Annotated in this window: 43 protein-coding genes and 3 tRNA genes; 22 read left to right on the top strand and 24 right to left on the bottom strand. The window is 70.4% G+C overall.

What is annotated here, in order from left to right; all coding sequences use genetic code 11:
* The first annotated feature begins 412 nt into the window (after positions 1 to 412).
* Complete coding sequence (locus Apa02nite_RS47505) at positions 413 to 628, top strand: hypothetical protein (protein ID WP_067705374.1); 216 nt, start codon at positions 413 to 415, stop codon at positions 626 to 628.
* A 16-nt stretch (positions 629 to 644) separates the two neighbouring features.
* Here the strand turns inward: Apa02nite_RS47505 and Apa02nite_RS47510 are convergent, their stop codons facing one another.
* From Apa02nite_RS47510 to Apa02nite_RS47540, 7 genes are all read right to left on the bottom strand, one after another.
* Positions 645 to 1439: a carbon-nitrogen hydrolase family protein gene (locus Apa02nite_RS47510; RefSeq protein WP_203831036.1), complete on the bottom strand. Its 795-nt coding sequence runs from the start codon at positions 1437 to 1439 to the stop codon at positions 645 to 647.
* 47 nt (positions 1440 to 1486) lie between these two features.
* Positions 1487 to 2050: a GNAT family N-acetyltransferase gene (locus tag Apa02nite_RS47515; RefSeq protein WP_232344926.1), complete on the bottom strand. Its 564-nt coding sequence runs from the start codon at positions 2048 to 2050 to the stop codon at positions 1487 to 1489.
* 80 nt (positions 2051 to 2130) lie between these two features.
* Positions 2131 to 3420 (bottom strand): ATP-dependent Clp protease ATP-binding subunit ClpX, encoded by a 1290-nt coding sequence (clpX, locus tag Apa02nite_RS47520; RefSeq protein ID WP_067705380.1) that lies wholly within the window; start codon positions 3418 to 3420, stop codon positions 2131 to 2133.
* A gap of 213 nt (positions 3421 to 3633) precedes the next feature.
* Complete coding sequence (locus tag Apa02nite_RS47525) at positions 3634 to 4296, bottom strand: ATP-dependent Clp protease proteolytic subunit (protein ID WP_067705382.1); 663 nt, start codon at positions 4294 to 4296, stop codon at positions 3634 to 3636.
* 11 nt (positions 4297 to 4307) lie between these two features.
* Positions 4308 to 4943: a ClpP family protease gene (locus tag Apa02nite_RS47530; protein ID WP_203831037.1), complete on the bottom strand. Its 636-nt coding sequence runs from the start codon at positions 4941 to 4943 to the stop codon at positions 4308 to 4310.
* Between the two features lie 208 nt (positions 4944 to 5151).
* On the bottom strand, positions 5152 to 6501 hold the full coding sequence (gene tig / locus Apa02nite_RS47535; protein WP_067705386.1) for a trigger factor: 1350 nt from the start codon (positions 6499 to 6501) through the stop codon (positions 5152 to 5154).
* A gap of 36 nt (positions 6502 to 6537) precedes the next feature.
* Positions 6538 to 6611: transfer RNA gene (locus tag Apa02nite_RS47540), tRNA-Pro, on the bottom strand.
* 129 nt (positions 6612 to 6740) lie between these two features.
* On the opposite strand from Apa02nite_RS47540, the gene Apa02nite_RS47545 reads away from it, so the two are divergent.
* A tRNA-Gly gene (locus Apa02nite_RS47545) sits at positions 6741 to 6811 on the top strand.
* A 76-nt stretch (positions 6812 to 6887) separates the two neighbouring features.
* Here Apa02nite_RS47545 and Apa02nite_RS47550 read toward each other — a convergent pair.
* From Apa02nite_RS47550 to Apa02nite_RS47570, 5 genes are all read right to left on the bottom strand, one after another.
* The gene (locus Apa02nite_RS47550) at positions 6888 to 8060 is read right to left on the bottom strand and encodes a vWA domain-containing protein (protein ID WP_239165079.1); all 1173 of its coding nucleotides are present in this window, start codon (positions 8058 to 8060) and stop codon (positions 6888 to 6890) included.
* Complete coding sequence (locus Apa02nite_RS47555; protein ID WP_067705388.1) at positions 8050 to 9228, bottom strand: AAA family ATPase; 1179 nt, start codon at positions 9226 to 9228, stop codon at positions 8050 to 8052. Before Apa02nite_RS47555 ends, Apa02nite_RS47550 begins: the two co-directional genes overlap by 11 nt.
* Positions 9225 to 10850: an ankyrin repeat domain-containing protein gene (locus Apa02nite_RS47560; protein ID WP_203831038.1), complete on the bottom strand. Its 1626-nt coding sequence runs from the start codon at positions 10848 to 10850 to the stop codon at positions 9225 to 9227. The genes Apa02nite_RS47555 and Apa02nite_RS47560 overlap by 4 nt, the downstream gene beginning before the upstream one ends.
* A complete protein-coding gene (locus Apa02nite_RS47565; RefSeq protein ID WP_203831039.1) occupies positions 10847 to 11953 on the bottom strand; it encodes a leucine-rich repeat domain-containing protein in 1107 nt (368 codons plus the stop codon). Before Apa02nite_RS47565 ends, Apa02nite_RS47560 begins: the two co-directional genes overlap by 4 nt.
* A gap of 33 nt (positions 11954 to 11986) precedes the next feature.
* Positions 11987 to 12062 (bottom strand) — tRNA-OTHER (locus Apa02nite_RS47570).
* Between the two features lie 82 nt (positions 12063 to 12144).
* Between Apa02nite_RS47570 and Apa02nite_RS47575 the strand changes: the two genes are divergently transcribed.
* From Apa02nite_RS47575 to Apa02nite_RS47610, 8 genes are all read left to right on the top strand, one after another.
* Entirely contained in the window at positions 12145 to 12465 is a 321-nt protein-coding gene (locus Apa02nite_RS47575; protein WP_203831040.1) for an ArsR/SmtB family transcription factor, read from the top strand.
* Positions 12462 to 12968 carry an SRPBCC domain-containing protein gene (locus Apa02nite_RS47580; RefSeq protein ID WP_203831041.1) on the top strand — a complete coding sequence of 169 codons (507 nt, stop codon included), beginning with the start codon at positions 12462 to 12464 and terminating at the stop codon, positions 12966 to 12968. The genes Apa02nite_RS47575 and Apa02nite_RS47580 overlap by 4 nt, the downstream gene beginning before the upstream one ends.
* A 60-nt stretch (positions 12969 to 13028) precedes the next feature.
* Positions 13029 to 13166 (top strand): hypothetical protein, encoded by a 138-nt coding sequence (locus Apa02nite_RS47585; protein ID WP_203831042.1) that lies wholly within the window; start codon positions 13029 to 13031, stop codon positions 13164 to 13166.
* A 26-nt stretch (positions 13167 to 13192) separates the two neighbouring features.
* Entirely contained in the window at positions 13193 to 13831 is a 639-nt protein-coding gene (locus Apa02nite_RS47590; protein ID WP_067705397.1) for a GntR family transcriptional regulator, read from the top strand.
* 127 nt (positions 13832 to 13958) lie between these two features.
* Entirely contained in the window at positions 13959 to 14651 is a 693-nt protein-coding gene (biuH, locus tag Apa02nite_RS47595; protein WP_203831043.1) for a biuret amidohydrolase, read from the top strand.
* A 3-nt stretch (positions 14652 to 14654) separates the two neighbouring features.
* On the top strand, positions 14655 to 15311 hold the full coding sequence (locus Apa02nite_RS47600; RefSeq protein ID WP_203831044.1) for a cysteine hydrolase family protein: 657 nt from the start codon (positions 14655 to 14657) through the stop codon (positions 15309 to 15311).
* The gene (locus Apa02nite_RS47605) at positions 15308 to 16894 is read left to right on the top strand and encodes a SulP family inorganic anion transporter (protein WP_203831045.1); all 1587 of its coding nucleotides are present in this window, start codon (positions 15308 to 15310) and stop codon (positions 16892 to 16894) included. The genes Apa02nite_RS47600 and Apa02nite_RS47605 overlap by 4 nt, the downstream gene beginning before the upstream one ends.
* 54 nt (positions 16895 to 16948) lie before the next feature.
* The gene (locus tag Apa02nite_RS47610) at positions 16949 to 17320 is read left to right on the top strand and encodes an AtzH-like domain-containing protein (RefSeq protein ID WP_203831046.1); all 372 of its coding nucleotides are present in this window, start codon (positions 16949 to 16951) and stop codon (positions 17318 to 17320) included.
* Between the two features lie 9 nt (positions 17321 to 17329).
* Here Apa02nite_RS47610 and Apa02nite_RS47615 read toward each other — a convergent pair whose 3' ends face one another.
* Complete coding sequence (locus tag Apa02nite_RS47615; protein ID WP_203831047.1) at positions 17330 to 18028, bottom strand: DNA-directed RNA polymerase II; 699 nt, start codon at positions 18026 to 18028, stop codon at positions 17330 to 17332.
* Positions 18029 to 18129: 101 nt separating this feature from the next.
* Between Apa02nite_RS47615 and Apa02nite_RS47620 the strand changes: the two genes are divergently transcribed.
* The 3 genes from Apa02nite_RS47620 to rpiA all read left to right on the top strand — a co-directional run bounded on the left by Apa02nite_RS47620 (position 18130) and on the right by rpiA (position 20707).
* Positions 18130 to 19353: a GNAT family N-acetyltransferase gene (locus tag Apa02nite_RS47620; RefSeq protein WP_203831048.1), complete on the top strand. Its 1224-nt coding sequence runs from the start codon at positions 18130 to 18132 to the stop codon at positions 19351 to 19353.
* A 281-nt stretch (positions 19354 to 19634) separates the two neighbouring features.
* Entirely contained in the window at positions 19635 to 19925 is a 291-nt protein-coding gene (locus Apa02nite_RS51745) for a hypothetical protein (protein ID WP_373873104.1), read from the top strand.
* Positions 19926 to 20005: 80 nt separating this feature from the next.
* Positions 20006 to 20707: a ribose 5-phosphate isomerase A gene (rpiA, locus tag Apa02nite_RS47630; protein ID WP_203831049.1), complete on the top strand. Its 702-nt coding sequence runs from the start codon at positions 20006 to 20008 to the stop codon at positions 20705 to 20707.
* Positions 20708 to 20804: 97 nt separating this feature from the next.
* Here the strand turns inward: rpiA and Apa02nite_RS47635 are convergent, their stop codons facing one another.
* The 3 genes from Apa02nite_RS47635 to Apa02nite_RS47645 form a co-directional block, all read right to left on the bottom strand.
* Positions 20805 to 21722, bottom strand: a complete 918-nt coding sequence (locus Apa02nite_RS47635) for an alpha/beta hydrolase (protein WP_203831050.1) — start codon at positions 21720 to 21722, stop codon at positions 20805 to 20807.
* A 7-nt stretch (positions 21723 to 21729) separates the two neighbouring features.
* Positions 21730 to 22926 (bottom strand): DUF1015 family protein, encoded by a 1197-nt coding sequence (locus Apa02nite_RS47640; protein WP_067705418.1) that lies wholly within the window; start codon positions 22924 to 22926, stop codon positions 21730 to 21732.
* A 307-nt stretch (positions 22927 to 23233) separates the two neighbouring features.
* Positions 23234 to 23860 carry a mycothiol-dependent nitroreductase Rv2466c family protein gene (locus Apa02nite_RS47645; RefSeq protein ID WP_203831051.1) on the bottom strand — a complete coding sequence of 209 codons (627 nt, stop codon included), beginning with the start codon at positions 23858 to 23860 and terminating at the stop codon, positions 23234 to 23236.
* A gap of 101 nt (positions 23861 to 23961) precedes the next feature.
* On the opposite strand from Apa02nite_RS47645, the gene pepN reads away from it, so the two are divergent.
* Positions 23962 to 26517, top strand: coding sequence for an aminopeptidase N (pepN, locus tag Apa02nite_RS47650; RefSeq protein WP_203831052.1), 2556 nt, complete (start codon positions 23962 to 23964; stop codon positions 26515 to 26517).
* Positions 26518 to 26686: 169 nt separating this feature from the next.
* A complete protein-coding gene (locus Apa02nite_RS47655; protein ID WP_203831064.1) occupies positions 26687 to 27238 on the top strand; it encodes a Uma2 family endonuclease in 552 nt (183 codons plus the stop codon).
* A gap of 6 nt (positions 27239 to 27244) precedes the next feature.
* On the opposite strand, the gene Apa02nite_RS47660 is transcribed toward Apa02nite_RS47655, so the two are convergent.
* Positions 27245 to 27634: a DUF5130 family protein gene (locus tag Apa02nite_RS47660; RefSeq protein WP_203831053.1), complete on the bottom strand. Its 390-nt coding sequence runs from the start codon at positions 27632 to 27634 to the stop codon at positions 27245 to 27247.
* Positions 27621 to 27911: an aa3-type cytochrome oxidase subunit CtaJ gene (gene ctaJ, locus Apa02nite_RS47665; protein WP_083972495.1), complete on the bottom strand. Its 291-nt coding sequence runs from the start codon at positions 27909 to 27911 to the stop codon at positions 27621 to 27623. The genes Apa02nite_RS47660 and ctaJ overlap by 14 nt, the downstream gene beginning before the upstream one ends.
* A gap of 203 nt (positions 27912 to 28114) precedes the next feature.
* On the opposite strand from ctaJ, the gene Apa02nite_RS47670 reads away from it, so the two are divergent.
* Both Apa02nite_RS47670 and Apa02nite_RS47675 read left to right on the top strand, forming a co-directional pair.
* Positions 28115 to 28621 carry a hypothetical protein gene (locus Apa02nite_RS47670; protein ID WP_203831054.1) on the top strand — a complete coding sequence of 169 codons (507 nt, stop codon included), beginning with the start codon at positions 28115 to 28117 and terminating at the stop codon, positions 28619 to 28621.
* Between the two features lie 7 nt (positions 28622 to 28628).
* A complete protein-coding gene (locus Apa02nite_RS47675) occupies positions 28629 to 29438 on the top strand; it encodes a class F sortase (protein WP_239165080.1) in 810 nt (269 codons plus the stop codon).
* A 28-nt stretch (positions 29439 to 29466) separates the two neighbouring features.
* On the opposite strand, the gene Apa02nite_RS47680 is transcribed toward Apa02nite_RS47675, so the two are convergent.
* Positions 29467 to 30021 carry an HNH endonuclease gene (locus tag Apa02nite_RS47680; RefSeq protein WP_203831055.1) on the bottom strand — a complete coding sequence of 185 codons (555 nt, stop codon included), beginning with the start codon at positions 30019 to 30021 and terminating at the stop codon, positions 29467 to 29469.
* 189 nt (positions 30022 to 30210) lie between these two features.
* Between Apa02nite_RS47680 and Apa02nite_RS47685 the strand changes: the two genes are divergently transcribed.
* The 4 genes from Apa02nite_RS47685 to Apa02nite_RS47700 all read left to right on the top strand — a co-directional run bounded on the left by Apa02nite_RS47685 (position 30211) and on the right by Apa02nite_RS47700 (position 34686).
* Positions 30211 to 31299 (top strand): mechanosensitive ion channel family protein, encoded by a 1089-nt coding sequence (locus Apa02nite_RS47685; protein WP_373873103.1) that lies wholly within the window; start codon positions 30211 to 30213, stop codon positions 31297 to 31299.
* Between the two features lie 202 nt (positions 31300 to 31501).
* A complete protein-coding gene (locus Apa02nite_RS47690; RefSeq protein ID WP_203831056.1) occupies positions 31502 to 32902 on the top strand; it encodes an MFS transporter in 1401 nt (466 codons plus the stop codon).
* A gap of 57 nt (positions 32903 to 32959) precedes the next feature.
* Entirely contained in the window at positions 32960 to 33361 is a 402-nt protein-coding gene (locus Apa02nite_RS47695; protein WP_203831057.1) for a globin, read from the top strand.
* A 65-nt stretch (positions 33362 to 33426) separates the two neighbouring features.
* Positions 33427 to 34686: a delta-60 repeat domain-containing protein gene (locus tag Apa02nite_RS47700; protein ID WP_203831058.1), complete on the top strand. Its 1260-nt coding sequence runs from the start codon at positions 33427 to 33429 to the stop codon at positions 34684 to 34686.
* Positions 34687 to 34721: 35 nt separating this feature from the next.
* Here Apa02nite_RS47700 and Apa02nite_RS47705 read toward each other — a convergent pair whose 3' ends face one another.
* The 5 genes from Apa02nite_RS47705 to Apa02nite_RS47725 all read right to left on the bottom strand — a co-directional run bounded on the left by Apa02nite_RS47705 (position 34722) and on the right by Apa02nite_RS47725 (position 38825).
* A complete protein-coding gene (locus Apa02nite_RS47705; RefSeq protein ID WP_067705435.1) occupies positions 34722 to 35303 on the bottom strand; it encodes a type III secretion system chaperone family protein in 582 nt (193 codons plus the stop codon).
* 129 nt (positions 35304 to 35432) lie between these two features.
* Positions 35433 to 36092 (bottom strand): DUF8185 domain-containing protein, encoded by a 660-nt coding sequence (locus Apa02nite_RS47710; protein WP_203831059.1) that lies wholly within the window; start codon positions 36090 to 36092, stop codon positions 35433 to 35435.
* Positions 36089 to 36505: an acyl-CoA thioesterase gene (locus Apa02nite_RS47715; protein WP_239165081.1), complete on the bottom strand. Its 417-nt coding sequence runs from the start codon at positions 36503 to 36505 to the stop codon at positions 36089 to 36091. Before Apa02nite_RS47715 ends, Apa02nite_RS47710 begins: the two co-directional genes overlap by 4 nt.
* Positions 36498 to 38174 carry an energy-dependent translational throttle protein EttA gene (ettA, locus tag Apa02nite_RS47720; protein WP_203831061.1) on the bottom strand — a complete coding sequence of 559 codons (1677 nt, stop codon included), beginning with the start codon at positions 38172 to 38174 and terminating at the stop codon, positions 36498 to 36500. Before ettA ends, Apa02nite_RS47715 begins: the two co-directional genes overlap by 8 nt.
* 114 nt (positions 38175 to 38288) lie before the next feature.
* Positions 38289 to 38825 carry a hypothetical protein gene (locus Apa02nite_RS47725; RefSeq protein ID WP_239165082.1) on the bottom strand — a complete coding sequence of 179 codons (537 nt, stop codon included), beginning with the start codon at positions 38823 to 38825 and terminating at the stop codon, positions 38289 to 38291.
* Between the two features lie 114 nt (positions 38826 to 38939).
* Here Apa02nite_RS47725 and Apa02nite_RS47730 point away from each other — a divergent pair, with 114 nt between their 5' ends.
* Positions 38940 to 40340 (top strand): alpha,alpha-trehalose-phosphate synthase (UDP-forming), encoded by a 1401-nt coding sequence (locus Apa02nite_RS47730; RefSeq protein ID WP_203831062.1) that lies wholly within the window; start codon positions 38940 to 38942, stop codon positions 40338 to 40340.
* The last annotated feature ends 173 nt before the right edge of the window (positions 40341 to 40513 follow it).

A 40513-nucleotide genomic window follows, 5' to 3' on the forward strand; every position in this document is an offset into this window, starting at 1 on the left:
CCTGGTCGTTTCCGCTCGACCAAATCCGGGGATCTGATCGGCCTCGCCCAAGTTCTTCCACATCGACATCCGCTCGAGGCGGAGAGTCTGTGGAAAGTGGCTCACGCAGACCGGCCGACTTTCGTCTTGCCCGGCTCCTGCTGGCTGAGTCACTCTACCCGGTCGGTGTCGCGGTGGCAAATCCAATGTTCTGGATCTGTGCTGCTCCGCCCGGCTCTGCAGCAAGCCTAGCTCGCTCCAGTTGCTCCCGAGGCCGCGATCCGGATTGTCACTTTCGTGGCTGTCCGTACCGGTTTCTCGCTTGCAGAGAAGAAATTACTTGACTGATCGCCCGGACCGCAAATCGATGACCGTGCGCATTGTCTGTCGCACGGTGGCACACAGCGAAAGGAAACCGTGACAGAGTGGCCTCATGGACGCATCCGAGACGCTGGCGGTCGACGCGTTTCTCGGCTTGCTGGTGCCGCTCTGGCAGCTGGTGATCGGCGTACTTGTGCTGGTCACCGTGGTTGTCTCGGTCCGGAAGCTGTTCCTGCGCGGCCCCACCCGGATGGGCGGCGCGCTGCTCCTGGTCGGGTCTGCGGTGGTCGGACTCGCCGTGGTGAGTTACCTGATCCAGACTCTGTGACCCCGGATACATTCGCTCACAGACGACGGTTCGCCAGGCTCGGCAGCTCTTCCCGGATCGTCTCCAGCCGGCCCAGGTCCAGGTCGGCGACGGTGATCCCCTCGGCGTCCGGCGCCTGAGCGAGCACGGTGCCCCACGGGTCGATGATCATGCTGCGGCCGAAGCAGGTCCGCCCCGGCTCGTGGTCACCGATCTGACCGGCGGCCAGCACGTAACACTGGTTCTCGATCGCCCGGGCCCGGAGCAGCACCTCCCAGTGGTCCCGCCCGGTGTGCAGCATGAACGCCGCGGGCACCACCAGGATCCGCGCGCCGGCCACCGCCAGTCGCCGGTACAACTCGGGGAACCTCAGGTCGTAACAGATGCTCAGCCCGGTCGGCACCCCACCGATCTCGGTGACGACCGTCTGCTCCCCCGGTGCCACGGTGCGCGACTCCTGGTAGGAGACGCGGCCGGCGATCTCCACGTCGTACAGATGGATCTTGCGATAGGTCGCGGCGAGCGAACCGTCGGGCCGGAACACCAGCGTGGTGTTGAAGGTGCGGGTGTCATCCGGACCGGTCTCGTGGAACGAGCCGGCGTGCACCCAGATGCCCATCTCGCGGGCGGCCGCGGCGAAGAACTCGGCGAACTCGCCGTCGACCGGCTCGGGTTTCGGCGCGTCGGCCGCGCGACCGAGGAAATCCACGTACTCCGGCAGGACCGCGAGCTCGGCGCCGCCTGCGGCGGCACGCTCGAGCAACGAGCGGGCGACGGAGAGATTGTGGGCACGGTCTTCGCGAGAGTTCAGCTGGCACACGGCGACGCGCATAGATGCGAGCGTACGTCGTCAGCCGGCCCCCGGTCACCGACCGGCGTCTACCAGCCGACCTCGGCCGGCATCAGCAGCACCTCGGAGCCGACCGGGTGGTAGCCGGCGTTCAGCAGCGTGCGCAGGCTGGCTGCGTTGCCCGGAGCGCACTGCGCCCAGATCGGGCGGGCCTCCGGGATCAGGTGCCGGGCCGCCGTGGCCAGCAGGCGGCCATGGCCCCTCCCCTGCGCCGCGGGATCCACCTCGAAAGCGACCTCCCAGCGCCCGGCAAGCCCGCGCCCGACGATCAGCAAGCCGTGCTCGGACTCCCACACCCGGACGTCGGCACGGTAGCGGTGGGCGCGCAGGGCACGGGGATGAGAACTGGTGTCGAGGGGAGTGAGCCGGAGCGGCGGGTCACCCGGCAGCGGGGTCGCCAGCAACGACACGTCGAGGGCGCCGGCGCACAGCTCGAACCGGTCCTCCAGCGCAGTGAGGAAACGCGGCCCGCTGGGGGCGGCGAAATCCTCACCAGCGAGTTTTTCCGCCCAGGCGGGCTCGACGTCGGCGGCGACGACGATGTGGCCCGGAAACGACACCACCGCCGCCCGGTCGGGCGACGGTGGTGGCACGATCTCAAGCCACGGATCCGGCACGTGCCGGTCGCCGTGTTCGATGCCGACGAGGATGCTCGCCAGATCGCGAGAACCGGTCAGGCCGACTTCTCCTCACGGGCGTGCCGGCGACGGCCGACGAACTCGCGCGGGACGATTGTCGGATTCACGTTCTCCAGCACCACCGCACGGTTGATCACCACGCGGGCCGCGTCCGGGTTGCTGGGCACCTCGTACATCACGGAGAGGAGGACCTCTTCCATGATGGCGCGGAGGCCACGAGCGCCGGTGCCGCGGAGCATTGCCTGGTCGGCGATCGCCTCCAGGGCACCCTCGTCGAACTCCAGCTCCACGCCGTCCAGCTCGAAGAGACGCTGGTACTGCTTGACGTAGGCGTTGCGGGGTTCGGTGAGGATCTTGATGAGGGCTTCGCGGTCGAGGTTGCGGACCGTGGTGATCACCGGGAGACGACCGATGAACTCGGGGATCAGGCCGAACTTCAGCATGTCCTCGGGCATCACCTTGCTGAAGATGTCGTCGGTGTTCCGCTCCGAGATCGACCGCAGCCGGGCGCCGAAGCCGACCCCGCTCTGGCCGACGCGCTGTTCGATGATCCGGTCCAGCCCGGCGAACGCGCCACCCACGATGAACAGCACGTTCGTCGTGTCGATCTGGATGAACTCCTGGTGCGGGTGCTTACGGCCGCCCTGCGGCGGAACGTTCGCCACCGTGCCCTCGAGGATCTTCAGCAGGGCCTGCTGCACGCCCTCGCCGGAGACGTCCCGGGTGATCGACGGGTTCTCGCTCTTCCGAGCGATCTTGTCGACCTCGTCGATGTAGATGATGCCCTGCTCGGCGCGCTTGACGTCGTAGTCAGCCGCCTGGATCAGCTTGAGCAGGATGTTCTCGACGTCCTCGCCGACATAGCCGGCTTCGGTGAGCGCCGTGGCATCCGCGATGGCGAACGGCACGTTCAGCATCCGCGCCAGGGTCTGCGCGAGGTGCGTCTTACCGCAGCCGGTGGGGCCGATGAGCATGATGTTGGACTTGGCCACCTCGACGTCGCTACCGCCGCCGGGAGCGCCGCTCGACTCGGCCTGGATCCGCTTGTAGTGGTTGTAGACCGCGACAGCGAGAGCCTTCTTCGCCTGCTCCTGGCCCACCACGTAGGTGTCCAGGAACTGGCAGATCTCCATCGGCTTGGGAAGCTCTTCCCACTTCACCTCGCCGGTCTCGGCCAACTCCTCCTCAATGATCTCGTTGCAGAGATCAATGCACTCATCGCAGATGTAGACCCCTGGGCCCGCGATGAGCTTTTTGACCTGCTTCTGTGACTTCCCACAGAAGGAGCACTTGAGTAGGTCGCCGCCGTCACCGATCCGTGCCACCTACGTTCTCCCTGCCGCTCAACGACCGGCCACCAGCCAGTCCGTTTCCGAGGACTGATTGCCTCGTTGCCATCTCATCGTCTGCCGACCCGCGTAACTGAGGATGCTGGCTCGACGTTACCCGCAAAGGGGCTGTTCTCCGACCCCCCAAAACGGGCGTGTCAGGGACCGGCCAGTCTAGTCGGACCGGCCAGGCCCCTGACAGCGCGTACGTCAGCTGCCGGAGCCGACGGCCTGCAGGCTCTTCTTACGGCTGACCAGGACCGTGTCGACCAGGCCGTACTCCTTGGTCTCCGCCGCGGTCATGATCTTGTCGCGGTCGATGTCCTTGCGGACCTTCTCGACGGTCTGGCCGGAGTGACGGGCCAGCATCTCTTCGAGCTGGGTCCGCATCCGCATGATCTCGCGGGCCTGGATCTCGATGTCCGAGCCCTGGCCGTAGCCGCCCTCGGTGGCCGGCTGGTGGATGATGATCCGCGAGTGCGGGAGCGCCATCCGCTTGCCCGGCGTACCGGCCGCCAGCAGCACCGCGGCCGCGCTGGCCGCCTGGCCCAGGCAGACCGTGCTGATGTCGGGACGGACATACTGCATGGTGTCGTAGATCGCCGTCATGGCGGTGAACGAGCCACCGGGTGAGTTGATGTACATCGTGATGTCGCGATCCGGGTCGGTGCTCTCCAGCGTCAGCAGCTGGGCCATCACGTCGTTGGCCGACGCGTCGTCCACCTGAACGCCGAGGAAGATGATCCGGTCCTCGAACATCTTGTTGTACGGGTTCGACTCCTTGATGCCCCACGAGGTGCGCTCGGAGAACGAGGGCAGCACATAGCGGTTGTGCACCGGAGCGAACCCGGGAGGCATGGAAAGGTCGGTCATGGTTCAGCTCCTCAGTTCAGCGTTCCGGCACCGTCCGGGACCTGCACGGCCCCGGTGATCACCTTGTCGATGAAGCCGTAGTCCTTCGCCGCGTCTGCCGTGAACCAGCGGTCGCGGTCGAAGTCTTCGGCGATCTGCTCCTGGGTCTGACCGGTGTGAAACGCGATCCGCTCCTGGAACATGCGCTTGGTGTACAGCATCTGCTCCGCCTGGATGGCGATGTCCGCGGCGGTGCCGCCCATCCCGCCGGAGGGCTGGTGCATCATGATGCGGGCGTGCGGCAGGGCATACCGCTTGCCGGCCGCGCCCGCGCAGAGCAGGAACTGCCCCATCGAGGCGGCCATGCCCATCGCGACGGTGGACACGTCGTTGTCGATGAACTGCATCGTGTCGTAGATGGCCATGCCCGAGTAGACAGAGCCGCCGGGCGAGTTGATCCACAGGTGGATGTCCGCCTCCGGGTCCTCCGCGGAGAGCAGCAGCAGCTGCGCACAGATGCGGTTGGCGACCGCATCGGAGACCTCGCTGCCGAGGAAGATGATCCGCTCACGCAGCAGGCGGTTGAAGACCGAGTCGTCGAGGTTGCCACTCAGGGTGGAGGCGCCGCGCCGCGACACGGGCCCGTCGGGAGTGTGGAGATCGGTCATGGCAGCCCTTCACAGCTTGCTGTGTCGGCCGGTGTCCGGCCGGCCGGTTGTCCGTCGTACGACCAACCTAACCGGTCGGATGCGCAACAGCTTCCCGCTCGGGCAGGTGTTCGCTGACAGCGCACCGGCCCCGGACGTACGCCTGAAACGGCACCGGCCACCGCGCACCGTGAGCGGTGCGCGGTGGCCGGTCCATGCCTGTCTCAGGTCAGTGGTTGTGACCCGCGTGCTCGTCCTCGCTGGCGGCCCGCAGGTCGTCCAGGGAGAGCGTGTTGCCGTCGCTGTCCTTCATCGTGACCTGCTCCATGACCGACGCGAGGGCCTTGCCCCGGCGCACGTCACCGAAGACGGCCGCCGCGGCGCCCGACCGGACCAGCTGGTCGTAGTACTGCTGCGGCTGCATCTGGGCGCGCTGCGCCCGGTGCACGATCTCGTGACCGAACTCGTCGTCGCTGACCTGGACGTCCTCGGCGTCAGCGATGGTGTCGAGCAGCAGCTGGATCCGGACGCCCTCTTCGGCGGCCTCGGTCAGCTCCTGGTCGATCTGCTCCTCGGTCTTGTCCTCGGAGGCGAGGTAGTCCTGCAGGGAAGCGCCGATCTTCTCGAGCTGATCGGTCATCGCCTGCTTGCGGCCCTCGACCTCGTCCTTGACGACGCCTTCCGGAGCCGGGATCTCGGCGGCCTGGACGAGCTGCTTGAGAGCCTCGTCGCGGGCCGCGTAGATCTGCTCGACCTTCTTGGCCTTGGTGAGCCGCTCGCGCAGGTCGCCGCGCAGTTCCTCCAGGGTGTCGAACTCGCTCGCCAGCTGGGCGAACTCGTCGTCGATCTCGGGGAGCTGCTTGTCCTTGACGGTCCGGACGATGACCTTCACCTCGGCGTCGTTGCCGGCGAAGTCGCCGCCGACGAGCTGGGTGGTGAAGGTGGTCTCGTCACCGGCGGACAGGCCGACCAGCACCTCGTCCAGACCGGGGAGCAACTGCTTGCTGCCGACCTCGTGGGAGATGTTGGTGGCCGAGCCACCCGGCACCTCTTCGCCGTCGACGGTGGCGTTCAGGTCGAGCTGGACGTAGTCGCCCTCGGCCGCGGCGCGCTCGACGGTCTTCAGCGTGGCGAACCGCTCGCGCAGGCCGTTGATCTGCTCATCGATCTCGTTGTCGCCGATCGCGACAGCCGGGACCTCGACGGTGATGCCGGCCAGCTCCGGGACGGTGATCTCGGGACGGACGTCGACCTCGGCCGTGAACTTCAGCGGCGCGTTGTCGGCGAACTCGGTGATCTCGACCTCGGGGCGACCCAGCGTCTTGACGTCGTGCTCCTGGACCGCGGCGAGGATCTGCTGCGGAATCGCCTCCTGAACAGCCTCGTTCAGGACCGCTCCACGGCCGACACGCTGGTCCACAACCGCGGACGGGACCTTGCCACGACGGAAGCCCGGCACCTGAACCTGCGCGCCGATCTCCCGGTACGCCTTCTGCAGGCTCGGCTTGAGCTCGTCGAACGGCACCTCGATGGCGAGCTTCACCCGAGTCGGGCTCAGAGTCTCGACGGTGCTCTTCACAGGCGTACTCCTTGTTGCGCGGGTAGTTGAAATCAGTCGGGGTGGCGGGATTTGAACCCACGGCCCCTCGCTCCCAAAGCGAGTGCGCTACCAAGCTGCGCCACACCCCGTGGCGTCGGCCAGTGTATGCGGTCTGCTTACTCGTGTGTGCGCTGGAGTCACCTGCGGGGGAATCCGGTTCGCACAGACGGTGGGTGATTCAGTAAGCTGTGCACGAGACCTCGGGATTCCGGGGCCTTGCGGGCGTAGCTCAATGGTAGAGCTTCAGTCTTCCAAACTGACTACGCGAGTTCGATTCTCGTCGCCCGCTCGAAACGCATCAGCCCAGCTCACAGAGCTGGGCTGACTGCTTTTCCGGGGTGTTTCACGGGGTTGTCCAGGGTGTTTCACAGGCCCTCGGGAATCCGGATCGACTCGATCCAGGGCGGTGGCGCCGGCGGGTTGCGGCCGACCAGGCCGGCCACCACCCGGGCCTGTCCGGGTGCCTTCTCCGGCCACGGTGTCTCCCCGTCGGTGAACACCACCACGATGTTCGGTTTCAGCTGGGCGCGTAAAGCGTGCTCGATACCGACCCGCATGTCGGTGCCGCCGCCGCCCTCCAGCACCACCTCACCGATGGCCGCGACCCGCCGGACGGTGTGGACATCCGCGTCGCAGGAGAGCACCGCGACCCGCTCCCGGCCGATGCCGACGGTGCGCAGCACGCCGGCCAGCTCGGCGAGCACCGCCCGCAGCTCACCGTCGCCCATCGAGCCGGACGTGTCGACCACCACCGCGACCCGGGCCATCGGGCGGCGCAGGCGGGGCAGCACCACCCCGGGCACGGCCGCGCCCCGGCGGGACGGCCGCTGGTAGGTGTAGTCGACCGCGCCGGACGCCCAGGACGCCGCCTCCCGGACCGCGCCGGCCAGCGCCCGCCGCCAGTCCACCACCGGTTCCAGGATCTCGTCGGCCCAGCGCCGCCACCCGGCCGGCACGCTGCCGCGGCCGGTCGCCCGGGCCGTGACGGCCTGCGCGGTCTGCCGCCGGATCGCGGCCGCCTCGACCACGCTGACCTGGGGCGCGTCCGCGGACTCCCACGGCATCGGCTGCCCGTGCGCGCCGGAGCCGCACTGCGGGTGGTGCAGGGTGGGCGGGATCGACGGCAGGTACTCCTCGAACAACCGGCCGGGCGGCAGGCCGAACGTCGCCGGTCGCAGCGCACCGGCCGGCAGCCCGGCGATGTCGTCGTTGATCTCGCAGTCCTGGGCGATGTTGATCCGGTGGTGGTCGCGGCGCAGCGCCGGCGGGACCAGCTCGGCCCGGCCGTGATGGTCACGCAGCAGATGGGCCACCTCGTGGACCCAGACCGCGGCGAGCGCGGCGACCGGGATGGCGTCGACGAACTCCGGTGAGACGTAGCAGCGCCAGTGCCGGTCGACGGCCATCGTGGACACCGCGGTGGTCGGCACCACGGTCAGGCTGTAGAGCGCGGAAGCCAGGTAGGGCTGCTCCCCCGCCGCCCGCAGCCGCGCGCCGAGCAACTTGGTCCGGTCCAGCTCGCGGTGCTCAGGCGCCACCGGTCAACATCCCGGACGCGCTGAGCACCTCGACGAACGCGTCGATCGCGGGCGGCACCGGCCACGCCGGTTGCCGCATCCGGGCCAGGTCGAACGCGGCCCGGGCGGCCACGTCCGGCACACCGGCGTCGACCGCTTTCGCCAGCACCACCCAGCCGGCCTCCCAGCGTTCCCGGGTCACCGACGCCTCGATCGCGGCCACCACGGCGGTGAGGAAGGCGAGTTGCCGGTCCCCGCGGTCGGGCAGCGCGAACGCCTCCGGGTCGGCCAGCACCCGCTCCGGGTCGGGCAGGTCGAGCTCGTGCAGATACGTCGCCAGCTCCAGCCCCGCACCGTCACCGACCGCGCCGATCAGTGCGGTGGTCAGCGCGTCCCGGCCGGTGTCCGTACAGAAATGGAAGACCAGCAGGCGCAGGGCCATGTCCCAGGTGCGCGGCGAGGGCCAGGCGCCACCGCGGGCCTCGGCGTCGGACGGCAGGTGATGGGTCAGGCCGGGCCGGGCGGTGAGGAACCCGGCGATCACGCCCCGGGCGCGGGCCAGCGCACCGGCCGCGCGAGCCGGGACGATGGCCGGCACGTCCACCTGCGGCCAGACCCCGGCCAGGCCCCGGGCGACCACCCGGGGGTCGTACGTCCAATGCAGGTGGACGAAGCGGTTGGCCAGCGGCGGGCTGAGGTGCCAGCCGTCCGCGGCGCTGGCCGGCGGGTTCGCGGCCGCGACGATCCGCACCGCCGGTGGCAGGGTCAGGCTGCCCACCCGGCGTTCCAGCACCACCCGGAGCAGGGCGGCCTGCACGGCGGGCGGCGCCGAGGACAGCTCGTCGAAGAACAGGATGCCGCGGCCGGCCCGGGACAGCCGGACCGCCCAGTCGGGTGGCGCCATCGGCACGCCCTGGACCGCCGGGTCGTCGCCGACGATCGGCAGGCCGGCGAAGTCGGACGGCTCGTGCACGCTGGCGATCACGGTCTCCATCGGCGCGCCGAGCCCCTCGGCGAGCTGGGTGAGCGTCGCCGACTTGCCGATGCCCGGCTCACCCCAGAGCAGCACCGGCAGGTTCGCGGCGACGACCAGGGCGAGGGCGGCCACCCGCTGGTCGGTGGCCGGCTCGGTCCGGGTGGTGCGGATCCGGCTCAGCAGCTCGTCGGCGGCGTCCAGCCCGGTTGTCATGCGTGCTCCTTCAGGTACTCGATCGCGGTGTGGAACGCCGGGCCGCGCTGGTCCTTCGGCTCGAGGTAGGCCAGCATGTCGTCGAGGTAGTCGAGTACCGACACGTCGTCCTGGTTGGGCATCCGCGGGTCGGCGCCGGCGTCGACCAGCGCGATGATCAGCTCGGGCGGCCAGAGGTTGACCACCGCGAGATAGAGCGGGGTGCTGCCCTCCTTGTCCCGGTCGTTGACGTCCAGACCGGCCTCGAGGAGCCGGGGCAGCAGGCGGGTGTGGTCGAACGAGCGCAACCGGTGCAGCAGCGTGCGCCCGCGGCCGTCCCGGACACCCGGGTCCATCCCGCCGTCGAGCAGCTCGAGGACCACCCGGGTGCCGCCGTGCACCATCCGCAGCCACAGGTCCCGCCGGTGGTCGCGCAGCCGTTTCGGGAGCCGGCCGGACATCCCGGTCCAGGCCTGCGCCGCGGCGAAGCAGCCGGACACCGGGCCGCCGAACGCGCGCAGGGCGCGTTCCCGCTGCGCCTCGGCGGCGGTGTGCGCGGGCAGGTGGAGCCGCCCGTCCCGGTGGTCGATCACGTGCCACTCCCCGTGGCAGCGGACCCGGGTGAACACCGCCCGGTCGGCCGGCTCAGCCGGCGGAGCGGCCGGGGTGCCGGGGAACAGGGCCGAGCGGATCAGCGGGTGCAGCGCGCCGGCCGGGAGCCGGCCGTGCCGGACCAGGTCGAGATCGGGTGGGAAGCGCAGCAGGCGGGGCGACAGGTGCGGAAGGCGGCGCACCTCCGTGTAGCCGTCCCAGTTCACCTGCTGAGCGGTGGCCGTCACCACGTCGCCGTCGACGTCCAGGCGCAGGATCTGGCGGCGGTCCAGCCAGCCGGTCAGCGTCAGGGTCCGCTGGCCGAACTGGGCGGCGACCCGCCGGGCCTCGGTCACCAGGGCGTACGGATCGATCAGCCGGAAATGATCGTCGATGAACAGCCGAACGGCCTCCTCGTGGCTGATCGGCAGGCCGGCAGCGTGCCAGGTCTCGCCCAGGTCGGTGGGCGTGCGCGGCCCCTCGGTCCGGTCGGTGGCCGTGCGCGGCCCCTCGCCCCCGGCCGGGAGATTGCCGCCGGCCGCGGTCCGAGCAGGCCCGCTCACCGTGGCGCGCAGCTCACCGGCCCGCCGGGCGTCCCAGTGGTGCGGTGCCAGCCGGATCGGTGGCACCGGCAGGTGTTCCGCGTCCACCGGCACCAGGTCGGCGGGCCGGCCGGTGCCGAGCATGAGCCGTTGCGAGCCCAGCACCGACTGCGGGCTGCGGACCGTGAGCAGCACCGTCTCGAGGTCGACCGGGCCGTCCGGTGCCAGCAGATAGAGCACGTCGGTGGCCAGCGTCGAATAGCCGCCGAGAGCCCGGGGCAGGTGCCAGCGCAGCAGGTCGGGCGCGAACCCGGCGAGCATGTCGAGCAGCGTGGCCGCGACATCGGGGCCGAACCGCCCGGCGAGCGACGCGGCGTCGAAGGTGACGTCGACGTCGCCGGCCGCGCAGGCCGCCGCCCAGTCGCCGCGCTCCCGGGCCGCGGTGCACTCCGTGATCATCCGGGCCGGTACGGCGTACCGCCGGATCCGCTCCCACTCGGCCAGGCTCATCGGTACACGCTCGCGATCGCGCCGAGGTCGGTGTGCGGCGGTGTCACCGAGCGGGGTGACTGCCGGCGCATCCGCCGGGGCACCCCGCCGTTGAGGCCGAGGTGCTCCAGCTGCCCGGCGGCGGCCAGCAGCACCCGCGCGCCCCGGCCGGTCACGCCGGTGAACCGCAGGTCGAGACGGCGCAGGGCACTGCCCGGCAGCGCGGCGGCCAGCAGCCCGGCACCGGTGTCGCCGACCTCGTTGGGCCGGCCGCCGAGGGCCCGCTCGGACGGCGGCCGGGCCAGGTCGAGGGCGACCCAGTCGCGCAGATTCGCGGCCAGCGGCGCCACGTCGGTGATCCCGTTGCCGCCCAGCCCGAGCGTCATGCCGAGGCCGGCCAGGCCCTCGGCGAGCGCGGCCGCGCCGTCGTCGCCGAGGTGGTTGACCGCGAGGTAGAGCTCGCGGACGCCGCCGTCGCGGACCAGTCGCAGCAGCACCGGCACCGCCGCGGCGCGCAGCCCGTTGGCGCCCAGGAACAGCCGCTGCATCACCGGCGGGCGGGCGGCCAGCGCGTCGGCCAGGTGCTCCAGCCCGGCCGCGGTGAGCCCGGTGTTGACCAGGTCGAGGGTGCGCAGCGTGGTGTTGCCGGCCAGCGCCGCGGCCAGCCGGGCCACCCCGGCGTCGCCGATCGGGTTGCGCTTGAGCCAGAGGGCGCGCACGTCCCGGTCGGTGCGGAGCCGGTCGGCGAGCGCGGCCGCGCCCTCCGCGTCGATCCGGTTGCAGCCGAGGTAGACGGTGCTGAGACCGTGGCCGGGGACGAGCGCGTCGGCGACCGCCTGGACGCCAGGGGTGCCGAGTCCGTTCGTACCCAACAGCAAATGGGTCGCGTGCGGTGAGGCGACCGCGGTCCGGACCAGCCGGGTCGCCTGCTCCGGGCCGACGCCCTGCTTGCAGAGATCGACCCGGCCGTCCGGACGGACCAGGCCGCGGGCGAACTCCTCGACCGCGACCACCGGTTCGGGTGACGCGAGCCGGCGCAGCAGCCCGTCGAAGTCGGCCGGCGCGGCCAGGCCGCTCTCCGGGTCGCTGATCGCCGGGCACCGCACGGCGGGGGTCTCGTCCATCGGCCACCATCCCACCGAACGAAAAGGTCCAGGTGGCGAAGCCGGCCGGATTCGAACCGGCGTCCTCCTGCTCGATGCCAAGGCGCGACGACCTCTGCGCTACGACTTCGCCGCGGCGGAGCCTACGGGAGTGGTACGACATTCTCGGACCCTCGTTGACAGGTGACCTATTAGTCACATAACTTAGCGTCATGACCGACGACGATCGGGTGTTCAAGGCCCTGGCCGACCCGAGCCGTCGCTTCCTGCTCGACCTGCTCTTCGCCCGGGACGGCCGCACGCTCACCGAGCTGGAGTCCGCGCTGGCGATGACGCGCTTCGGCGTCGCCAAGCACCTGCGGGTGCTCGAGGAGGCGGGACTCGTCGTCACCCGCCGATCGGGCCGGGAGAAGTTGCACTTCCTCAACCCGGTGCCGATCCGCCAGATCCACGACCGGTGGATCGACAAGTACACCGAGCACCAGATCACCACTCTCATCGATCTCAAGCACACGCTGGAGGAAGAGTCATGAGCGACACCAAGGTGTTCCGCATCTGGATCAAGGCGGCTCCGGAGAAGATCTGGGAGGCGCTCACCGACCCGGAGTGGAACAAGCGCTACGGCTACGGCACCCCGCAGACCTACGACCTGCAGAAGGGCGGCCAGTACCAGGCGGTCGCCAGCCAGGAGATGAAGGACTACGCGAAGGCGAACGGGTTCGAGATGGCCGACATCGTCGTCGAGGGCGAGGTGCTCGAGGCGGACGCGCCGCGCCGGCTGGTGCAGACCTGGAAGATGCTGATGGACCCGGGCACCGCGGCCGAGCCGTACACCACGCTGACCTGGGACATCGAGGACTCCGGGCCGGGCGTCTGCCGGGTCACCATCACGCACGAGCTGACCGGCGCGCCGGCGCACGCGGCCATGGTGCAGGGCAACCCGGACGCCGGCGCCGAGGGTGGCGGCGGCTGGGCCTGGGTCCTCAGCGATCTCAAGTCGCTGCTGGAGACCGGCTCGATCCTGGCCGGCAAGTAAACGGGCGGAGCGGTCCTGGCGGGACCGCTCCCACCGTCCGATTTTGCTAGCGTCCGACCCATGGCCGTGTTCTGGTTCGCCGTTCTCGGGCTGGGCGTATCGATGAGCGGCACGGCGATCTGGCTGGCCCGGCGGGACAGGCGGCGCGCGCTCGACGAGCGGGACGAGCCCGAGCAGCACGGCCGCCACAGTGGGTGAGAGCGGCGGCTGACAGACTTGACCGCGTGAGTGACGGGGAGTTGGCGGCGTACAGTCTCGTCGAGCTCGCCGTCGACCGGTTGCGGCGCGACATCCTGAGCGGGCGCACCGACCCGGGTGAGCGGCTGGTCGAGGAGCAGTTGACCAAGCGGCTCGGCATCAGCCGGGCGCCGCTGCGCGAGGCCATGCGACTGCTGGCCGAGCAGGGCCTGGTCGAGCACATCCCGCGGCGCGGCGCGCGGGTGGCGACCCTCTCCGACGCCGACGTGGGCGAACTGTACGAGATCCGCGACATCCTGGAACGCCACGCCGTCACCAGCCGGCCCACCGGCGCCGACCTGGCCGGGCTGCGCTCCGCACTGGACGTCATCCGGGCGGCGACCGATCAGGACGACCGGCTGGAGCTGGCCAACGCGCACCGCCGTTTCCACGTCGAGGTGGTCGCGCTCAGCGGCAACCGTCAGCTCACCGCGCTCTACGAGACGGTCCTCGTGAAGATCCAGCTCTACATGGCGGTGAACATGCGCCGCGAGGCCGAGGTGGCCCGGGCCGAGGACGGGGTGCTGCGCCACGAGCGGCTCTTCGCCGCGGTCGAGCGGGGCGACGCCACCGAGATCCTGACCGCGCTGAGCGCGCACGGGGCTCGCACCTACCTGACGCGCTGACAAACACGGAACCGCTAGATCACTCCGGGAAATCACCCCGTTACACGACGTGGGATCCCTCGAAACAGAACTGTCGACAATCGACGGCATGGCTTTCTGACAGCAGGCCGTCGAAGGGACGACAGTCATGACTGCGACGATCGGGCCGGTGCCGGCCGACCCCTACCCCTGGCCCTACGACGGCGCGGTACCGGTGGACCGCACCGCGCTGCTCTGCATCGACTGGCAGACCGACTTCTGCGGGCCGGGCGGCTACGTCGACGCGATGGGCTACGACATCGAGCTCACCCGCGCCGGGCTCCCGGCCACCGCCAAACTTCTCCAGCACGTCCGCGACCTGGGCATGCTCGTCATCCACACCCGAGAGGGCCACGACCCGGACCTGTCCGACCTGCCGGCCAACAAGCGCTGGCGCTCGGCCCGGATCGGCGCCGAGATCGGCGGCCCGGGCCCGTGCGGCCGCATCCTGATCAAGGGCGAGCCGGGCTGGGAGATCGTGCCCGAGGTCGCACCGGCGCCCGGCGAGGTGATCGTCGACAAGCCCGGCAAGGGCGCGTTCTACGCCACCAACCTCGACCTGGTGCTGCGCACCCACGGGATCACCCATCTGATCCTGACCGGCATCACCACCGACGTCTGCGTGCACACCACGATGCGCGAGGCGAACGACCGCGGCTACGAGTGCCTGATCCTGAGCGACTGCACCGGCGCCACCGACCCGGGCAACCACGTCGCGGCGCTGCACATGGTCACCATGCAGGGCGGCGTCTTCGGCTGCGTGGCGACGTCCGAAGACGTCATCGCCGCGATGGAGGTCTGAGCCGTGCCGACCGTTGAGGCATCACCCACCCCGTTCACCTTCGCGAAGAACAGCACCGCGCTGCTGGTCATCGACATGCAGCGCGATTTCCTGCTCCCCGGCGGCTTCGGCGAGAGCCTGGGCAACGACGTCGCGCAGCTGCGGCGCACCATCGAGCCGCTGACCGCGCTGCTGGCGGCCTGGCGAGCGGCCGGGTGGAAGGTCATCCACACCCGCGAGGGCCACCTGCCCGACCTGTCCGACTGCCCGCCGGCCAAGCTCCGGCGCGGGCCGATGATCGGCCAGGCGGGTCGCTTCGGCCGGGTCCTGATCCGTGGCGAGTACGGCCACGACATCGTCGACGAACTCGCACCCGTCGAGGGCGAGGACGTCGTCGACAAGCCCGGCAAGGGCGCGTTCTACGCCACCGATCTCGCCAAGATCCTCGAGAACGACGGCATCACCTCCCTGGTCGTCACCGGGGTGACCACCGAGGTCTGCGTGCACACCACGGTCCGCGAGGCGAACGACCGCGGTTACGAGTGCCTGGTGCTCGCCGACTGTGTCGGCTCCTACTTCCCCGAGTTCCAGCGCGTCGGCCTGCAGATGATCGCCGCACAGGGCGGGATCTTCGGCTGGGTCGCGGAATCGTCCGCCCTGATCGAGGAGATCACGCGATGACACCTGCCACCAGCGCGGTGAAACCTGCCTACTGGGTCCGCGGCGACACCAACGCCTTCTTCGGCTTCGGCGTCAACGTCCTGGTCAACGTGCTCACCCTGACCGGTCTCTGCCTCGGCGTGATCAAGTTGCCGGCCGGTGACGTGTTCGGGGTGATCCTCCCGGCGCTCGGCATCGCCCTGGTCGGCGGCAACGTCTACTACACGTACCTGGCTCGCAAGCTGGCCGTGCGGGAGAACCGCACCGACGTCACGGCGATGCCGTACGGGCCGAGCGTCCCGCACATGTTCATCGTGATCTTCGTGATCATGCTGCCGATCTACCTGACCACCAAGGACCCGGTGAAGGCGTGGACGGCCGGCATCGCCTGGGCGTTCATCATCGGCGTGATCGTGCTGATCGGCGCGTTCGTCGGGCCGTACATCCGCAAGTACGCGCCGCGGGCCGCGCTGCTCGGCACCCTGGCCGGCATCTCGATCACCTTCATCTCGATGAACCCGGCCGGCAACATGTGGAAGGCCGCCTGGATCGCCCTGCCGGTCTTCGGGCTGCTGCTGATCGGCCTGCTCACCGACGTGAAACTGCCGTTCAACCTGCCGATCGGCCTGGTCGCGCTGCTGGCCGGCACCGCGATCGGCTGGATCGGCGGGGTGATGAGCGTGCCGGACGTGACCGCCGCCGCGAAGGACATCGCGTTCGCCTTCCCGCACCTGAAGTTCGACCTGTTGATCGACGGCCTGACCGACATGGCGCCGCTGCTGGCCACCGCGATCCCGCTGGGCGTCTACAACTTCACCGAGGCGATGACCAACGTGGAGAGCGCGGCCACCGCCGGCGACCGGTACAACCTGCGCAGCGTGCTGCTGGCCGACGGGGCCGGCGCGGTGATCGGCTCGTGCCTCGGCTCACCGTTCCCGCCGGCCGTCTACGTCGGTCACCCGGGCTGGAAGGCGGCCGGCGGCCGCACCGGGTACTCGATGGCCACCGGCGTGGTGATCGCGCTGCTCTGCTTCTTCGGCCTGTTCGGACTGCTCGGCGCGATCTTCCCGACCGCCGCGATCGTGCCGATCCTGCTCTACATCGGCCTGCTGATCGGGGCGCAGGCGTTCCAGGCGACGCCCCGGGCGCACGCCGCCGCGGTGGTCGCCGCGCTGGTGCCGAACATCGCCCAGTGGGCCACCGGGCAGATGGACAACGCGCTCGCCGCGGCCGGCACCACCGCGGCACAGGTCGGCAACGACGCGCTGACCGGCGCCGGTGTGGTCTACGACGGGCTGAAGACGCTCGGCGAGGGCGCCATCCTGGCCGGTCTGGTGCTCGGCGCGATCGTGGTGTTCATCATCGACAAGCGTTTCTGGCACGCCGCGATCTTCTCCGGGACCGGTGCGGCGCTCACCTTCGTCGGCCTGATCCACGCCCCGAAGGTGCAGTTCAACGCGAACGGGCAGGTCGCACTCGGCTACCTGTTCCTGACCGTGGTCTGCGTGCTCTTCGCGCTGACCCGGCCCGCACCGCGCGTCCCGGAGCCCGGCGAGGACCCGGAGGAGGCGCCGACCGGCCGCGAGACCGTACCGGCAGCCTGACCGCGTGGACGGCCCGGCTGCCCGCCGGGCCGTCATCGGACGAGAGGACATCGCATGGAGCGCGACCGGCCCGAGGTGATCGCCGAGGTCACCGCAGCCTTCGAGGCCTATGAGCGGGCGCTCGTGGCGAACGACGTCGAGAAGATCCTGAGCTGCTTCGCACCGGAGGCGGTCCGCTTCGGCATCGCCGATCAACAGGTGGGCATCGAAGAACAGGAGAGGTGGCGGCGCGCGCAAGGCCCGTTGCCGCCGGGCCGCGCCCTCAAGGAGACCCAGATCATTTCGTACGGCCTGAGCACCGCGGTCGTGACCACCCTGTTCGGCTACCCCGGCTCGGACGTGCTGGGCCGGCAGACCCAGGCGTGGGTGCGCCGGCCCGAGGGCTGGCGCATCGTCACCGCGCACGTCTCCGAACCCCGCACGTGAGCCGCCGGGTCAGACGAACAGGCTCTTCACCCAGTTCACCGCGTCCATCACCCAGGCGGTCTGCTGCAGGAAGGTGAACCCGGCGCCGACCAGGAACACGCCCACCACCATGTGCGAGCCCCGGGCGGTGTGCCGGGTGCGGCCCATCTGCCGCTCCAGCACCGTCCGGCCGACCAGCCGGGCGAGCGCGAAGACACCCGCGGCCACCAGCAGCGTCACCACGAACACCACCACCGGGGTGGTCAGTGAGCCGCCGCCGGAGAGCGCCCAGATGCCCCAGCAGACGAACGTGAACAGCACCGCGGCGGTGCTCCACTCGCCGCCGCGGCGCAGCTGGCGGACGTGCCAGCCGAGGCTGTGCTGCGTGCGGGGCGCGCCGGCGCCGGGCCAGCCGGTGCCGGTCGGCTCGTGCTGGGCGGTGTTGTCGTGCTGCTGCGGCGTGCGCGGCGTGACCTGGGCCCGGCCCTGGCTGAACGGCGACTGCGGCGCGTTCTGCGGCGCCGGCGAGGTCGGCGCGTGCGGCGTCTGGACCTGGGTGTGCTGGTGGTCCGGCGCCTGCACCCGGGTGGGCGGGTGGTTCGGCGTCTGGACACGCGTCGGCTCGCCGGACCGCGGAACGGCGGGCGCGGGCTGCGTCGGCGGCTCCGCCCACGGGTCCTGCGGCGGCATGTCGAGCGTCCGCTCCGACCACTGCGGTTGCTCCGGCATGATTCCCCTCTCGATCAGGTGGCTGATCAGCCACCTGCCTTCGAGAGTAACGACGCCGCAAATAGGTGGCCCGCGACACGGCAGTCCGTTACACAAGCTCCATGGATTCCGCGATACGACTCCGGCAGGGCACGGCCGAGGATTTCCCGGCGGTCTGGGACCTTCTGGGCCTGGTGTTCCACGACGAGTTCGAGGGCGAGGCGCGGGACGCCGAGGAGGCGGTCTTCGAACCGGAGCGGTCCCTGGTCGCCGACGACGCCGGGCTGATGGCCGGGCACGCACTCGCGTTCGGCCGCCGCCTGGGCGTGCCCGGCGGTGAGCTGCCGGCCGCGCACATCTCCAGCGTCGGGGTCCGGCCCACGCACCGGCGGCGCGGCCTGCTGACCGCGCTGATGCACCGCCAGCTGATCGACATCGCCGAGGCCGGGCGGGAGCCGCTCGCCGTGCTGTGGGCCAGCGAGACCTCGATCTACCCCCGGTTCGGGTACGGCCCGGCCGCCTTCCGCCACAAGTTCTCGATCATGAACCAGGAGGTCCGGCTGCCCGCCCCGCCGCCCGGCCCGCCCGCCCGGCTGCGGATGGGATCGCCGGCCGACCTGCTCGGCGAGCTCCGCCAGGTGTACGACCGGGTGCGCCCCGGCCGGGTCGGCTGGTCCGACCGCGACGACAACTGGTGGCGGTACGTCCTGGCCGATCCGAAGGACCAGCGCGACGGCGCCACCCGGCAGCACGCGGTGCTCCTGGACGGACCCACCGGCCCGGCCGGGTACGCGCTCTGGCGGGTCAAGGGCGGCTGGACCGACCACGGCCCGGACGGCGAGGTGCAGGTCGGTGAGGTGGTCGCCGGTGATCCGGTGACGTACCAGGCGCTCTGGCGCTTCCTGCTCGGCATCGACCTGACCCGGACCGTGTCCTACAAGCTGGGCGCCGTCGACGAGCCGCTGCAGTTCCTGGTGGACGAGCCGCGACGGCTGGGCGCACGGAAGATGGACGCGCTCTTCGTCCGGCTGGTGGACCTGCCCGCCGCGCTGGCCGCCCGGCGCTACCTGACCGCTGTCGACGTGGTGCTCGAGGTCGACGACCCGATCCTGCCGGCGAACGCCGGGCGCTGGCGGCTGACCGGCGGGCCGGACGGTGCGACCTGCGTCCGGACCGGCGACCCGGCCGACCTGGCCTGCCCGGTGACCGATCTCGGCGCGGCCTACCTGGGTGGCACCTCGCTGGCCACCCTCGCGGCGGCCGGCCGTGTCCACCAGCTGTCCGACAATGATCCGAGTGCGGCGTTCGGCTGGCACCGCCCGCCGAGCGTCACCGAGGTCTTCTGAGCGGACGGGCGGGTACCGTCGGGATCATGGCTGAGCCCGAACGCCGCCGGCGGCGTGTACGTCCCTCCTCGGGTGCGGACGACATCCCGGCGGCCCCGGCGCCGGTGCCCACGCCTCCCCCGGCTCCCCCGGCGACGCCGGTCCCTCGCGCACCGATCCCGACCGCGCCCACCAGCCCGGCGGCACCCGTCCCCACCCCGCCCACCGGCCCGGCAGTGCCGATCCCGGCCGCACCGGCCGGCCCGGCAGTGCCGATCCCCGCCGCGCCGGCCGGCCCGGGTGTGCCGGTGCCCGCGCCGCCCGCGTCGGCGCCCGCCCGGCCGGTGCGGCCCGCCGGACCGCCACCGCCGAAGCGGACCGCCGGCAACGGCGGCGGCAACACCGAGGACCGCGAGGTCGAACGCGGCCTGCGCGGCCTCGTCGGATCCGGGTCGTCGCAGGTCAGCGTCGGTGCCGCGCTCCGGGCCCGGGACGCCGCCCGGCCGAGTGACGAGGACCTGGCCGCCGCCGACCGGGACCTGGTGATCGTGCGGCGCAACTGGCTGCCGCGCGAGGAATTGCCACGCCGGTAGAAGCTGCGCGACCACAATGCCCGGACACTACGATGTGGTGGACCACCGGCCGCAGGATCCTGGAAACGGTTGACTAGCCCATGCAGTGGAAGAACCGCCCCAATGGCCTGACCTGGTCAGGTGTCATCAAGAACGAGGAAGCCAAGCGGGAGGCCGCCGCGCAGCTCGCGGCCGAGCTTCAGGACGGGCAGACGGTCGGGATCGGCTCCGGTTCGACGAGCTTCCTCACCCTGCAGGCCCTCGCCGCGCGCGCCGAGAAGGAGGGTCTCTCCTTCACCGCGATCCCGACCTCGATCGAGGTGGCGAACGCCTGCTCCGCGCTCGGGCTGCGGATCACCACGCTGAACGACGCCCGCCCGGACTGGTGCTTCGACGGCGCCGACGAGGTCGACGACCACAAGCGGCTGATCAAGGGCCGGGGCGGTGCGCTCTATCAGGAGAAGCTGATGATGTCCGCGGCGCCGAAGGCGTTCATCGTGGTCGACCAGTCCAAGATCGTGGACCGGCTCGGGCAGAACTTCGCGGCGCCGGTGGAGATCGACCCGGCCGCGCTCAGCCTGACCTTCGAGAAGCTCGAGGGCTTCCCCGGTCTGGAGGAGGTCACCCTGCGCGCCGCCGGCGGCAAGGACGGCCCGGTGATCACCGAGCGCGGCAACCTGACCCTGGACCTGCGGTTCAGCGAGATCGGCGAGGACGCGCACACCCGGCTCAAGCAGATGCCCGGCGTGGTGGAGACCGGCCTGTTCTTCGGCTACGACTTCGAGCTGATCCTGGCCGGCTGAGCACCAGCCGACCAGTCACCTCCCCGGCTGGTGCTCACGGCTGCCTCAAGGCGGTTGAGGCAGCCGCCGGCACCAGCCGGCCGTGCGTGCGACCTGCTCAGAACGTGAGCGCCGCACGCAGCGCGGCAGCCACCTGATCGGCCACGGCCCGGGCCGCGTCGATGGTGGCGATCTTGCGGGCGAAGCCGTGGTTCACGCCCATGTACCGGGTGTGCACCACCGGCACCCCGGCACTGATCAACGCGTCCGCGTAGTCGGCGCCCTCGTCGCGGAGCGCGTCGTACTCGGCCGTGATGATCAGGGTGGGCGGCATGCCGGACAGGTCGGCGACCGCCAGCGGCGCCACGTCCGGGGTGAGCCGCTGCCGCGGGTCCGGGACGTAGGTCTCCCAGGCCAGCTTCATCGAGGCGCGGTCGAGGCCGTACTCGCCGAGCTCGTCGTAGGACTCGGCCGAGGTGAGCGGGTCGAGGGCCGGGTAGATCAGCGCCTGGAAGTCCAGCGGGGTGGCGGCGTCCCGCTGCCGGCGCGCGGTGACCGTGGCCAGCTGGCCGCCGGCACTGTCGCCGCCGATCGCCAGCCGTGACGGGTCGACGCCCAGCTCCGAGCCGTTCTTGCGGACGTGGCCGAGCACTGTCGCGGCGTCGTCGAGCGCGGCCGGGTGCACGTGTTCCGGTGCTAGCCGGTACCCCACCGACAGCACCGCGCAGCCGGACCGGTCGGCGACCCGGCGGCAGAACCGGTCAACGGTCTCGATGCTGCCGTAACACCAGCCGCCACCGTGCAGGTAGACGAAGAGCGGCGCGTCGGCGCGGGTGGCGTAGAGACGGCAGGGCACACCGTCGGCGTCCAGGTCGGCGACGACCGGCAGCGGCAGCGCCGGGCCGGTCTCCGCCTCGTTGGACTCCTCCATCGCCGTACGGGCGGCGAGAAGCTGGTCGTAGGCGCTGGCCGCGAGCTGCTCGGCAGTAGGGCGGCGGCGAAGTTTCGCCGCCGCCGTCACCTGAGGGTGGAGCATGCCTGCGTCAGCCGAGCTGGGCCAGGACGAGACCGCCACGGGCCTTCGGGGTGAACCAGGTGCTCTTGCGCGGCAGCTTCAGCCGGGCCAGGTTGACCGCGACGAAGTCCTCAACGGTCACCGGCGCGATCAGCACGGCCAGCGCGGCCCGACCGGCGTCGACCTCACCACGCAGCCACTCGACCGGGTAGTCACCACCGATGTAGGAGATCCGCTTGTCGCCGGGTTCCAGACCCAGCACGTCACCCAGCAGCACCCGCTCGACCAGTCCGTGGTCCAGGTTGTCCACCGCGGTTCCGGCCGGGTCGGACGGCAGTGCGACCGAGTAGGAGCGACCCCCTGCGTACACCTCGATCGTGCCCTTGGGGGGAAGGGCCGCGGCGCGCGGCAGCTCGGTGACCGTCGCACCTGCCTCGCGGAGGCCTTTCAGAAACTCCTCCGGCGTCGCCGGAAGCTCGCTGACCAGGCGGTTGTAGGGCTGGATCGCGACCGAGGCGGGTGTGGTGATCACCGCGAGGAAGCGCGGCAGCCCACCGGTCTGCGCGGCCAGGCTCCGGTGGTTGCCGTCGGCGACCACCAGCTCGCCGCCGCCGGCCAGCGCGGTGAGCCGGTCCTGCAGCTCACCGGCGCCCAGCACCCAGATGGCGTGGGTCCGGCCGGTCTGGTCGGTGTCGGTGGCCTCCGGCTCACCGGCCGCGTCGCAGGCGTCGGCGAGCGCGGCATGCAGTTCCTCGCCCTTGCCGGTCTGCAGCAGCAGCACCGGCGAGAGCAGCGTCTGCAGCGCCTCGGCGAGCGCGACCCGCTCACGGACCTTGGCGATGAAGACGTCCTCGTTGCGGATGACCAGGCCCGGCTCGTCGGCGCTGGTGGAGATCTCGGCCGTTTCGACCATGCTCCACAGGCCGTAGGCGGGCGCCTCGTCCTTCGCGGTGATCCGATAGAGCACCACGACGTGCTCAGCCTGCCGGTAGTCGCCCTCGGACTTGTCGCGCTCCAGCCGGACGACGGCGTCCGGTAGGGCTTCCGCGAAGGTCTTGCCGAGGGAGTCGGGCGCGAGATGCGGCATTTCCACGGCCAGCGAGCTGTGCGGATTGGCCGTGATGATGTCGGTGATTTCGGCGTCGTCGGCGAACTCGTCGTAGTTCTGGGCTCCGGTACCGCCAGTGGTGATCCAGGCCCGGCTGATCGGGTGCACGACCGTCATGAGGGGCAACTTACCCCGCGGACCGGCGGTGCCTACCTACCGGCATGTTCGCGCGTGACCTGCTCAACTGTGCCCGTCGATGAGCGTTCACCGGACGTTCGACCGGAAGTGCCGTCCCGAGGAGCGGATTTTCCGTCCCGAGGAACGGATTCGCGGTGACCGTGACCGGTGGCGCGACGAGTCCCGCCAGTTCCGGGGAGAGATCCGCCCAGACGCCGCGTTGAACGCCGATCGTCATGTCTGCTGCCGTGCTGGATGAGGTGTACATCACCTCATCCAACGACGGTGCGGGCCCTCGGGTGGTGCACTAGTCGAAAATCGGGCCGAGTTCGCGGCTTCGCTTGATCTCGTAGAAGCCCGGGGTGCCGGCGACCAGCAGGACGCCGTCCCAGAGCTTTCCGGCCGCCTCGCCCTTGGGCGCCGGGGTGACGACCGGGCCGAAGAAGGCGATGGTGGAGTCCGGGTCCGGGCCGGGCGCGTGGATCACCGGGGTGCCGACGTCCGTGCCGACCGGCTTCATCCCGGCGTTGTGGCTGGCCCGCAGCGCCTCGTCGCGGCTGTCGGAGGTGGCCGCCGCGGCCAGCGCCGGGTCCAGACCGGCCTCGGTCAGGGCCTCGGTGAACAGCTTCTCGTCCAGCTCGTACTTCTGCAGGTGGATCCGGGTGCCGAGCGCGGTGTAGAGATCGCGCAGCACCTCCGGCCCGGCGGTCTCGGCCGCGGCGATGCAGACCCGGACCGGGCCCCAGCCCTTGTCCATCAGGTCCCGGTACTGCTCCGGGAGGTCCCGGCCCTCGTTGAGAACGGACAGACTCATCACGTTGAACCGGATGTCGAGGGGACGCACCTTCTCCACCTCGAGCAGCCAGCGGGAGGTGATCCAGGCCCACGGGCACAGGGGGTCGAACCACATGTCGACAGTCGCGCGTTCGCTCATGGGATCGATCCTGCCACCGCTGAAGGCGGTGGGGGTGCGGTGTGAGACGGGCGCGACGCATAGGCTGCGAGGAAAAGCAGTCAGCTCGAAGGAGAGTGCACGTGGCCGGTGTTCACAACCTGACCCAGGTCGAGGCTGCGGAGCGGAGTCGATTGCTCGAGGTCGTCGGCTACGACATCACCCTCGACCTGACCGACGGAAACGGCGATCCCGGTTCCGTCACCTTCCGCTCCACCACAGTGCTCACCTTCCGCTGCGCCGAGCCCGGCGCGGAGACGTTCGTCGAGGCCGCGGCCGTGAAGCTGCACACCGCCACGCTGAACGGCGAACCGCTCGACCTGAGTGCCTGGTCGCCCGAGAAGGGCCTGCGGCTGACCGCCCTGGCCGCCGAGAACACCCTGGTGGTGGACGGCGACTTCGCGTACTCGGCGAGCGGGCAGGGCCTGCAGCGCAGCGTCGACCCGGTCGACCAGGAGATCTACCTCTACAGCCAGTTCGAGACCGCGGACGCCCAGCGGGTCTACGCGGCGTTCGACCAGCCCGACCTGAAGAGCGTCTACACCTGGCACGTGACCGCGCCGAGCCACTGGAAGGTGGTGTCGAACTCGCTGGTCGAGCGGGAGGAACCGGCCGCCGGCGGCGCGCGGACCGTGCACTTCGCCACATCGGCGAAGATGAGCACGTACATCACGGCGATCTGCGCCGGGCCGTACCACGAGGTCCGCGACTCGCACGACGGCATCGACCTGGGCGTGTTCTGCCGCGCCTCGATGGCGCAGTACCTGGACGCCGACGACCTGTTCCTGGTCACCAAGCAGGGCTTCGACTTCTTCCACGAGCAGTTCGGCGTGCGCTACCCGCTGCCGAAGTACGACCAGCTCTGGGTGCCGGACTTCAACGCCGGCGCGATGGAGAACTTCGGCTGCGTCACCCACGCCGAGGCGCACTACATCTTCCGCTCGCAGGTCACCGACTACGAGTACGAGCAGCGGGCCAACACGATCCTGCACGAGCTCGCCCACATGTGGTTCGGTGACCTGGTCACCATGCGCTGGTGGAACGACCTGTGGCTGAACGAGTCGTTCGCCGAGTGGGCCAGCCACTGGTGCAACACGCACGCCACCCGGTTCACCGACGCCTGGTCGACGTTCCTGTCCATCCGGAAGGCCTGGGGCTACCGGCAGGACCAGCTCTCCTCCACCCACCCGGTGTACTGCGAGATGCCGGACCTGGAAGCCGTCGAGGTCAACTTCGACGGGATCACCTACGCCAAGGGCGCCAGCGTGATCAAGCAGCTGGTGGCGTACGTCGGCCTCGACCCGTTCCTGACCGGTCTGCGCGCCTACTTCGCCAAGCACGCCTGGGGCAACGCCACCTTCGACGACCTGCTCACCGAGCTGGAGGCGGCGTCCGGGCGGGAACTGCGCAAGTTCGCCGCGCAGTGGCTGGAGACCGCGCAGGTGAACACCCTGCGCCCGGTCGTCGAGCTGGACGACCGGCAGCACTACACCAAGGTGACGGTCCTGCAGGAGGCTCCGGCCGACTACGCGACGCTGCGCACCCACCGGATCGGGATCGGCCTCTACGACCTGGACGGCGACCGGCTGGTGCGGCGCGAGCTGCTCGAGGTGGACGTGTCCGGGGAGCACACCGAGGTCACCGCGCTGGCCGGGGTCAAGGCGCCGGACCTGCTGCTGATCAACGACGACGACCTGACGTACGCGAAGCTGCGCCTGGACGAGCGCTCGATGGGCACGCTGGTCAAGCACATCGCCGGCTTCGACTCGGCGCTGCCGCGGGCACTGTGCTGGGCCGCGGCCTGGGACATGCTGCGCGACGCCGAGCTGGCCGCCCGCGACTACGTGCAGCTGGTCTGCTCGGGCCTGCCGGCCGAGAGCGACATCAACCTGACCACCGCCACCCTGCGGCAGGCCGGCAGCGCGCTGGTCAGCTTCGCGGACCCGGCGTGGGCGCCGACCGGCTGGGCGATGCTGACGACGCTGGCCGAGACCCAGCTGGCCGCCGCCGAGCCGGGCAGCGGATGGCAGCTGACCTGGGCGCGGGCGTACATCACCGCGGCGCGTACCGAGGAGCAGGCCGCCGTGCTGCGCGGCTGGCTCGACGGCGCGGCCCCGGCCGGCCTGGTGGTCGACACCGAGCTGCGCTGGTCGCTGCTGCAGGCGCTGTCCGCGCTGGGTGCCGCCGCCGAGTCGGAGATCGACGACGAGCTGACCGGTGACAAGACGGCCAGTGGGGAGCGGGAGGCGGCGGTCGCTCGCGCGCTGCTGCCGACGCCGGAGAACAAGGCCCGGGTGTGGGCCGACCTGACCGGGCCGCAGACCCCGCCGAACTGGCTGAACCGGTCGCTGCTGCAGGGCTTCCAGAGCACCCGCCAGGTGGCCCTGACAGCGCCGTACGCGGAGAAGTTCTTCACCGAGGTGGGCAAGGTGTGGGCGCGCTCGGACAGCGAGCCGGCGCAGGAGTTCACCCAGCTGGCGTACCCGGCGTTCCAGATCAGCCAGGAGACGGTCGCGCTGACCGACGCCTGGCTGGCCAAGGACGGGCACCCGGCGTCGCTGCGGCGGCTGGTCGCCGAGGGCCGGGACGGCGTGCTGCGCGCGCTGAAGGCCCGGGCCAAGGACGTGTCGGCCGGCTGATCCGGTAGTACCAGGGAACGGCCTCGTCCGATTATTCGGACGGGGCCGTTTTTCGTGGATTCCCACAAAAGGAACTTACCGCCGCGTAACCCAACCGCAACAACACTGCGTGAGTAGGCTGACACTCCGCGTTCGGGTGATGGCGGCGTTGGAGGTAGAGCCCGTGACGATGCTGAGCCAGGGATCACCGGCCCGATGGACCGCGCCGGACGGCCGGTGGACCGAACCCGACCTGCACCTGTTCCCGCAGGACGGGCACCGGTACGAGATCGTCGACGGCAGCCTGCACGTCACGCCACGCCTGGACGGGATGCACGACGCCGTGGTCGACGCGATCGTCACCACGCTGCGCGCGGCCGCCCCGCCGGACTGGTGGGTGTGCGCCCGCGTGGGCGTCGAGATCGGCACCAGCAGCCTGGTGCCCGACGTCACCGTGCTGCGACCCCGGTCGTCCGGGACGAGCTGGGTGAGCCCGGCAGACGTGGCCCTGGTCGTCGAGGTGACCTCGGACGAGACCCGGCGCTACGACGACCTGCTCAAACCCGCGGTGTACGCGGCCGGCGGCATCCCCGCCTACTGGCTGGTGGAGCCGGGCACGGAGCTGCGGGTGCACACGCTCGACGGCGCGGCATACCGGCAGGTCCAACGGGTCGAGGGCGCCGAGCTGGTGAAGCTCGACGCCCCGTACCCGGTCAGAGTGGCACCGGGGGCCTGGCGATAAACCAGGTCAGGAACGGCCGGCGTGCGACGCCAGCTGGTCGAGACCGATCATCAGGCCACCGATCAGGTCGCCACCGGAGAACGAACCGGCCATGCCGAAGGCGGCCAGCTTCGCGTCCCGGTCGGTGATCCGCTTACGGGCCTCGTCGCCCGTGACGATCTCCAGCCTGCGCTGGCTCGGCGAGACGGCGAGGAGCACCGCACGATGCGGATCCACGATCTCGCTGTGCAGTTTCTCGGCCGACTCGCGGATCGGCTCCGCCAGCTCGCCGACGTAGATGCTGAAGGTCAGGCCGGTCGCCTGGTCGGCGAGGCGCAACGCCTCGTCCAGGCGCAGCAGCTGACGGGTCGTGAACGGGCTCTCGCGGTCGGCCACGACCGCCTCACCACTTGTCACTTGCGCCTCCTGTCGGGCCGGGCCGGACCGGAGCGCCGGAGCTGTCCTCGATGACCAGTCCGCGCTCGATCGCCTTGACCGCGTGACCGTGGCTCGCCGCGACGGATCGCTCGGGCGAGGCCAGGAACCACATCGGCGGGAACTCGTACGGCTGACCCGGACGGTACCGACGGGACGGCTTGTCCCGGTCAGAACCGGCGAGCGCGAGGAAGGACACCAGGCCGATGATCGCGGCCGGGATGATCAGATAGACCAGAATGGTGGTTATTACAGACAACTGAACGCCCCCAGGCGCCGGTGATCCATCGTGAGACTGAACATCAATCACGGTAGCGGAGCACGAGTCGTCCCGGACCGTCGGGTCTCGAACCGGGGTCTCACGCCGTCGGGATCTACGCGGAATGTGCGTCGCAATGCGAAAATCACCTTCACGCGCCGTCCGCGTACTTTCCACCCGCGAACGGCAGGAGGGGGATTTCCATGCGCCTGACCGTCCCCGCCGCTGGCGCGGCGATGTTCACGGCTCTGGCAGTCGCCGGAGCCCCCGCCGTGCTGCTGCCGGCCACCGCCGCGCGGGCAGCCGACGCCGTATTCCTCGAACTCAACCCGAGCACGGTGCGCGCCGGTGACGTGGTGTCCCTGCGCGCGTCCTGCAACAGCAACGCGAAGGCCGCCACGGTCACCGCGGCACCGATCGGATCGGTGCCGGTCGAGCCGGATTTCAACTTCCTGACCGCGACCGCGACGGTGCCGGCCGACCAGAAAGCCGGCGACTACAAGGTCACCCTGCACTGCCCGGACGACAAGACCGCGAGCGCGAACCTGCACGTGGTCGCGAAGGTCGAACCGGCCCGCGGCCCGGCCACCGGCGGCGGCGGGACAGCACCCGGGCCGGAAGCGTCCCTGCTGGTCGGCGGGGGCCTGACGGTGATGGTCGCGGCGGGCGCGCTGGCCCTGCTCTCGGTACGCCGCCGGCGACCGAGCTGAGGCCGGGGTGACCGACCAGACCGGGCGCCCGCCCCGCATGCCGGAGTCGGTGCAGCGCAAACGCCCGGCCCAGGTGATCGGCGCCCCGCCACCGGGCGTGGTGACCGGCCCGCTGCCGGCGCCACCACCGGTCGGCGGGGGCCGTTCACCCTTCCGGATGCCCCGGCCGCGCCGCCGGACGCCACCGTCGTCGGCGCGCCGGCGCAAGGGCCGCCTGCCGTTCGGCTGGATCGCGCTGATCCTGTTCTTCGTCGGGCTGTTCGCGGTCGGCATGGGGCTCGGCGTGGCCACCGGCTTCGACCTCGGCGGGCTGTTCCGCGGGCCGGACGCGCCGCCGCCGCGCGCCTTCCCGGTGCTGGAGCCGAGCCGGCCGCAGCGGCTGACCATCCCGGACCTCAAGGTCGACGCGCCGATCCTGGACGTCGGGCTGGCCGGCGACGGGTCGGTGGACGTGCCGCCGCTGAAACGGCACAACGAGGTCGGCTGGTTCGACGGCGGGCCGACACCGGGACAGTTCGGGCCGGCGCTGTTCGTCGGGCACGCGGACACGCGTACCGGTCCGTCGGTCTTCCACGACCTGGGCAAGCTCAAGCCCAAGCAGCCGATCGAGGTGCGCCGGGCGGACGGCACGGTCGCGGTGTTCGAGGTGAACTCGGTGGAGCACTACGACAAGGACGAGCTCCCGGTGCACCGGGTCTACGGCGACTACAGCCGGCCGGCGCTGCGGCTGATGACCTGCGGCGGGAAATGGCTCGGTGGCGAGCAGGGCTACGCCGACAACATCGTCGTCTACGCCTCGCTGGTCGACTCCCGGTGAGGGGTGCCGACCAGCGCGCGGGATATGACTACGCCGCCTCGGCGGGTGCCGCGGCGGCGTGGTTGTCGGGCAGGTCGAGCCAGTCCATCCAACGGGGATCGGGGGTGCGGTGCCCGAGCACCCGCCAGGCGACCCCTCGTGGCGCCTGGGGTATGGAATGCAGGCGCCAGCCGAGCTCGGCCGGTGTCTTGTCGCCCTTGCTGTGATTGCACTTGGCGCAGGCGGCCACCACGTTCTCCCAGGCGTGCAGACCACCTCGGCTGCGCGGGAAGACGTGATCGATGGTCTCGGCGGAACCCCGGCAGTAGGCACACCGGCCGGCGTCCCGGGCGAAGATCGCACGGCGGGAGAGGCCGATATGGGTGCGGTAGGGAACTCTCACATACCGCGTGAGGCGGACCACCGAAGGAACCGGGAGGGTTTGCCGCGCGCTGTGCAGGATGCCGTCTCCGTCGGAGATGCACTCCGCCTTGTCGGTGAGGACGAGAATTGTCGCCCGGCGCACCGATACGACGCACAGCGGCTCGTAGGTGGCGTTCAGCACTAACGAGGAAGAGCCCACTGTGGGTCGTATGTCAGGCATCGCAGTCACCCTTCCGGATCAGTTGCTTTCAGGCGCTCCCGTAGCTCAGCCGTGTGTGATCTGGGCCTCGCTGGCGTAGCCCGTGCGCCAATAGTCCCTGATGGATGACCAAATTGCGAGCACAATCTGTGGCGCGCGGGTAAACGTCTGAGGTCTCGGACCCAGGTCGACCCGGTACCTTGACTTCCCGTGTTGCTCCTAGCTCCAACCACCGACCCATCCCCATCCGTCACCCTGCCGACTGTCGATCTCGACAAGTCCTGCCAGCTCGATACGGTCTGCAACTGGCTGGTAGACAAGGCGGACTGGGCGCCCTGGCTCGCACAGAGCGGCTTCGTGATCATCGTGAAGCCGATGCGGGTCATAGCGATCATCGCGATCGCGATGCTGATCCGCTGGCTGCTGCACCGCGCGATCAGCCGGCTGACCGCCAGCACCTCGCGCGCCGCGATGCCGGCGCTGCTGAAGCCGCTGAAGGAACGGTCCGAGGTGGCGGCCGAGGAGGCCCAGTTCATCCCGGAGCGCCGGCGCCAGCGCGCCGAGGCGATCGGCTCGGTGCTGCGGAGTTTCGTCAGCGCGGTGGTCTTCACCATGGCCACGCTGCTGGTCCTGGGTGAGTTCGGCTTCAACCTGGCCCCGCTGCTGGCCAGTGCCGGCATCGTCGGCGTCGCGCTCGGTTTCGGCGCGCAGAGCCTGGTCAAGGACCTGATCGCCGGCCTGTTCATGCTGCTGGAGGACCAGTACGGCGTCGGCGACACGGTCGACCTGGGCGAGGCCATCGGCGTGGTGGAGAGCGTCGGCCTGCGGATCACCACGGTCCGGGACTCCCGCGGCGTGCTCTGGTACATCCGCAACGGCGAGATCGTCCGGGTCGGCAACAAGAGCCAGGGCTGGGCCATGGTCGTGATCGACATTCCGATCGGCTTCGTCAACTCGGAGGAGGCGATCAACGTGCTGAAGGGCGCCGCCATCGCGATCGCCGAGCACCCGGAACACCAGACCGAGTTCATCGAGCCGCCGGACGTGGTCGGCGTCGAGCAGCTCACCGTGGACGGCGCGGTGATCCGTACGATCGCGAAAACCACCGCGGACAGTCAGGCGACAGTGCAGCGGGAGCTGCGCCGGACGCTGAACGAGGCGATGGAGTCCAGCGGGCTGTCCGGGCGGATCGCCGCCTCCCGCATGGTGCCGCGCTCCTCGGTGCCCCCGCCCTGGTACACGGCCCCAGAGAATTCTTCGCCTTCGATCGGTGAGCAGCCGCCGGGCGGAGCGGCCTGACCAGGCCCTACGCCACATTAATCGGCTACACCCTCCGCCGAATGGTCGAAAATCGGGCCAACCGCCCTAGCATCGACTAGGACGATCGGGCAGAATCCGGAACAGCTTCTGCACATGCAAAGGCACGTTCGCGCCGGTGGACCCGAGAGTGCGGACGACTGTCGCCGGACTCTCGGCGATCGTCGAGAGCGATGGAGGGCGCGTGGCCAGCAACCCGGAGGGGTCAGAACCGACCGAAGAAGCTACGGAGAGTGGCAGCAATGTCACTTTCCGGGGCCTTTTCGGGCTGCCGGAGTTCCGGGCGGTGTACCTGTCCTCGGTGACCAGCTGGATCGGCGATTACCTGTCCCGCGCCGCCGTGACCGTTCTGGTCTACCAGCAGACCCGGTCGGTGCTGCTGTCCGCGATCTCCTTCGCACTCGGCTACCTGCCCTGGATCCTGGCCGGCCCGCTGCTCGCCTCGCTCGGCGACAGGTATCCGCATCGCCGGGTCATGGTGATCGCCGACGTCTACCGGATGACCCTGACCGCGCTGCTGCTGATCCCCGGCCTGCCGCCCGCCCTGATCCTGCTGGTGGTCCTGCTCAACAGCCTGGGCAGCCCGCCCGCCCAGGCGGCCCGGTCGGCGATGCTGCCGCTGGTGGTCGGCCGGGAACGGCTCACCCTGGCGATCGCCATCCAGTCGACCTCCACCCAGGCCGCCATGGTCACCGGATACCTGATCGGCGCGACCGTCGCCGTCGGCGTGAACCCGCGCCTGGCCATCGGCCTGGACGTGTGCACGTACGCGATCTCGGCGCTGCTGATCGCCACCCAGGTGCGGGCCCGGCCGGCCGCGGTGGCACTGGCACAGCGCCAGCACCTGCTGCAGGAGACCGCCGAGGGCTTCCGGGTGGTCTTCGGCAACCCGGTGCTGCGGTCCATCGCCATCGTGGTCTTCGCCGTCGTCGCGTTCTTCATCGTCCCGGAGAGCCTGGCCGCCTCCTGGGCCGCCCAGGCCGTGCCCAACGGCTCCCGCGGCCTCAACCAGGGCATGATCATGGCGGCCGGGCCGTTCGGGTTCGTCGTCGGCGGCCTGCTGTTCAGCCGGCTGGTCCCGGCCGACCGGCGGCGGCGGATGACCCCGCTGCTGGCCGTGGTCACCCCGCTGGTGCTCACCCCGGTCCTGCTGTCGCCGCCGCCGTTCGCCGTCGCGCTGCTGGTGACCGTTTCCGGGCTGGCACAGGGCGCCCTGCAGCCGACGCTCAACGCGGCGTTCGTGCTGGTCCTGCCGCCCACCCACCGGGCCCGGGCGTTCGGCGTGATGAACAGCGGGATGCAGGCCAGCCAGTTCGCCGCGGTGCTGATCACCGGGTCGCTGGCCGACACCTTCCGGATCCCGCTGGTGGTCGGCCTGTGGAGCGTGGCCGGCACGCTCGCGATGGGTGCGGTCGCGGTGTTCTGGCCGAACCGGGCCCGCTTCTCGGCCGCCGAGCAGGACGCCTCGGCCGAGACCCCGCCGCCCGCGACCGCGCCGCCGTTCGCCGCGCCGCCCGTCACCGCACCGCCGAAGCAGGCCGAGCCGCCGGTCACGCCCGCCGAACACGCCGAGCCGGCCGCCTGAGCCCGGGAGCGCCGAGGGTCACACCGCGGCGCACCGGACGGCTGGCAGGATGGAACGGTGACCGCACCCGTACCGGAAGAGGCCAATTTCTTCACCGCCGTCGGCGGCGAGCCCACGTTCCGCCGCCTGGTGGACAAGTTCTACGAGGGTGTCGCGCAGGACCCGCTCCTGCGGCCGATGTACCCCGAGGAGGACCTCGGGCCCGCGTCCGAGCGGATGCGGCTCTTCCTGATGCAGTACTGGGGCGGCCCGAGCACGTATTCGGAGACCCGCGGCCACCCCCGGCTACGGATGCGGCATGCGCCGTTCCGGGTCGGCCCGGCCGAACGGGACGCGTGGCTGGCGTGCATGCGGGCGGCGGTGGACTCGATCGACCTGACCGCGGAGCAACGCGCCACGCTCTGGGACTACCTGGAGCGGGCCGCGTATTTCATGGTGAACACGGAGCCCGCCGTCTGAATCGTGTCGCCACTGGCGGGTGACTCGTTGATCGGATTGTCCACCCACGATCCGGGAGTCGCCCCATGCGCCGTCGCCTGCTGGCCGTCGCCACCGTAGTCCTGGCCACGCTGGCCGGAGCACCACCCGCGATGGCCGACATCGCGCAGTCCGACATCGTCTCCAGCAACCCGGTGGACTGGACCCCGCACGTGCTGGACGGCACGGTCTGGTCCCTCGCCGTGGTCGGCGACACCGTGATCGTCGGCGGCGCGTTCACCAAGGTCGCGGACAGCAGCCGGCGCACCACCCTGGCCCGGAAGAACATCTTCGCGTTCGACCTGAACGACGGCTCGATCCGGTCGTTCGCCCCGGAGGTGGACGGCGCGATCTACTCGCTCGCGCCGGGCGCCGACGGGACGGTCTACGCCGGCGGCGCGTTCAAGAGCGTGAACGGCACCGCCCAGCGCGGCATCACCCGGCTCTGGCTGGGCAGCGGCAACCGGGACACCTCGTTCAAGGCGAAGGTCAACTGGGGTGACGTGCGCGCCCTGGCCACCCGGGGCGACCGGCTCTACGCCGGCGGCACGTTCACCGCGATCAACGGGACCAGCCGGGCCGCGCTGGCCAGGCTGGACGCCGAGACCGGCGCCGTGGACTCCGGCTTCGACGCCCGCCTGAGCGCGCCGGGGCTGAACCGGACCCGGGTCGAGCACTTCGACGTCACCGCGGACGGGCGCAAGCTGATCGCGGTCGGCGCGTTCCTCAAGTCCGGCGGCTACGACCGGACCCAGATCGCCCAGTTCGACGTCGGCGGCTCGTCGGCGCAGCTGACCGGGTGGTACACCGACGACTACAAGCCGCAGTGCATGAAGGGCTTCGACACCTACCTGCGGCAGGTGAAGTTCTCCCCGGACGGGTCGTACTTCGTGGTCGCGGCGACCGGGCGGGCCTCGTCGGCGCAGAAGCTGTGCGACTCAGCGGCGCGCTTCGAGACGAACCGGACCGGCCAGCAGCGGCCCACCTGGGTGCAGCGGACCGGCGGGGACTCGCTCTACGCGGTCGCGATCACCGGGCCGGTCGTCTACCTGGGCGGGCACCAGCGGTGGTTCGACAACCCGTACGGCACCGACGGAAACGGCCCGGGGCCGGGCGCGGTCGCCCGGCCGGGCATCGGCGCGGTCAACCCGAACACGGGCAAGGCGCTGTCCTGGAACCCGACCCGCGCGCGGGGCGTGGGGGTGCGGGCGTTCCTGACCGTCCCGGGCGGCCTGCTCGTCGGCTCGGACACCGACGAGCTGGGCAAGGAGTACCACGGCCGGATCGGCCTCTTCCCAACGAGCTGAGCCGGCTTGGCGGGACTGATGGGGGCTCTGCCGGGTTACAGCAGGGCCCCTTCGTCGTGGAGCCAGTCGACGAAGGACGTGGCGACGGCGGCGCCGCAGTCGAGCAGCTCGACCAGGAGCTTGTCGTGGGTCCCGGCGGCGAGCGGCACCTGGAGCTCCGCATAGATCGGGAGCTGGCCACGCTCGGTCGGGTCACCCACATACGCCTTGCAGAAGCGCCGCGTGTGGTTCCACTCGTTGACCACGCGGTAGGCCCGGTCGGCCCAGTCCGGCGGGACCGTCGCGTGCGGACGCGCCCGCATCACCAGGATCTCGTCATCCGGGCCCTCCAGGGTGAACAGCACCGCGTGCCGCTCCCACATGGCCAGCAGGCTGCCCCCGCCGTCGGCGAGGAACCGGATGTCGAGCAGGTCGAGCGCCTTGCCGATGCGCGTCAGCGACACCGGCTCGATCACATCGGCAGCGCCGGTCGCGGGCAGATCCGCCGGAGACCCGCTCCGGCTCGGCTCGCGTTGGGCCGGGACACCGACACGGACGGTGCTCTGCACCGCAACCTCGCCACCGGAATCCGCCTCGTCACTCGCGGCCGATCCCGAGCGCCATGACCACCACGGCATCGTGTGCACCTCACTCCCCAACAGGCCCGCTGCCGGACGTAGCGGTGGACCCGAGGGCCGACGGTACCCGGACAGTGTCTGAAGGTCATCCCCCCAACGGGAGGGCGGAACCGTAAGGACGATGCGGACTCACCCTTTCGGGTGACTGATCATCGTCATAACGGTCAATTTGTGGGCGCTCTGTCGCCACGCGACTCCATATGGTGCCGAAATTCCCACCCAGCCACCGACGGTCCGCACTCGCGCCGCCGCCGGTTCCGCGTCCCTCGGACCGAGGAAACCCATCCGCGCGACCGCCTGGACGAGTCGCTGGGAGACCTCCACCGGCTCGCCGCCCTCCGGAGTGACGACCAACGCAACGTGATCGAGGAGCGCGTCCCGGACCGCTCGCTGCCCGACCACCCGGCCGTCGACACCGGTCGAGGAGATCTCCCGCAGCGTCCCGGCGGCCGCGGCGGCCAGCCGGCTCAGCTCGGCGCCGGAGACCGACTCGATCGACCGGCTCGCGGCCGGCGGCAGCGCCCAGTGCCACAGGGTGTCCCGCCGGACCGGCAGATCCTGGCCACTCGCGGCCAGCACGGCCAGCAGAGCGGCGGCGGAGACCGTGGCGTCCCCCGGCCCGGGTCCGGCCACCTCGCGGGTGACCAGCACGTCCCAGGGCAGATGCGCCCAGAGGGCGGTCCGGCCGCCGGCCGACCGCAGCCGGACCGGCGCCGCCGGGTCCAGCCGGGTCAGCCTGGCCAGGAACGCGCCTGCGTCGGGAACCCCGAGCAGGCCGTGGGCACTCATGACCCGCCGTCCGAGAAGTACGGCTTCAAGAAGTCCTTCTCCGCCTCGGAGAGCCGCCGTGGATGCCCGGCCGCCAGGTTGTACGGCACGCAGACCGACTGCGCCCGGCTGGCCAGTACGCCGTCGTCGAACAGCTCGTACGACACGGTGAACGACGCCGTCCGCAGCTCGGAGACCCACATCTCGATCCGCACCGGGTCACCGAAGTCCACCGGGCGCAGATAATCGATCTCGTGGCGGGCGATCACGATGCCCTCCTCGAACGAGCCGAGGCCGTGCTTGCGGGCGCCCACGAAGAACATGGCGACGCGCGCCTCCTCGTACAGGGTGAGGAAGCGCGCGTTGTTGACATGCCCGTACGCGTCCATGTCGGACCAGCGCACGGGCACGTCGAGGATGAACCGCTCAGTCACGGGTGAGCTTGCGGTAGGTGACCCGATGCGGGCGAGCCGCATCCGCACCCAGGCGGTCGACCTTGTTCTTCTCGTACGCGTCGAAGTTGCCCTCGAACCAGAACCACTTGTCCGGGTCCTCGTCGGTGCCCTCCCACGCCAGCATGTGGGTGGTGACCCGGTCCAGGAACATCCGGTCGTGGGAGATGACCACGGCGCAGCCGGGGAACTCCAGCAGCGCGTTCTCCAGGCTGGAGAGCGTCTCCACGTCCAGGTCGTTCGTCGGCTCGTCGAGCAGGATCACGTTGCCGCCGATCTTCAGCGTCATCGCGAGATTGAGCCGGTTGCGCTCGCCACCGGACAGCACCTTGACCGGTTTCTGCTGGTCCGGGCCCTTGAAGCCGAACGCCGCGACGTACGCCCGGGACGGCATCTCGACCTTGCCGACCATCATGTGGTCGAGCCCGTCGGAGACGACCTCCCAGACCGTCTTGGTGCCGTCCAGACCGGAGCGGTTCTGGTCGACGTAGGACAGCTTGACCGTCTCACCGACCCGCACCGAGCCCGCGTCCGGCTGCTCCAGCCCGACGATCGTCTTGAACAGCGTGGTCTTGCCGACGCCGTTCGGGCCGATGATGCCGACGATGCCGTTGCGCGGCAGCGAGAACGACAGGTGGTCGATGAGCACCCGGCCGTCGAAGCCCTTGACCAGGTCCTTGGACTCGATGACGGTGCTGCCCAGGCGCGGGCCCGGCGGGATCTGGATCTCCTCGAAGTCCAGCTTCCGGGTCTTCTCCGCCTCGGTGGCCATCTCCTCGTACCGCTCGAGGCGGGCCTTGCTCTTGGTCTGCCGGGCCTTGGCGTTGGACCGGACCCACTCGAGCTCCTCGGTGAGGCGCTTCTGCAGCTTCTGGTCCTTGCGACCCTGCAGGGTCAGCCGGGCCGCCTTCTTGTCCAGGTACGTCGAGTAGTTGCCCTCGTACGGGAACGCGTGACCGCGGTCCAGCTCGAGGATCCAGGTCGCGACGTTGTCCAGGAAGTACCGGTCGTGGGTGATGGCGATGACCGTGCCGGCGTACTTCGACAGGTGCTGCTCCAGCCACGAGACGCTCTCCGCGTCCAGGTGGTTGGTGGGCTCGTCGAGCAGCAGCAGGTCGGGCGCCTCGAGCAGCAGTTTGCACAGCGCGACGCGGCGGCGCTCACCACCGGAGAGCTGGGTGACGTCGGCGTCCGGCGGCGGGCAGCGCAGCGCGTCCATCGCGAGCTCGAGCTGCGAGTCCACGTCCCACGCGTTGGAGTGGTCCAGCTCCTCCTGGAGCTTGCCCATCTCCTCCATCAGCTCGTCGGTGTAGTCGGTGGCCATCTGCTCGGCGATCTGGTTGAACCGCTCCAGCTTGGCCTTGGTGTCGGCGACCGCTTCCTCGATGTTGCCGAGGACGGTCTTCTCCTCGTTCAGCGGCGGCTCCTGGGCCAGCATGCCGACGGTGTAGCCGGGCATCAGCCGGGCCTCGCCGTTGCTGACCTGGTCGATACCCGCCATGATCTTGAGAAGACTGGACTTACCGGCGCCGTTCGGCCCGACAACACCGATCTTGACGCCTGGCAGGAAGCTCAGCGTCACGTTGTCGAGCACGACCTTGTCGCCGTGCGCCTTGCGCGCCTTTTCCAGGACGTACATGTACTGGGCCACGGTGTGCCCTACCTCCGCGATCGTGGATTTTCGGTGCCGGGTCAATGCGGTGCCGGGGATCAAAGGACAATCTTTCCAGGTCCCGCAGGCGCCTCGAACGCCAACCCCGGCGGTTTACCCGACGCGCGCCTTCTGTTCCACAAGACTGCCGTCCAGCTTGGTGATCAGCAAACGCTCCGGGGTCAGGTTGAAGCGGCTCCCGTCCGACGCCACACCCTCAAAACTGCCGTCCGGCAGGTACTGCACGTTCTTGATGAAGAGCGCGGTGATGCCCTCCTTCCACGGAGCGGTCTCGCCGCCCTTGTTGGCGTGGTAGAAGAGCTGCCCGATGTTGTCCTGGCAGATCCAGATCACCGTCTTGCTCCTCGTCGCCACCTCCAGCACCCGGCCCAGCTCTCCCACCGCGCCCTGACTCGGGCCGAGGTCCTGGGTCCGCTGCGGGCAGAGCCCGTCCGTGGGCAGCAACGCGGGCGCCGACGACGAGGAATCATCAGGCGTCGGCGAGGACGCCGCATCCGCCGGCCCGGGCCCGCGCCGCTCACTGAGCAGATACCCACCGGTCATCCCGATGATCGTGAGCATCACCGTGGCAATGACCACAGGGAAGAACAACGGGCGCCGATGCTGGGAATGATCATCGAGGGGTGTCACCGGCACAGGATGACACCCTGGTCAAAATCGCATGACGAGAGTGGGTACGACCCGAGCTGGCTACGCACAGTAGGCTCAGCTTGGGAACAGAAACCACCCGGAGGTGTACTCAGCGTGGCCCAACGAAGTTCCTTCGTCGTCGTCGCCAACCGTCTGCCCGTGGACGAAGTCACTCTGCCGAACGGGGAACGCCAGTGGCGCCCCAGCCCAGGCGGCCTGGTCACGGCGTTGCATCCGGTGCTCGTCGAGCACCGCGGCACCTGGATCGGATGGGCGGGCGGGGATGGTACCGCCCCCGAGCCGTTCGATCTGGAGGGCATCCACATCCACCCGGTGCCATTGAGCGCCGACGAACTCGAACGCTATTACGAGGGCCAGTCGAATGCGACGATCTGGCCGCTTTATCACGATGCGGTGGAAACCCCGGTCTACAAGCGCCGCTGGCGTGATTCGTACCGGGCGGTCAATCATCGGTTCGCCGAGGCGGCGGCCGACGTGGCCGCCGAGGGCGCGACCGTCTGGGTGCAGGACTACCAGCTCCAGCTGGTGCCGGCGATGCTCCGGGAGATGCGCCCGGATCTGAAGATCGGTTTCTTCCTGCACATCCCGTTCCCCCCGATCGAGCTGTTCATGCAGATGCCGTTCCGGGCCGAGATCCTGCGCGGCCTGCTCGGCGCCGACCTGGTCGGGTTCCAGCAGCGGCTGGCCGCGCAGAACTTCGTCCGGCTGGCCCGGCACCTGCTCGGCCTGCGCTACGTGGGTCAGTCGATCCAGGTGGACGGGCGCCAGGTGAAAGCCGGCGCGTTCCCGATCAGCATCGACACCAAGGACATGGAACGCCTGGCCGCCGACCCGGCGGTGCAGGCCCGGGCCAAGCAGATCCGGGCCGAGCTGGGTGATCCGAAAACCGTCATCCTCGGCGTCGACCGGCTGGACTACACCAAGGGCATCGAGCTGCGCCTCAAGGCGTTCCGCGAGCTGCTTGCCGACGGCAAGCTGAACGTCGGCGACGCGGTGATGGTGCAGGTGGCCACGCCCAGCCGGGAGCGCGTCGAGCACTACCAGACGCTGCGGGTCAAGGTCGAGCGCGAGGTCGGCCGGATCAACGGCGAGTTCGGCAAGGTCGGCACACCGGCGGTGCACTATCTGCACCAGTCGGTCGACAAGCAGGAACTCGCCGCGATGTATGCGGCAGCCGACGTGATGATGGTGACCCCGCTGCGGGACGGCATGAACCTGGTCGCCAAGGAGTACATCGCCTGCCGCGGCGACACCGGGGGCGCGCTGATCCTCAGCGAGTTCGCCGGTGCCGCCACGGAGCTGCGCCAGTCGTTCCTGTGCAACCCGCACGACCCGGACGGCGTCAAGGAGGCGCTGATGCGCGCGATCAACGCCGAGGCTCCCGAGCTCAAGCGCCGGATGCGGGTCATGCAGCGCCACCTGCGCACCCACGACGTCGCCCGGTGGGCCCACACGTTCCTCGACGAACTCGGGTCCGACGACACCGAGAACTGACAACCGCTGCACCGGCGCCGGACCGCTTGTGGTCCGGCGCCGTTCCTTTTCCTGTACGAATACTCCAGCGCCCGCCCGCAGGCTACGAGCCGAGTCCCGCCCGTGAGGCCGGCGCGAGACCGTGACCACTCCCGGCCGAGGCGCGCCTCCAGGCCTTGGCTGGCTCTCAGGGG

The organism is Actinoplanes palleronii (assembly GCF_016862315.1).
GTDB classification, from domain to species: Bacteria; Actinomycetota; Actinomycetes; order Mycobacteriales; family Micromonosporaceae; genus Actinoplanes; species Actinoplanes palleronii.

Excerpts from the sequence above, each read along its gene's own strand:
- Apa02nite_RS47505 (WP_067705374.1), top strand. The coding sequence starts at position 413 with ATGGACGCATCCGAGACGCTGGCGGTCGACGCGTTTCTCGGCTTGCTG.
- Apa02nite_RS47510 (WP_203831036.1), bottom strand. The coding sequence starts at position 1,439 with ATGCGCGTCGCCGTGTGCCAGCTGAACTCTCGCGAAGACCGTGCCCAC.
- Apa02nite_RS47525 (WP_067705382.1), bottom strand. The coding sequence starts at position 4,296 with ATGACCGACCTTTCCATGCCTCCCGGGTTCGCTCCGGTGCACAACCGC.
- Apa02nite_RS47530 (WP_203831037.1), bottom strand. The coding sequence starts at position 4,943 with ATGACCGATCTCCACACTCCCGACGGGCCCGTGTCGCGGCGCGGCGCC.
- Apa02nite_RS47555 (WP_067705388.1), bottom strand. The coding sequence starts at position 9,228 with ATGACAACCGGGCTGGACGCCGCCGACGAGCTGCTGAGCCGGATCCGC.
- Apa02nite_RS47560 (WP_203831038.1), bottom strand. The coding sequence starts at position 10,850 with ATGAGCCTGGCCGAGTGGGAGCGGATCCGGCGGTACGCCGTACCGGCC.
- Apa02nite_RS47565 (WP_203831039.1), bottom strand. The coding sequence starts at position 11,953 with ATGGACGAGACCCCCGCCGTGCGGTGCCCGGCGATCAGCGACCCGGAG.
- Apa02nite_RS47575 (WP_203831040.1), top strand. The coding sequence starts at position 12,145 with ATGACCGACGACGATCGGGTGTTCAAGGCCCTGGCCGACCCGAGCCGT.
- Apa02nite_RS47580 (WP_203831041.1), top strand. The coding sequence starts at position 12,462 with ATGAGCGACACCAAGGTGTTCCGCATCTGGATCAAGGCGGCTCCGGAG.
- Apa02nite_RS47585 (WP_203831042.1), top strand. The coding sequence starts at position 13,029 with ATGGCCGTGTTCTGGTTCGCCGTTCTCGGGCTGGGCGTATCGATGAGC.
- biuH (WP_203831043.1), top strand. The coding sequence starts at position 13,959 with ATGACTGCGACGATCGGGCCGGTGCCGGCCGACCCCTACCCCTGGCCC.
- Apa02nite_RS47605 (WP_203831045.1), top strand. The coding sequence starts at position 15,308 with ATGACACCTGCCACCAGCGCGGTGAAACCTGCCTACTGGGTCCGCGGC.
- Apa02nite_RS47610 (WP_203831046.1), top strand. The coding sequence starts at position 16,949 with ATGGAGCGCGACCGGCCCGAGGTGATCGCCGAGGTCACCGCAGCCTTC.
- Apa02nite_RS47615 (WP_203831047.1), bottom strand. The coding sequence starts at position 18,028 with ATGCCGGAGCAACCGCAGTGGTCGGAGCGGACGCTCGACATGCCGCCG.
- Apa02nite_RS47620 (WP_203831048.1), top strand. The coding sequence starts at position 18,130 with ATGGATTCCGCGATACGACTCCGGCAGGGCACGGCCGAGGATTTCCCG.
- rpiA (WP_203831049.1), top strand. The coding sequence starts at position 20,006 with ATGCAGTGGAAGAACCGCCCCAATGGCCTGACCTGGTCAGGTGTCATC.
- Apa02nite_RS47635 (WP_203831050.1), bottom strand. The coding sequence starts at position 21,722 with ATGCTCCACCCTCAGGTGACGGCGGCGGCGAAACTTCGCCGCCGCCCT.
- Apa02nite_RS47640 (WP_067705418.1), bottom strand. The coding sequence starts at position 22,926 with ATGACGGTCGTGCACCCGATCAGCCGGGCCTGGATCACCACTGGCGGT.
- Apa02nite_RS47645 (WP_203831051.1), bottom strand. The coding sequence starts at position 23,860 with ATGAGCGAACGCGCGACTGTCGACATGTGGTTCGACCCCCTGTGCCCG.
- Apa02nite_RS47655 (WP_203831064.1), top strand. The coding sequence starts at position 26,687 with ATGCTGAGCCAGGGATCACCGGCCCGATGGACCGCGCCGGACGGCCGG.
- Apa02nite_RS47670 (WP_203831054.1), top strand. The coding sequence starts at position 28,115 with ATGCGCCTGACCGTCCCCGCCGCTGGCGCGGCGATGTTCACGGCTCTG.
- Apa02nite_RS47680 (WP_203831055.1), bottom strand. The coding sequence starts at position 30,021 with ATGCCTGACATACGACCCACAGTGGGCTCTTCCTCGTTAGTGCTGAAC.
- Apa02nite_RS47700 (WP_203831058.1), top strand. The coding sequence starts at position 33,427 with ATGCGCCGTCGCCTGCTGGCCGTCGCCACCGTAGTCCTGGCCACGCTG.
- Apa02nite_RS47705 (WP_067705435.1), bottom strand. The coding sequence starts at position 35,303 with ATGCCGTGGTGGTCATGGCGCTCGGGATCGGCCGCGAGTGACGAGGCG.
- Apa02nite_RS47710 (WP_203831059.1), bottom strand. The coding sequence starts at position 36,092 with ATGAGTGCCCACGGCCTGCTCGGGGTTCCCGACGCAGGCGCGTTCCTG.